Raw genomic sequence first — 57,466 nt, forward strand, 5'->3', positions numbered from 1 at the left:
GTCTCCACCGGCAAAAAAGCCCGCTACGAGCTCTACCCCACCACCTCGGGCCTCGCGTTGGGTAGCAAGCCCAACAACAAAGGCGAGTGGCAACAGGTCAAGGGTGGCTCCATCGACCCGGCGGTGCTGTTTATCGATCGCTGCCTACAGCTGTTGAAACCTGGTGGGCGCCTATTGATCGTGCTCCCCGACGGAATACTCTGTAACTCCGGGGATCGGTATGTACGCGAGTACATTATGGGCAAAAAGGACGAAAAAACCGGCGAATTTGTCGGCGGAAAGGCGATCGTCAAGGCGGTCATTTCGCTGCCTGCGGATACCTTCAAACTTTCCGGCACAGGGGCCAAGACCTCGATCCTCTACCTGCAAAAGCGCCCGGCAAGCGATGCAAATCCGGAGCAGTTTCTACCTGAACCCCAAACTGATGTATTTATGGCGGTAGCCGAAACCCTGGGCTATGTAGTCAAGAACAATGTGGAAGATTACTCAGCGGGCGTACCTAACGATCTGGACAAGATTGTAGGTGCATATAAGCGGGGTGAATGATGTCAGTCGATACGCTCCGAGAAACTTTCCATATTAGCCGTATCTCGGCAGAAGACCTGGAAGATTTCCTTACTGCACAGACCTATCGAGCAGAAATTACAGCGGCTAGAAGCAAGGTAAAATCACTCAATCATGGCAGCTTGCAGTCGGCTTGTGATACGCCGATTAGACAGGGCAAATCACCCAAGTACATTGACGGTGAAGGCTTGGCTTGCATCAAACCCAAGAACACACGTGAGTTAATTGTAGACTTGACTGACTGCGACACAATTGATGCTCAAACAGAGAGCGACATTCGGAGACAGAAACTTGAATATGGCGATGTGGTAATCACACGCTCCGGTTCAGGAACCATTGGGCGTGCTTCCATTTTCACCGGGGATGGTGATTTTTATACCAACGACCACCTCTTCATAGTGAGAGTAAGTGAAGCTGATGGCTTCTATGTTGGCGCATTTCTGAAATGCTATTGGGGAGAGCGGCTGCTGGAGTCAGGAATCTCAGGATCGACAGGTCAGCTCAACTTGTCCAACGAACACATCAAACAGATTACTCTCTACCAGCCCGATCCTTTGGTTCAAAAATACATCGGCAATAAAGTGCGTCAGGCTGAAAAATTAAGGTCGTGGTCAAAACGATCGAGCCATAAGATATTCGACAACTTCTCATTCTTAACAAGCAATCTTCCAAAAAAGCAAAGCGTTTGGCGAGCCTCTTCAACTGTTCTTTCGACGTACAGAATCAACCCGAAACAGTACGATCCTGTCGCTCTTGATATGCTGAGAAGGGCCAAAGAAGGAAGCTGCGATCTTGTACCTTTGGGTGAGTTAATTGGAAGTCGAGGGCTAGCGGGTGGAGCCACTCCGAAGGGCGCCACCTACCTGGAGTCGGGGGTTCTGTTTGCACGAGTGCAGAACGTAAAACCGCTTTGTTTAGATCTCTCTGATGCGGTGTTCGTCGATTCTGAAACTGACTACGAGCTTAGGCGTAGCCGATGCGAGAAAGATGACATAGTTTTTACGATTACAGGTTACCCAGGGACAGCCGCTTTAGTAACTGAGCAAGATCTTCCAGTCAACATCAACCAGCATTCCGTCCGCCTACACATCGAAGAACGCTATCCAGCTGGCTATGTTTGCGCCGCTCTAAATTCTGAGTTTGTTAAAACTCAGGTAGATCGAGCTGCAATAGGAGGTACAAGGGAAGCTCTCGATTACCCGTCTGTGAGGAACCTATGGATTCCACTTTTACCCAAAGATGAGATCGAGCGGATAGATTCTGACGTGCGATCCATCATCGCCGCGAACCAGATTTCCAAAGCACTAATCGCAACTGCAAAATCCTTGGTAGAGTCGTTAGTTGAGGGATCATTGCTCGAGAAGGAAATTATAGAGGCGCAGAAGTCGCTTGAGGCAGACGATGACTCCCTTGATAAGGCGATTCTAGCGCGACTCAATGAGAACGGGGGCTCCCCCCTATTCACTGACCTCGACCAGCTCTACAACCTATTGGCGCTAAGCAAAACAATGGACGAGTAACAAGGAGTGTTGCTATGACGCTGGAACCCCTGATCAAGCCACTGACACAGCTACTGGAAAATGGCTCCTGCCTCACCAGCAATGCTGCGTTGAATCCGATTTTGACCGGGCTAGCGCACCCCTGCGCTAATGGCAATAACTGGGTGATCAGCCAGCGCCTTCTAGCTGAACGCCAGCGGCTTACTAGCGATGAAGAGCTGGTGGCAGCGTTACTGGCTACCGATACTACTCTGCGCGATGCTTGGTGCAATTTGATGACCGCACGCTGCCGGGAAGCCGGAGAGCTGAACGACCCGCATGTGCTGATCCGGCTGGTCAGCCAGCTAGACGGTGCCGCTGCATGGGTATTGGCCTGCCTGACTCAAGACGCCGCACCAAACCTTCAACCCACGGCGTTCGCAGCACTGGAGCGCCAGTTGCTGGGCGCCAGTGCTGAGCAGAACCAGATCACCCCGGCTCTGACGCGAGTGCTGGCCACCGCCAGTCAGTTAGGCCAGTGGCAGCAGCAAGCGCTGCCCGCGATCGACAAGGTAAAGGCGGATGGCGCGCGCCCCGATATCAACTGGTGTGGCGGCCGACTGATCCAACAGCCGGGTCACAAAGCAAGCGAGTTTCAGTATTTACTTAGCGGAGCCGGCGGGGAGGCTCTGCCGACCCAACTTCATCAACTTACTGACAAAGCGCAGAGCCTGGCGGTGATGGATTGGGTGTTGGCAAACCCTTGGGCCTATTTGCTGGCGCTGATCCTCTATGAGCAAAACGTCTGGCAGGTGGAAGCCGCCGGAGGGCTGCTAGTGGAGCTGCCTGCGGGTCAGTCGCCCCAGTCGCCCTCAGAAGTGCAGGTACTGGTAGCCAATAGTGACGGTGATGAACTTCTATGCGGGACTCTGGGCGAATATATTCGCAAAATTCTCAGTAGTCTGAATATGGCGATCTTCCCCGGCGGCATAAGTGATGACCAGCTCAATGCTGGGCTGGGTCGGGTGATTGGTCAACTACTCGGCCTGAAAGTCTGGCGCTATGTCGAGGGTCTCTCCGGTGAACAGGGCTATTACCAGATCCACCCTGATTTTTCAGACGCCTGCTATGGCCGGAAGGGACAGCCCAGCTTTTCTCGCTATGCGCGCCCCCTGCGCCAGGCAATCCGCAGCCAGGCGATACAGTGGCGCAGCGACCGTCGTTCACAGGGGACGACAACATCACAACCACTGAATGCCCGCGTGGCTTGAGCCCGCAGCTGACGATGCCGAAATCGGAGTGAATGAATGATGAACGAAGTCAAAGAGGCCAACATCGCAGCCTATGCGGAAAAGGCACTCAAGGAGCACCGCTGGGCAGCCACTGGTGTATCCGACTACCCGCCGCGCGATCCGCTGGTGGGCCAGAGCACTTTTTTTAACCGCTACCGCACCTTTATCAAAACTGTCGATCACGACGAGGATAACTTCGCCCATGTGTTCGCCGTCGAGGGCGAATGGGGTAAGGGTAAGTCTCGACTGGGCCACGAACTGGTAGCGCAGATCAACGACTGCTCCAAAGGCTGGTATGTACGCGATAAACAGGGCGGCCTGGTGCAGGCCCGGCTGTTTGACGACCAGGTCAAGCGTGATGAATACCTGAGCCTATATATCCGTTACTCTCAGGTCGCATCTGAATACCAGAACTCCGATAACTGGTTCGGCTATGGCCTGTACAAGGCGCTACTGCCGCTGGCAACCAAAGCCTTTGACCATTCCATTCAGAGTGAGATCGCCAAACAATCCCTCAAGCGACTGGAACCGCTTGGCTTCGACCACGAGCAACTGGCCGCCGCCCTGGAGCTGGATAAAGCCCACGGTGACGAGGAACTGTACTACCACGACACTCTGGTGACCAACCTGGTACAGCAAGCCTATGCCTACTTGAGTCAGTTTGGCATCAAGTATGTGCTTGTGGTCCTGGACGAATTGGAAACCGTGGCTGAAGCCGCCACCTTTGGCCTGGAGCGGGATGAAGCCTCACAACTGGATGGCCAGGCGATCCGGCTGATCGGCAAGGCGATTAAGGAAGAAGACCCTCGCCGCAAGCTGCCCTGGTTGCGCTACGTGGCACTCTGTTCACCGCTGCTTGGCCAACAGCTGCGGGAGATTCAGTCCACCGCCCGTCGGTTCGAGCTGGTGGAGCTGGAGCATAATGCTTTCGCCGATGTATCAGACTACGTAACGCAGCTGCGCGACGAGAGCCGGTTGCGCTTCGATTACCCTGCAGGGCTGGTGGAAGCTGCCTACGCCATGAGCGGGGCCAACTTTGGCTGGTTTAACGTCATCATGGCCAATGTCGATACGGTACTGGAAAGCTATCATCAGGCGGGGAAAACCAATCCCGCGGTTGGCGAGCTGTTCGACGCGGTGCTTAGCGCTTCGGGGCGCGTGGCCAAGCACGTGCTGGATGCCAATGTGATCGAGGGGATTCAGACCGCGGATCACGTGCTGCGAACGCTGGCCAGAAACCTGCTGTTTGGTCAGCTACCCCGGTCCCTCAGCGGAGCCGACTCTCGCCTCAACGAGCTATTGCCACTGCGTAACGAATACGACGACAGCATTGTCAGCCTCTACCGCAAGGTCGAGTGGCCGGAGCTGGACTGCCGCCAGGCGTTGGTGGCAGCAAAGTTTCACCGTGACAAGGAGGAATGGTTCTATCCCAGTGTTGAGCAGGGTCTGAACCTCAAGGCGCTGCTACAGAACCTGAAAACTTTTGCGGTGGCTGAATCCGGTCTAGCCGCCGACGGCTTGCTGATCCCCCTGCAACGCAGCGAGTTCAAACAACTGGTGGCTCTGCTCTACAACCACCCGGCAGCCGAATTCGCTGCTGATGCGCTGTGGTCACGCTTCATTGGTGAGGAGCACAAACTGGAGGACGATCAAGGTACGCATATCGGCCCCAGTGTCTCGATGTTGCTCCGCCTCGACTTGCGCTACCGCAGTCAGCAGCACAATTCGATGATTTTTCGCGATCCGGACTTCGCCGCACAGCACGAAAAAGCGATGGAAAGGGCGGGATCTGCCTGGAGCAAGAATCCTCTCGAACGCGCCCAATCCCGTTTGATCGGTCTGTTCCGTCTGCTGGATCGTCAGTGGCAGTACAACGAACCGGCCTACCCCAACAAAGCGAAATTGGCGATCCAAATGGCCCCGCGCAGCGCTGGCCGTGGTAGTGCCGGTGGCCTGCAATTCTGCGATGGACTGAAGCTGCACCCCAAGGGGCAAGCCTGGTTTGCCTGGGTTAACAACAAAGATGAACTCATCAGGCTACATCTGCTTGTCAGCCAGGTTCGCAGCGACGGTGAGGGTCGGATTCCAGTCATGGCCTTTACCGGCTCTGTAGCGGTGAACGACTGGTATGTCAGTCAAGATGATGCGCAGGCCGAGCAGCTCAAAGATGACATTCTGCTCTACCATCTCAACACCAGTGAAGTGGACGTACTGGAGCGCATCGGTCTGCAGCAGAGCTACTGTGGCGGTTTAGTCCTGAAAGAGGAGGTATTTACTACCCGGTTCAAGGCACGGCTGAACAGTATTCGTGATTTTGCCTACCAAAGGATTCACCACTGGCGCTCACGCTTGAACGAGCGCGGGTTGATCGCCTGGCCGCTGCGCCCCACGGCCAAGATCAGCCCTGATGATCGCCAGTTGTTGTTCCGCGCCTGGAAGCTTTTGGCCATTGATCAACCAAAGCTGGGGGGGCTACACGGATTGACACCACAGCACCAACTGGATGCTGAGGAGGTCAGTGGCCTTTTCAATCGCCTGACTCTCAGCAGTAAGGTGACTGCACAAGGCTATGGACGCAACGAACACGCGGGATTGTTCCGAGACCTGGATCAGCCGGCCGATGCACAGGCCCAGGTGCCGCCCTTCCTGGCGGCAATTGCCGATCCGAAGAAGGGTGAGCAATGGACCCTCGACAAGGCCAGACAGCATTGGTACTGGGGTTATCTGTGGGCTGCCAATGGCTTGAGTGAAAAAACCGTCTTTGATGACTGGATGTGGTGCTGCAGCCAGCTACATCTGCTGAAAATCCAAGACGCAACTGTCACCAAACCGCGCTTCATACCAGTCCCAAGATCCGAACTTCAAAATGCTGTTGATGAAGCGAACAACTGGTTGACGGGGGGCACTGAAGAAGCTTATCCAGCGACAGTGAAGCAGTTGGCTACGGTGTATGGCCAGGGTCGTATCGCCGAACTCTTCTCACCCAAGGGAAAATCTCCACAGGGTACTGAAACGACCGAGGCGCTTGATGCCCTGAAACGTGCTGGTGACACCTTCAACGCCCTGAAGCTGCAAGAAGAAACCTTGAGTGACGTGCTGGATGAGCGTGTTGCCGCACTACCTGAGATTCTGAAAAAACGTTCGCAGATTTTGCACGAGTTAGGCAAGGTCTATCCACACCCCTTGCCCCCGGTCACTCTGGATAATACACGCAACATTAACCTCGAGGATCAGCATACATCCCTCTATGTCAGGGTTGAGCGCGCCCGACTGTTTGCCGAACAGGTGCAAAACTGGGCGGGCGCCATTCGCCAGCGGGTCGATTTTCTTCTGGGAGAAATTCACGCGGATCCCCACTCCAAGGCACCGTTTCCACGCCGCCTGTTTACCCTGTCACTTCAGACCATTGCCAACATCCTTAAAGGCGCTTTGGATGGAAGCAGTACCACCGAGACGCAGAAAAAAGAGGCGTCGGGTAGCTCGGATACGCTACTGCATTACCTCCGCAAGTTGAAACTGGACAAGGCATCCGAGCGAATGGAAAGACTGGCTCAAGAGGTGGGGTATGACCTGTACAGCGGGGCGGTCAAGCCACCCGAAGAAATCAACGGCTACATTTTTCAGACATACCGCCAGTTTGTTCAGCAATACCAGAATGCAGTGGAATCGGCCGCCGACATTGATACCCGAATTCGAGTTGCGCTGAATATCCTCGGGACTTCACTACCTCCAGACTACCCCGACCCCGACCACCCTCGCGGCCTATTGAAACTGCAAAACCAACTAGCCTTGGTGCAAGACAGCTTCGATGGGATGGATGAGCAAGTCGATGCACTCCGAGGTCGCTACATCGACCAGACCCATCGCGGCCAGTTTGCGGCCATCAAGGATGCGCCTGACCAGCTATTGAAATCTGTGCAGCAGCAGCTCGGCGTGTTAGGCGGAAAGTTGCGTGGCGATTTTGAAAATGTCATCGCCCGTTATCGCGCCCAGCAGCTCGAAAAAATTAACTCCGGACTGCGCCCTCTCATAAATCCCCTCTTGGTCGCCATGCACGAAGCGAAAATCGAATCGATCACGGAGAGCGATATTCACGGATACGCGCTGCATGATCTGGCGGTAGAACTGGATTTGCGTAACCAACAATGGCAGCAACGTGCTGAAACCCTGCTGCAGGGGACCGGCATCAGCTTTTCACGCTGGTGCGACATTGCACAATCCCTTATCGACAGGAAACAGCCCGCAATCAGTTCGCAAGAGCAGCAGGCACTGGTGGACAAAGGCATTCTTCAGGTACAGATCACCTTCGGAGGCACGATATGAATCTTTACCTGGAGCCAGACCTTGCTACCCAACGCCATGGGCGGTTCTTCATCTCGCAGTTAGATGCTGAACCAACCGATGAATTACCGGCCTGTGGCACCGTACTGATGCACGGGAAGCACTTTCAGGCGTTTAACGCGTCCGACCGAGAAACCTGGTGGCAATGGACTGGTCGGCCCGGCTGTACATTGTTGCTGCTACCTCCCTTTGAACCCGGCGAGCTATTTGATCGACTTGACTGGCAGATCACATTGCGTGATGAAACACCGAGCTCAGATGACGGAATCATCCCCGATACGCTCAGCTCTGAGGTTACTATGAACCTGGCTGGGAGCGATGGCGAATTTGACCGCATGGAGGGGCATCAGTGGACGGACTATTCAGTCAATACCCGCTATATAAAGCAGCATCATGGTACGGGCGTTTTTGCGGCGACCTGTCTTCCGCTGTGGTCGATTTCACTGCTCGACCACGCCGAAGAAACGTTGGTGTGGCTGGAAAAGCTATCGGCGCGCGCAGGTACCACTGCAGAGAGCGATTCTTCGCAGCTTCCAGCGCCTGAACTTGAGTTAGAACCGACCGACTACACCCTGATGGTCTGCATGCAGGCATGGGACATAAACACAGCGACAGATCTCAGCCTTGCCTTGTCAAATAGCGCGGCTTCACTTTTCTCAATACCAGAAGAAGGCGTTCTGGAAGGTATGGCTCGTTTACGCGTATTGGGCTTGATTGATGATGAAGGTCTGACCAATGTAGGCAGAGGTGCCTTAAACAAGTCACCCTACGGGTCGTACGTGGAGCGACTGAAGGAGGTAGCCCCGTTATGAAAGAGAGCAGCCTCGCCCAATCGCTGGCCATCGAGAGCCAGATTCGACTGCCCGGTAGTGCCGGACGCTTACTGAAACAGATTCGTGATATCGAGTCAGTAGCGCCAATCTTTCGAGACGCCGGACTAGTGAAAGCGGTTGAACGGCCGGCCACGATCGACCTGACAGTATCAGGAGTCGCAACTCAGTCCTGCATCAAACCCGCCTTAGGTGGCTTCATCTATGCCTCAGCCGCAGTGCGGACCGATATGTTGATCGATGCCAACCGCATCAGCACCCGCGGCAATGACTCGGTTGCAGAGCTAGACGATATCGATTTTGAGGCTCAACGGAAACGTCTCGATCTAGTCGAAATGCGCCAGGCCTACGCATTGGTCGAGCGGTGTCTGATACATGGTGGGGGTTCACAGCTGATCGTACTGGACACCCCTTTGTTTATTACTCGAGAGATGATCCCGCTTAAACGGAATGTGAAGCACTGGCAAGAGTACGAGCAGACACGCTCCGCCATCGCTTCATTCTGGGAAAACTACCGCGAACAACTGTTCCCGTGGAATCCAGAGGGACCAGTACTGGTCAGTATCCTGTCGCAGCGATTCAGCGCCATCGTCAGTATCGCCCGCCAGGACCTGAAGACTGAAGAAGGACGCAAGCACCTCCTACTCACAGATGGATTCGATCAAACCCAGGCCAACCGGCTCGTTGATCTGGAAGAGCGCTTAAGCGGCGTCGGTGATTTCCGCTTTATCAAAGGAATACTTAGTGCATTCACTCGCACTATGGCATTCCGTATGACGGAGAACCGGGCCCGCTTGGAGCCATCAGAGTCTGCCGACTACGGCGTGGTGGGTTTTCACTTCCGTGGTGGTCGCAGCAGTGAGATCCAGATGGCGCAGATAGCGGGAGAGGAATCAGACTGGAACCGTGAATCGCTCGATGATGTGGCCTGGAAACTAATGGTGCTAGACATGCAGGGGAAACGTAAAAGTACGCCCCTGCCACAGTTACTGGGACAACAACAACTGAAGATGCTCGAGCAATTTGCCGCCTACTACCGCCAGGGGCTTAGCCAGGCGATGAAGGAAAATGAAGTCGAAGAAACCTGGTTATCCGGACTATTTGAGGAAGAACAGTAATGAAGCACAAAGTATTAGGAAAACTCGTCGGAAATACTGGGGATTCGGCTCATTTAACGATGGTGGTAGAAGATTCTTTCTCAGTTCGTCGGGGTGAATTCGTGCGCATCATGCACCGCGAACGCCAGGATGAGCCGCCGGTCGCAGTACTAGGGCGGGTAATGAAAATTCATCGCTCCAACATGCTGTTTAATTCCGGGTTTGGCGATAGTGTGACCGAACTTGAACTACTGCCGGGGGCTAACGTAACCGGGGAGAACCTGTTCGCGAATGTAGAGCTGGTAGGTTATCGCGATCCCGTTTCACGTCAGATAAAAATTCCTCGACGGCCATTGGACCCCGGCGCGAGAGTTGAGACGGTAGACTTCCAGTTCCTGGCAGATTTCTATGAATTCAACGAGCACACCAGCCTTCATCTAGGAAACCTGATCGGCTATGAGCGAGGGGAAAATACAGTACCAGTCTTCCTCGACGTCAACAAGTTGGTGACCGAGCACATGGCAATTTTAGCGATGACAGGCTCGGGTAAGTCCTACACCGTTGGTCGAATCATCGAGCGCCTGGTGGCAATAAACAACGGTACTGTTGTTGTATTTGACCCACACGGCGAGTATGGCCGCGCGATGGCGAAAGGTAAGTTGCAATTCAGCCCCGGCTTGGAAGAAGCTGAAGATGTGCGCGACCAGAAGGTATTGCCGCAGATCAAATCGACGATAGAGCGGCTTCAGGCAGCTGATGCGGGGATTCAGATCTACTCACCGCAGCATGAAGCGTTCAAGCACAAATACGCCAGCAAGAATAAACAGCTTGCATTGCAGTTTGATCGCTTCGAGATGGATGATATTTCTGAAATTTTGCCGGGACTCACAGAGCCGCAGCAGAGAGTTTTGGATGTGGCGATTCGCTACTGGCGTCACAATGACCGCTCTGAGCCACGAGACATAAATCGCCTGCGTTATTTCCTCGGTGATGGTATTGAGGAGATCCGCGAGTGGGATGACCTCTCCGAGGCTGAAGCCAAGGCGTTGAACGGGCGAAGCGCAGCTGTGGCATCCATGAAGCTTAGCCGAATCCTGAATGAGGCCCAGAGCTTCTATTCTGCAACCATGAAAGAGCCGACCGATATCTATCAAATGATCGGCCGCCCGAGCAATCGTAAAGGTCGATTAGTCGTGGTTGATCTTCAGGGCTTGAGTGAAACCGCCAAGCAGGTGGTATGTGGCTTGCTGAGTAGTGAAATTTTACGCGCAGCTTCAAGCAAAACCGACCCTCTGCGCCCCTGTTTCCTGGTCTACGAGGAGGGACATAGTTTTGCACCGGCCGGCGGTAACGCTGTGAGCCATCGTATCATCAAGAAAATCGCCGGTGAGGGGCGCAAATTTGGTGTTGGGTTCGGCATCGTAAGTCAGCGACCTTCGAAGCTCGATGCGGATGTAACCTCCCAGTGCAATACACTAATTACCATGCGCCTTAAGAATCCGGACGACCAACGCTTTATCGCAAAGGCTTCGGACATGGTCAGTAAGGCGGACCTGGATGAGCTACCCAGCCTGTCCACCGGTGAAGCTCTAGTGTGTGGCCGGTCGATTCCCGCGCCTCTGCTGGTCAAAGTAGGCTCGAAAGCGCTAATCCATGGCGGGGAATCGCCCGAAGTGTTGAAGGTCTGGGATAGCTTTCGTGACTAGTATTCGGGACCAGATCCAGTCTACGTTGGATAGCGATTTCATAGCGCACTCCTACCCAGTGCTTTTAAAACAGGGCGTGAAAGATTCCGATGTCTTTATGCATAGCCTGGGATGCAGTATCTGGAACACCTTGGGGCACGAACTGGGGTACATGGCACTGGTGGAAGGGCCGGCCCCTGTTGCCAGTGGCGATAACATCCGATCGGACTCTGTGTGGTTCTATAAAGATACGATCGCGCCGCGCGTGCTGATTGAATTCGAACGTTACGACGGCAGTGACCGTGGAAAATCAAAACTAGTCGAAAAATTGACCAACCTGATGGAGGCTTCGCTGCGCTGGGAGCACAAGCCCGACCTGTTGATATTGTCCGCCTGGAGTTCTGGGCTGGTATCAGCACCGGATTTCTCAGCCTTGGAGGAGCTATATCGACAGGGTGTTTCTAATAGTAAAGGTTTCCGAATACCGACACCCCCAGCTGGTTCGCTTCTACTTCATCGGATGGTTCTGCAACCAGGAACTGATGCTCTTCTGCGGCTCAAACATATGAACTTTCGGTGGTCCTGATGAATATCCCCAGCGCTCACTTTCTACCGGGAACAGGCAAGCAGCTTGGTAACAAGTACGTATTGATCGACTGTCTCGGTGATGGTACTCACGGCTGGGTCTGGCGTTCACAGCGACTTTCCGACAATCAAGTGGTTGCCGTTAAAATCCCCAAGAACATTTCGTCTCCGGATCGTTCACTTGCAGAAGGTAAAGAATTAATTGGAATCAATCCGCATCCCAATGTCATTGAAATTTACGACATGGGTCGTGTGCCTCCAGAGAAAGAGTGGTACGCGATTGAAATGGAGTATTTCCCGAGCGAAAGCCTTGCACAAAAGTTGGAGCGTAGATCTCACCACTTTGGCAACACCTATGACCGGCTGTTTAACATCTATTCCCAGGTTCTGGAAGCGGTGGGATACCTCGCGGGATTGGACGATCCCATCTCTCATGGCGACATCAAGCCGCACAATATCCTCATAGGCCAGGGTGATCACGTGAAGCTGACTGACTTCGGCAGCTCGGCATTGCCGGAGGAGATTTACGTCAGAACGCGAGAAAATGGTGGGACAGTGTTGTATTCCGCCCCGGAATTCTGTGACTGTGTATCAAGACAAGGAAACTTCGAGCAACTTCTGGCTGGCGACATCTATAGTCTCGGGGTGTTGCTGTATCAGCTAACCACAGGACGCTTGCCACACGATACTCAGGCCCAAGTACTGCGCCACAGCACCTTTGCAAAACCACGCGAGATAAATTCCACCATTTGCGCTGCGCTAGAGGATGTAATGCTGCAATGTTTGCAGCGGGAACCATCACGTCGTTTTACATCTATCAACGAACTGAAGGAGGCGTTTAAGCGCGCGGCCACTCTACAGAATCAGCAATCGAATGTCGTTCATCTTGCCAGCGTCTCTGCACCATCACGCGACTGGTCATCTGAAGTCGTCGACTCGCTAGCAAAATCCGAGTACCAGAAAGCTGCTGCACTGGCCAATACGGAATTCCGTCGATCTAAAGACCCCAATGCCCTTTTGCAGGAACTTAATGCCCTGTATCGAGGCGAGCGCTGGTTCGATTTCGAGAAATCTGTTCTAGGACTGGACGGGCAATATCTGAAGATAGAAGGATGCACAGGAGCCCATATCCGCGAACTAGTTGTAAAAGTATTTATGAAACTGAGAAAGCTCGACCAGGCTCAGCAAGTCCTGGAAACCGCCAAGTTGCGAGGTGATTTGTCATTCGAGCTATCAATGTGCGAAGCCTCTATTGATGCGATGCAGGCCAGATACACTCAGGCAAGGAAGAAATTGGAGGCTCTAAATCGTTCAAACCCTCTGAATTTTTCAATTCTGAAACGATTGGTGATGGCCTGCGAACAGGAACGGAATTATGACGATGCGGCAGGATTTCTAAGAGCAGCCCTTAAGGTTTGTCCAGATGATGAGAAATTACTGCAAAAGAGAAAGCAGTACGAAATCTTAGGAAAATGGTGAAATAGCGACTGATAGCTCTGACGATAGGGACTTTTCTATAGCTTTTTCAGACTAAAGAAAAGCGAGACTTGCGCGAATTTTCGTAATCCGATGTGAGCGTTCGACTGGCTATATAGGTCACATATGATAGCGACCAGTAGCGCACCGTAACGCTTGGCGTAGATTCCACATTTCTGTGTAAATTGACGCAAACTAAAGCGACAGATTCGGTGAATACAAATAAAGCACAGGCAAAGACAATAATTAGCTTCTGCATTACAATTCATCGAAGTCGGAGGAGGAATCATGACCTCTACAACCAAGAAGCTCTTTACTCGCCGGATCTTGCCGGCTGCTTTTTCGGTGATAGCCACCGCCGGTCATCTTCTGCGCGATGTACTTGGTTTTTTCGCTGAGAGTGCAGAGACAGCACCAGACAAAACGAATGCTGATACTATTCGCGGAGGCGTCATGAATTACCGCACCGGCAAACTCGACGACGGTACAGACGCCTCTGGCTGGTACGAAAATGACTAACGCTTCTTACCCTTAGTTAGCGCCATTTTCCCGATGCTTCCCCCCTGGTTTCCCGCGTCCTGCGCGGGAGCCTTGATGGGACTAGCTGCAGCGTCAATCGACTGCCCTACTCTCACCCCCACCCACGCCATCATCCCGCTCCATAACAACGGTAATCCCAGATAGAGACTGGTGGTGATCATGTTCAGCAGCATACGCTTGGCGTCGTGTTCGCCGGGATTGGCGAATATCTGCAGGAAGACGTTGACATCTGGGTACATCGACAGAATCAAGTTCTGATCCACCCACATAGCCAGATACCAGAGCACCGTCCAGAATTTGATGGTGAAAATGGCCATCCCAGCGACCACCATCATGGCGATGGAGTAGCGGGACAAGACGACCACCAGTGGCAGCAGTGCATAGATTCCCAGCAACATAATGGCCTGGACCATAGGCAATGACTGCAGCACGGCGGTCATGGTGACGGAAAATAGGGCCGACGCAGTGATCACGCCACCGGCGGCAAGGCCCCCTTTGACCATATTGCCCGCCGTATTGAACAAGCCCGAGCCGGATGTATTGTTGGCAATCAGCTCATTGCTCGACCAGGAAGGCGGTGCGTTGGTAAGCACGGTTTTAGCGACGGCGTCGTTTTGCTGCTCGCCCGCGAGTGTAGGTGCGATGGCGACCACCAATCCGGAGAAGCCTGCGGATGTGGCATCGGCTTCATTGATCAGCTTCTGTCTTAGCCCGATCGCAGCATCGTCCCACCACTGATTGCAGTAGGGTTTGCCCCAAGTCGGCGGCGCCGTCAGATCGTACTCTGTGTCCCTGACTACGTTGTAGGCCCAGCCGGTGATTTGGTTGGCTGGGCGCAAAGTATCGTAATAGCCTGGGGTATCGCGGTAGACGTGGGAGCCCATCCAGTCCGGGTCATCGGGGCCATAGGTGGCGAGGATGCCAGTGATCGCCGGGGTATCCGGCCGCTCCGCCTGGTACTTTGAGCGGGCTGGGATGTAACACTGGCTGAAAAAGTCGCTGACTTCCTGCCGAAGGCGAGGGTCCGCGATGGTGGCCAGGCGGGCTTGCTGCTCGAAGGTGCGCATATCAGCGACCGTTGGCAGACCTTCGATAATCGCGTGATTCAACCCTGAGCTGAGAGCGATCACGCCGTACCACCAGACGGGAACATTGACAGTTGCTGCAGAACCCGTGAATCCGGCCGTGCCATAGGTACTCTGTGGGGACGCTACCGTCGCAGTTGCCGGTGTTGGGTCCAACAAGGTCGGCGGTGGTGAATGGGACAGAGTTGCTGCGTTGAGGGGTGTGAGAGCAGCTGGCTGCCCGGCGAGCACGACCACCAGTAGCGCGATAAACAACTCGATCTCCATGCGTCTTAAAGAGAGGCCACTAGCATGGCCAACTTCGCCGCCCTGTGCTGGTTCGCGCCAGTTATCGATCAGGATCCCGAGGAACGGGAGATAGACGATACCGGTACCGACCAGTACATCCCACAGAATGCCGTAGAAGGCCCAGCCAAAGAGTGAAGTAAAGAGTTCCAGGTAACTGTCGACGCTCATCAGCCGTACGTCTCAGCAATCAGGTCGAGGAACTTCACGACCATCCCCTGCCCTAGCACCAGCTCAAGCAGGATCAGCCAAGTAGCTGCCCGCCATCTCAATTCGGTGAGGTACTCAGCCTGGACGGAACTCAGCTTTCCTGACGCAGATAAGCGCTGGACAACGTAGCTCCAGCTAAACGCAGCCGTGGCGATTACGCCCCAGCGCAGCAGGGTCAACGTCAGCCGCCATGTTGCCATAGTCTGCTCAATCGACTGGATGGACTCGGTTTGCAATCGATGCATCAGTAGATAACCCGCTCCTGCGGTCAGCAGGGCGGCCACGGTGGTGCACAGCAGAAAACCTTTTCTCCTGGGGCGGGTATTACTGCACACGACCGCCTCGCAAGGGGTTGGGGTCGAGTGTCGGCACCTCTGGTACCGTCAGTGAACTCTGCCGTTTCGCAGCCGCTCGCTCGAGCAGCGTGGCAACGGTATCCGAGACCACTTCTCGGCGCACCCGGGTTTCGAACAGCAGGTTTTCAATCTCTTTATCAAGCTCGGCGATGGAGTTGTCGGCATGTTCGCGAGCCACCTCGGTGGCGTAAACTTCCGGTACCTGGCGTCCCGACAACAGCAGACGGCGGGCATATAGAGCTTTCTCGACCGTGCGCGCGGTGCTGATCTCGGAGACCAGACGCCCCATGATCAGGCTCTGCTCGGAGGCCGGCATCTCGCGGATCGCCTCGATCACCTGGCGAGTGATGGCCACACCGGGAGCGGTGATCTGATCGAGATTGACCAGCGTGGGCGGGGTCGCGCCGCTGACCAGGTTCTGGATCTCAGTGGTGACAATGGCCGACTCCTGATAGAGCTTCGGTAGCAGGCCGGTACCGGGAATACTGTCCTTGCGGCAGGTGTCACAGGTAGTGACGATGTTCTCCCCCACCACATCCACCGTCCAATCGCGGGCGTCGGCCGGTGATGCCCAGATTTCCGACAGGCGCGTGGCCGATGCGGCCGGGACCGGACTGGGGTCGGTCACAGCCCGATTCATATTGATGTTGTAACCGGCCTCGACGATATCACCGGTGAACTCCAGCACTGGCTGGCCACTGCCGCCAGCCTGCCCACCGATCCAGGGCACGCCGTTATCGCCATTGGAGGATTCCACCGTGTCTTTGGCGGTGACCGCATCATTGCCGCCAATCCCCATCTGTACCTTCCAGTCGTTCCCTTTGGATACGGTGATCAAATCGGCATAGGGGTTCTTGCCCTGGGCAATCTCGGCCTCCATCTGCTCACAGGACTTGGTGGCCAGCTGCATGGTTTCCTCGGCCTTGATCAGCGCGTTCTGAAAGAGATCGTAAAGACCGGGGTTGGCCCGCTGCAGGATCAGCGCGGGCAAAGCCGCTATGGCACTCGTGGCGGCGGCGGTCATGGCGTTCATCATGTCGTCAACGCCAGCCCCGATATCATTCAGGGTGTTGGTCACTGCGGCCACTGGATCGAACTTGCCGCAGCTATAGCCCAGCCCCAGTTGAGCAGACCCACCCAAGGTGACAGAAACCACTGCTGGATTGGCGGGTACCGAAACCGGTTCCGCACCACCGATTTCGTAGTACCACAAACCATCTTCAGTCGGCGCCTGTGCGGCGCTCGCGCCATGACCTAACATCAGGAGTGACGGGAGCAGAGATATACAAAGCACAGTGCGTTTGGTCATGGTGGATAGATGATCCAGTTGATGTCGTACAGGAAGAACTGACCCTGCCGTTCACAGCACTGGTAAGGCCGCCAAAGGTTCCAGGCATAGTCGCCCTCCTCGTCGACGCGGCCACCGCCCCAACCCGCGGCGCTTGCCAGATCGTTGGTGCCAAATACGCTGCAGCTGGATTCAGCTCGGGGCAGCAGCATCTGCCATTCGCCAGTCTCTGGATCGCCTTCAACCAACGGGCCCGGTGACCAGATTCGCTGGTCCGTGCTGGAGGACGGCGAGATCTGGTGGTAAATGTGCGGTTGGCCACCTCGCGTCACGATATCCCCGGCGCGTTGGGCGTTGATCGCCGCCGCTTTGGGCTCCTCCGCCTGCGTTGTCCATCCCGTTCTCGGGTACACACCTCCCCAGGTCTGGAGCGGCCAGGTGCCAATTTCTCGCAGACCAGGAATCGAGCTGGCGGGATAGAACATCTCCGGGATCTCCATCCGCCAGGAAAGCGCATCCAGACTGGACATGAAATAGGGATAGAAGGAGATGGTTTCGGACTCGCACAGGTAGCCAGTACCCGCGACAATATCTGAGAGCGCGCTCACCGGATGTCCGATGACATCGGTCTCCCGGAAAATCAGATTACGGTGGTCCCTGTTGCCCTGCCCGCCTTCTGTTCGATTCCCGGCGCTCTCTATGGGCACGCCAATCAGGCTGCCAAGAAGTCCCGTGGCGGCCGAATGTTGTGCGGCCCCAAGCACACTGCGGATCTCTGTCCAGGGATTGCCGCCGAGATCGTTGTAGCTGCTCACCACCGCATCCGGCTGGTAATGGCCAACTTTGATCGAGGTCTCGATATTGCATTCATAGAGGGAACAGCGCAGCCAAAAGCACATCCCCACCGGCATCCAGCGCATACAACTCAGTGCTGCACTCGCGGTTTGGGACACGATTTCCGTGGTAGTGATGGATCCGGCATGTCCCATGAGAGAGGCCCACATCAGCAGGATAGGTCCGAAACGGCGGAGACTACGCATCATGGGCAACGCTCCCCGGCCCGCCACTCCTGATACAGCTGGATTGCCGCGACAAGGTCAGTCATGCCGTACACGACAAACTTGCCATCGAAGACAATGGCGGGATAGCGATCAAGGCCATACTGCATCGCCTTGACCAGCCCGGTAGCGGCATTTTCCAGTTCACCACTGAGCCCGACACCCATGCGCTGCAGGTGCCGAAGCGTCATCTGCTTTGCGATTTCGGGATCCGCGGGCAAATCGTTGGAGAGTTCCTGCTGCAGTCGGTCTATACGATCGATCACGTAAACCGACGTAGCGTCAGCGTCGCTCTGAACTGGGTGGAAGGAGTCGATGAAAACCTCGATCGAACCTGGGATCTCGCTCGCCTCAATCGACTGGTAGCACAGCACGACGAAGAAGGTTGAAAGAAGACGGAGGGGCTTTCGAGCATTCACCGGCGGTCACCCAGCCTCAGATACCGTTGACAAGGCATTCATGCTGAGGGATTGTCGGGAGGAGGGAAACGAAGAATTCTGACCGAAGACGTGGGGGTTTCTGCTCCGCCCTACTCCCGCTTGCGCGATTCTTCGATACGTCGGGCGATCTCGTAAACCGCCTCCAGCTCCGTGCAGTTCTTTTCGCGCATAATCGCCGCACGCTCGGCCTTCTCGTGTTTTTCTGTCATGGCCAGCGCCAGAGACAGGGCCGGCGGGACATTGCGGAACAGGGCTTCGACCTTGTCGGCCAACACCACGCCCTCCACATATTTCCCTGGCTCCTTGCGCGCTGAGAGCAGCAGGTTGCGCTGTTCGTCATTCAGATCCTTGAAGCGGGCTATCTGCTCCACCTCTTCTTTCGGGATCACCAGGCAGAGCCACCACTCCATCATATTGAGCATCTTGCGACTGGCGTCCGGGAAGTCTTCCAGATTCTGGGTAGCGATCCAGAACCAGGCACCGAGCTTGCGCCACATCTTGGTAATCTTGACCACGTAGCGCGCCAGCAGGGGGTTGGTGGTGATGATATGGCCTTCATCGGTGACCACCAGCGTGGGGCGATCGTCGTGTTGGTGGCGTTCCACCAGATCATTGATATTGCTCATCATCGACAGGTAGGCGACAGTAAGCTGATCCTCGTAGCCTTCGCGGGCCAGCATGCCCATTTCGAGGATGGTGACATCGGCTTCCGGCCAGGACTGCCCCGGCCGGTTAAAGAAATGCCCCGCCAGCCCCGAGCAAAACAGCGCCATGCCATCACCCATCTCCAGAGCACGGTTGCGCCGGTGTTCAGGGAGTTCACGATTGGCGGCAATGGCCCGGAAGGCATCGACGACATCCTGGGTAATCACCTGCGTTCGACTGGTCTCTTTCACCGTTTTCGCGGCGAGGAATATGGCGTTGCGGATCAATAGCCGGTCTGCTCGGGTCAAGCGGGCATCCTCGCGCTCGTCGCCGCCGGTGATCATGATGCGCGCGGCAATCTCCATTTCACCGAGAATGTCCCGGTTGCCGCCCTCGTCCTCCACATCCTCATCATCCAGTGACGCTTCGATAGCCGTATCGTTGACGTCCAGCGGGTTGAACGACTGGCGCCGCTCCAGCAGGCGCAGCGCATCGGCGAACGGAGGCAGACTGACATCGACGCTGGGATTGAGGGTAATCTGATTGACCGACAGATCGTGGCCGGCAAAGTGCTGCCCCAACAGGGAGAACGAGCCTCCCGCTTCGATAATGAAGATGCGGGGCCGGTGGCGCGCCACCATCTGTTGCAGCAAATACACCAACAGCGCTGACTTCCCCGCCCCGGTCGGCCCGAGAATCAGCATGTGGGCGTTCTTCTTGCGGTCATCCCGATGCAGCGGGTCAAACACCAGCGGCTCGGCCCCGCGGTTATAGAACACCAGGCCCGGATGGCCTGTCCCACGGGAGCGCCCGTAGAACGGTACCAGATTGGCGATATGGCGGGAGAATATCAGGCGCGACCGGCGCCGTGACTTGTCCAGTTCCACGTCAAAGGCCATAGGGAGGTTGCGGATATAGCTGTCCAGTGCGAGCAAATCCGCTTCCTGGGTGATCAGTTGCAGGCCATTGGGCAGCAGTAGCGCGTTGAGTCGATTCAGATTGGCACGCAAGGCCTTGTGATCCTCACCGCGCACATAGAACGCCAGGTTCACGGGGTAGAGTTTGTTGCCCTGCGCCATCTCCCGCTCGACCTGTTCAGCATCTTCCCGCGTGATGGACGCTTCCGCCGAATCCCCCACCGCGGCGCGCTTGATCTGGGCAATGTGGTTACGGGTCGTGTCCTGGGGTTTGATGGTGATGGTCATGGCCATGACCGTATGCTCGGGCAGCCGGTCAAATAACGAGAATACCTGATCCCCGGCCTGGCGCTCGGCGGTGAAATGCCCAATATCCGGTGTGCGCCGAAGGCTTTGCACGGTCACGACGGTATGGGGCATGTTGTCGAACACCCAGCTCGCCGTGCCCTCATCGGAGCGCGGCATCGACAGGGTCAGTTGCTCAGCAAAATCGTACCCGAATGGCAGGTTTTCATCCCCGGGATAGGGTGCAATCTGTAGCAGGCTTTGCGGATCACCCTTGGCCACGCCCGGTCGGGGATTGAACCAGGGCAGTAGCCATTCATAAAAGGCCTGGCCATCGGCCCGCCTGGCCTTGATACCGACCGAGGCCAACGACGCGATCCATTTGATGGCCACATCATTGAGGGCCTCTTCCATTTCCAGTACCGAAGGGGATTTACCGTTGTGTTTGAGACGGCGGTAAAGTACCACACGAATGCGGCGTTGCTGTCCCTGCCAGCGAGAGCCGGTCACGGTGGTGTCCTCAAACAAGCCTCCCGCCCTCGAGATCGCCTGCAGGTGGCGGGCCATCACAGACTGGTAATAGTGCGAATATGCCGATGCGCGAACCGCTGGCGACGGATACTGTTCCATCGATGTATTAAAACGATGCAGCCGAGGCTCATCCTGCACATAAATCTGTAACACCCAGGGCGCTTCATCCCGCTCGGGAATGGATTCGTTGATCGCGACCTGGATCGCATCCCGCAGTTGCAACATAAACCCCGGTGTTCTGGCTTCACAGCCGACCGGGGTTATGTCGAACAGCGCGCCCATACTGATGCCATCCTCCAGCAGGAATGCTTTGCTCTCAGGGATATATTCCATCCAGGGCAACAGATCGGTGAAAGACGGGGGTCGCTCGTACTGCCGTTTGATCGACGCGCTGGTTAATGGCGCACCGTCGCCCTGACTTGTTCTCTTCGCTGGCATCGGGCAATCCTGCCTATTTGTCTGGCTGAGTGGGGTCGGCGGTCAAAGGTGGCGCTGGGGACACCTCACCCGGCACTTCTCCCGGTAATGCGTACTCCACCGTTTCGTAAAATGGAAAGGTGGTGACATACCCCGGTACCGGCGTGCGCTCTCGGCCTGACAGGTGTGGAAAGATGTACATCACCAGCGTGGGATTGGGCAGGCGCGGAAATACGGTGTCGATTTCGTTGGCCGCTTCTCTCACAAAACCGCGGTAGTGCTCGAAACCGGATTGCGGTAATGGCTGGCCACCCATGGCGCGTCGCTGATCGGACTGCTGAACATCGACCATGTGCTGATCGTAGATGGACTTCATGGTCGGGCCGTCCTGTGGCAATACGGTTTCTTTGTTGCTGGCACAGCCGACCGTCAAGCCGCTAATCAAGACCAGAACCAGAGTTGGTCGTCGCTTGTCCGAGGAGAGTCGTTTCATGATGGAGTTTCCTGCCATTGGAATGGAAATCGATGGGCAGTTCATGGTCGACATGGATCGCCAGCTCGACGCCCGCGGGTACGAAGACCGCATCGAAACTTTGCGCCTGGCGCTCCCTCAACCACTTCGCCACTTCGTCGCTGCCCCCGCTGAGGGTTTTGCCGAGGATGTATTGACCTGTCTCACCGGAGACCACGCTGGTGGCATTGCCTGAGTCACTGATCAAGGTGGTGGTTTCGGCCTGCGCGGCGGCCTCGCCGGCGGCTTCAAGCGCCATCACGCCAATGCGTTGGGCCAGGAATGCCGGCGCGTTGGTCTTGCGCTCACCGGTGATACAGGGGATACCTTGCGCATCGGAAATCCATCCCAGTGGTCGATTGCTGCTTCCACTGGAACCACCCAGCTGATTGCCGCCGCTGGATCTATCATCACTGGAAAGGGTTTGAATGGTGCCGTCCTCGAACACGAAGGTCACCGATTCCAAGGTCCCGGTCACACAGGACAGCGTCCAGTCCCCGACGGCGGTGCCGCTCCAGATCATGCCTTCGACACCCGGAATCCGCAGTCCGTTAGCGGCCAGGTTGTCCTTGCCGGTGATCACTTTGAAGGGCATGGGGTCGCGAACCTGCCCCTGAATCGGTACCCGCCCCACCAGGGCGGTCATGCCGGTGGAACCGATCAGGGTTGCGTTCCGTGGCACGGTATAGACCGGCAATGACGGGTTGAGCGCTTCGCCACCTTTGTCCACCAACGACTGCACTGACGGGCTCGCATGATCCAACGCGGTGCGCCCTGTACGGCTGTAGCGGTTGAACAATGATTCCTGGTCATCGTCGGGTGATGATGCAAGCTCCAGGGGGCTGATCCACACCAGCGCTTCCAAATCCGGCGTTGCGGATCTCACGCCATCCAGGCCGAGTCCGACGGGAAGGTCAGTACCTGCAGGGGATGACGGATTGCCCGGCGTACCGTAGCGGTTCGCCAGTGCGTCTACCCTGGCGGTTAATGCGGCGATGGCTGACGTCGAGGCCTGGGGGTCCGTGTCCGCCCGCTTCGAAGCCAGTGATTGCTCCAACCGGGACAGCACATTGTTTTCGATCTGCTTACGGTCTTTGATCAGATCGCGATTTTCCTGTTTCAGCGCGGTGTTATCTCTTCGTAGTGCATTGAGTTCCGACGTCATGGCGCTGACATTGGCTGTTAAGGTCTTGATGGTGTCGGCGGGTGTATCGGCATCCGGTTTGGGCGCCTGCGGTACCGCATCCAACAGTTGCGGCTGTGCCGCATCGGGTGAGCAGGACTTTATGGCCACCATAGCCGTCAGAAGCAGCACCGAGCCGGCGAGAAGGGGTAATAAACGATTACTGGTGACCATCGACATGCTACCTGTCCCTCCTCACCAAAGGGCCACGTCGAAGGGCCGGTCAGAGATCAGATACACGGCCGAGGTATCTGCGTCGCTTCCCGAGGGCAGTAGACGATTATGCTGAAACGTAGCCGCCAACCAGGCACCGCGGAGTTCGCGGGGATCCAGGATGACCGCCTTGGCGGTACGGTTGGTCAGTCTGACCGCGGTGACATACCGCAATCCCGCCTTCCAGGCCGCCACGGGCACCGCTTCAACGCTACCGCCACGATGTAGGTCGACGGGGGCATCCTTGACAGGTATGGCGACCACTCCCAGCGCATTGGGTATGAGTCTTTCCGGTGCATAGAGCTGTTGCGCGGCGAAGCGGGTCAATGCGACGTAACCCCACTGCGTGAATCGGCTGGCGGTGGCGGTGTCAGCAACCACAGCGCCCACCTCCGCTTTACTCGACTCCAACACCACCTGCACTTCAGCGAGTGGCGGTCGTTCATCGACGTTCAACGCTGCCGAAATATCGAGAACAAACAAGGGGCCACCGTTCTCAGAGCGCACCATCACACGGGTCGATTCGAAGGGCTGTCCCGCCAGCAGGTAGAGCGTACCGTTGATGCTCTGGCTGCGCAGGAACGGGGTCAGCGACTGCGGCAGGCCAATACTCACCGAGTCGGGAAAATGGATCAGCCGCTCCTCACCCACGACCAACGGAATAGCGATCGGTGTTTTGCGCCAGAGCACACGCTCAGGGCCAGTCGAGACGATCTCATCGGCATGAGCTGATGTGTCTTGTGTCGCGGCAGCTTGAATAGTGGACAGAGAGAGAACCCAGAATAGAACCAGGACAATCCACTGGCTGGGCGTAGAATAGTGTGAGGCAGCCATCACGAGGGCTCCTTGTTGAGCGCAGCACCGGCTGCGTCTGACTCCGACAGCTCGCCTTTACTGAGGCGACGGGGGCCATCAGCGCCATAACCATCCAGTGCCAGACCCCAGGGATTGGTTTCAGGGTCGATTGCCTGGCGCACCACGCGGATGGGATAGCGAATGCTGGTTTGCTTGACGGTCATGCCTTTCACGGATTCCAACAAATCCAGGTCCAGCCACACCACCCAAACATCGGCTGACAACACATCGACCCGGCGTTCCTCGTAGCCGTGACCGGGTACTTCATGCACGCCCCGCACCCGGAATGCCAACTCACCGCGGCGCGCCTTGAGCTCCATATCGTCTATCAGCTCATTGCGATACCGCGGTGTGAGGTAAGGCGAGATCCGGAAAATCGCGTGGCCATAATCTGTTGCGCCGTTTTCAGACCAGCGATTGAGCTGCTGAAAGATGTAGAACGCGAACGCATAGACATTGGCTGGAGGCACCTCCTCCGCCGCCAGGACTGCTCCAGAGCGCAGATCCGGCGGCACATAGACCCGCAATTGCTTCGGAGCCTGACTCCAGCCAATCCAGAGCGCGAGAATTATCAGCCCCTGCAAACCGATGACGACCCATAGAGAGCGAAGGTGTGCGCGGACGTTATCAATCTCGAGACGATAACGGCGCATGCTGCGTCCTCCCGACGTCCCAAGCGCCCGAACGTAACACCCACGGTGCACGAGAAAGTCCCAGAGCCTGCAGCCGAATACGCAGCCATTGCTGGTAATACCCTTCGGGGCGTCCGCGCTTGATTCGCTGAAACAGCGTCGCAAAAGCAACCACTGTCGCCACCACGCCGACACCGGCAATGCCAAACCCCATAGTGATGGCGCCAAGCAACCAAGCAAGTAACAAACTGAGGGGCAACCACACGGTTATAGCCAGCCCCACAATCGTGCCCAGCTCTGAGGATGAGCAACCTTTGAAAATGGCGGGCTCGGCATTCAGCCGATCCGCCAGAACTTCATGGTCGTTGGACATCGCCTTTCCTCCGCGGCTTTGCGTATAGCGCCTCAAATGACACCGGCCGCTTCAGTAAGTAGGTAGCTGGCAAATATCAGGACAATCGCTCCGACAATGCCGAGCACGCCCACCTCAGCCCATTCCGCCTTACCCTGGCGTGCCTCGTTAAATTTGGCGAAGCCAAGATAGGCGATCCAGAGGAAGCCGAGCACTGCAATGGCCAGCCCCAGTACGAGACCACCGTCTTTGATATAGCCCTGGATCAGGCCAATCCAGTCACCCGCGGCTGGCGCTGTGCTTGGTGCCACCGGCGTCGGCAGTACCGCCCAAAGCGGTGCAGGAAATAGCGCTGTCGCCAGCAATAGAGCCCGGAAGTGCTCGCGCATATGCCTGAATCCGCATTGTGTGTTTGATTTTTCCATAACCAATGTCCTCTCTTGTAACGCTGATGAAAATGGGGATTATCCCCGCATCCCATTGCGGCACGCCGCCCGCCCAAACCGAGTGTTGTCGAGTGACTCACCGCAAATAGAAGCCCAGAACCATCAACACAATGCTTGCCCTCAGCGTGCTCCAGGTGAGATCAAAGACCGTAGCCTGACCTTCGTGCCAGGCTCGAAATGTGCCGATGGAAATCCAAATAACCCAGACAAAAGCCAGTACCAGGACGATCGATGCAATGGCAGTCAACAGTGTCGCTGGCGTAATACCGGACCCAGCTTGGAATGCGGCAACTTGTGCAGCGTTCATGAGCAGGGCCTACCGACGGTAGTCGCCGCGCAGTGGCGGGAACGAGCGTGGCTGTGCTCGAGGTGAGTCGATGTGGGCCTCGATACCTTCCTTGATCTGTTTCAGATCCTGACGCAGCCAGTCATAACGAAAGCGGATACGGGAATCCGGATTGGTATTGGCCTCGGCCTGCTTTATGGCCGCCTCAAGGGCATTCAGATCGTGGATGACCTTTGCGAGGGCATCGCGCTCGGCACCGGTATCCGCCGAAGTGATCACCGGTGCCAATAATCCAATGAGGAAAAAAGAAGGTAGCCAGAGATGGCGTTTCATCGCACTGCTGCTCCCGTGGGTTGATACGGGGCATAGTGCGAGAGTTAACCGAGGTCAGCGATGGAAAATCTATTCCCTGGGTGGAGTCGTTTTTGAATCTGGATTCTCATTGTCTGCTCACTGACCAAAAGCTAACTTTGCGGAACAAGACATAAGGGCCGTTGCCGATTCACTTGGCATATGCACATCATTGGTATCGGTGCTTCTTCTAATGCCGAGATTGCTTGATTGCCAACTGAAGCTCCTCAACTTTATCTGCGAATTCACCTCCTTCCATCGCCGCCAAGCGTGCGGTCACATCACCCCAATCGAGAAACCTGGTAACGGCCTCTTCGGATAGAGGGTAATAGACTTTGTCACTCATCAACCACCCCCTAAGATGGTTCAGGATATCGAGAAAACCCTCGTCTGATTCGCAATATTCTCGAACCCACACCACAGCTTGATCGTCTTCAGTCAGGTTTAGCCAACCATAAAGGTAGGCTGAAATATCCGGTAAATTTGGTATCAGGTCTTGTGTATCTTGCTGGCTGACACGCTCTTTCAAGATCTCGATAGCTTCATCTAGAACTTGATCCGATATTTCCCATTGATCAGGGCTCACGGCTTCGTCTCCGACTCTTCCATGGCGGAAAAGTTGGCTCCTGAAGAACTTTCCAATTAACCAATTGATGGCCGTCCCTTCGCGTGCCATATACCGGACAGTTGCAGCCTGCCTATCGGGATTAAGTTCACGCAACCTTTCAAGGCAACTTTTCGCTACTCTGTTGGCAACTCTGTCAGCGCCAGGCGAAAGATAGAGTGAACGAGGCCCACCATCTTCCTTCATCGCAACATCCATCATTCCAGATAGCGCTTGGACTATCCCGGACAGTTGATCCTCATCTAGACCTGATATGGAGTCATCGTCTAGCCTGTTTAGCACATACTCAAACCAAGTTTTTCCTGAGTTACGACGCTTCATAGCTTCTTCGGCCAAGCGTGTGGTTAATTGTTCAAAGTCACTGCGAGCCAGCTCCATTAGATTATTAAAATCTTCATCCGGCATTACTGTCTTTGGACCAGTAAGAGCAAAGTAAAATCGATAGTGTAATGGACTACCAAGCCGTTTCAGCCCGATTGACTCAGAAACTTCCGACGAATTTATCATGTTAAAAACACGTTTTTCTGGCTCCTCAGCATCGTCTACGCCGGGAATGAAGCGTTGCAAATTAAATATCGAGGCACCTGAACCCACATCACCAGAAGGCAAAAGAATCTTAAGCTCTTTACCCAATTTGGCCTTTTCATCATTTGAAATAACTGCGTCACCGGTCATCAAAACGGAGCGAACTGAGAGGTAAACCTCTAGCCACTTATATAGTTTGTAGTTTGTGATCTTGATTAGATACAGACGACAAAAATCTGGGAAGTACACATCGTCTTTAACCTGCGGAAACACAAAACGAATACTGTTCAAGGAAAGTTTAACTTCACGCGGCGTAGATAACCCCCCGCCTTCCCGGTCGACAGCCGACTTTAAATCGTCGAGTAACGGGCCTTCCAAATCATTACCTATTGCCTCTGCATAGATTGCCTTCGCTTCAGCTAAAAACTGAGTTCGAAGATCGAACGGCTCTGGAAGTGGAAGATTGAAAGTGAGTTGCACGATCTTCTGAAGAAAAAGATCTCCATCTGCAACTTTAAGGCCTGTCGTAAGCGCCTGAGCCAATACTTCTCGGTCATAACACATCAGGTACACAACTTTTGGAAAGTCAGCGACAGAGCGAACCAGTCGAACAACCTCGACTGCTTGGTCGGGCTCGAGGCGGTCAAGATCATCGAGTATGACAACAAAACCAATATCTAATTCTTGGAACTTGTGCGCTAAATCTTGCTTGATTTCAGATGGTGTTGGACCCAAAGGCAGCACTTGATCTGCCGCATTTGCGCCCGCTTCCAACACATCACCAACAATCTGGGCTCCAGGAACAAAGTATCCGGCGACGTTTGCAACCGAAGCGGCCCTGCGGGCCGTTTTTGGACCATAGACACGGAGCAACCGGCCGACATCGACCATCCTTTCTTTCATTGCATTTGCTTGTTCGCCACTAGATGCCGCAATTTCTTCTTCTTTCTTTTTCAATATAGCTGTCATGGGCTCCAGCAAGGATGAGACCAAAGACGAAGTATCACCATTCAGCCATGGCGCAATAGTAATGGTATGAACTCCTGCTTCCTGAGCGACTTCTAATTCGGAACGAAGGAAGTTCAAAAGTGACGTTTTTCCTGAGCCCCACCGCCCCTCGAGCCCAATTACCATACCATCGCCCTTCGATGCCTCCACGATTGATGGCGCGAGTCGTTTGGCTATTCCAGCAAAGCCAAATTGATCCTTTGACTCATCTTCGAGTGCGCGATCTGAATCCAGAACTGTTGTCATCTATTCTCCAATCTGAAATTTCTTGTAACACAAAACTTTTATTCGAGGACTCGCAAAAATCTTGGGAGTGAGATCCTGATGCTCAGGTACAGCGCTTATGTCAGGTTTCTGAGAAATTCTCTACTCCACGCGATTCAGGAAAAATCTTCCACTTGGGGCTGCTTACCGGGCACCTTTACCTATTCCTATCTATCGTGACTCAAGCTTCAAACTTAATCTATGTTTCCGTTGCGTCTCATGACCTCTGAAATTTGAGCAGTTTGGTGGCTATCATTTCCCGCCCCATGAGTTTCATTGTTCTTAGCTCTGAGATCTTCTATACCAAGCACTCCGGTCAAAGTATCTAACGAAGGACCTCGCTGACTGCACGGGAGATTCATCGCCTGCGCCCAGGAGATAGCTGCTTTCTGGCTGCAAAACACCCCTTGAACTTTTGGCATTCCCAATCCGTAGCAATCAACGTGATCCAACAGGATAGGCCAGTCAAAACTGGCGTTGTGGATGACAATGAGCTGCCCCTTCAGATACTCGGCAATCCGTTGCCATTGCGACTCGAAGGGTTCGAATTCGGCGGCCTGTTCGTTGGTAATCCCGTGAATCGACTGCGCTTGAGCCGATATTGGCTTCTGCGGTCGGATTTGAAATTCGACAGATGCTGCAATCTCCCGATGCCTCACGACGGTAATGCCGAGCGTCACAATATCCGGGAGGCCATTTTCGTCCGGGAGTCCGGTGGTTTCCGTGTCGAGGACAATGTAGTCGTCCGGCAGTTGGGTGAAAATCCACAGTAGTTCTTTATACATTTCGATCACCTCCTGCCACCGCCATCGAGGGATTCCACCTGGACGATGGCCCCCTGATCATAGTGGTAGCGCAGATACCGCCAGTGAATCGCATCAGACAATGCTCGAGCGCGCATCACCCCGTAGCACTCCCCTTTCGCTCTCACGCTCTGGTAGTGAATACCGAAACTTCTGGCACCACGTAACGCGTAACCGAGCTGCTGAGCTTCACCGTAATGATCCGGATCATAGATGGTATCGCCGGACAGATGACGTACATCGTGGAGGGTTGTCGGGCCCACATGCGCGCGAATCACGCGCATGTCCTGGGTGGTCTTGTCGATGCGGGACTCCCGCAGGAAGCGCGCCCGATGAAAGGCCGATTCGGCGATGGCCACCGCCTCGTCGGCGGCGCAGTAATAGATACCGAAGTCCCGGTTGAAGCGACCACCTCGCCCATCGACCGGGGGGTGGGTGAAAGCCGCCATGATCCAGGAGGCGCCATCGCCATACACACGATCTTCCGGTGGTACCAGTCGGATATCACCGACTTCATCGCGCAGCCTGGGATTGGTCAGGGACTCGACGGCGTAGAGTACGTCCCAATCCTGGGGATTGGAGACGCGCTCGAACAGGTGAATCTGGGGGTAGCGCGACAGTATGATCCGGTAGGCTGGTCCATTGACCTCACTGCCGGGCAGCGTATCGATATCGATCACCAGCCACCCCGCTGACCATCGAGGAAATCCCGCACTACCGCCAGGTCCACCACCTGGCCGGCCAGCAAGCGGTCCAGCGGCGCTGTGCCGTTGAAGAGCGGATTGTCATTGGACGTGGCCAGCCACTGGTCGGCCAGTGCCGGATCGGGGAACAGGATTTCCAGGGACTTATAGATCCCCAGAATGTAGCTGGCCCGCTCCAGCAGATCCCGCGTCAGCTTGGCCTTTTCCGGCTGGCTCTTCCAGTTGTAGAGGGTCTTTTCGTTGCTGAGCCCCAACAGGGTCATCTGCTGAGCACCGGTCAGGCGCCATTGGCTGAAGATAGTGAAAATCGCCGGCAGCAACGCGCTGGTAACACTGGAACCACGTTGCAGCAGTTGTTCAGCTTGAGCGATCATGCTTACCTCCTTTCAACCTCGTTACCTTACCCGATACTGTACTGTTACAGTATTCAAATACAGGCTAGCAGACTGTATTTTTACAGTCAACTGTATCAGAGGTACTTTTTGAAGGTGCTGGCGGTGATGGTGACCGCGAAGGCAAACGCCAGTGAGAATGGCAGGATGATCCAGGAGGGGTGCAAGCTACAGGGCAAGGCCAGGTACACAACCCAAGCCATGATCATCAGCGGTATGGCGGCTTTCTTGGCGTAGTGGTAGACAAAGGAGCTTTCCCTGCCCCCGCCCCAACGCCGCAGATCCCGCCGCACCAGCCCATCCACCAGCGCCACGACGGTGAACAACCCGAACACCGGCGTCGCCAGCGCCAGGATAGCCAGTCGCACGGCGAAGACCTGCGTGATCTGCATGGCGGCCAGAACGAACTCAGACACCGGTCGGTAGAGGCTGTGCAGCAGCGGCCGCAGACCGATTTCCTCAGCAGCCGGTACCGGCGTGATCCAACGGATCAGATCTACCACCCCCGTCCACTCAAAGGCCACCCGGTAGATCCCCTCCGAGAGCCGACTGGCGAAGGCCATCGGCTCGGCGGTGATCCAACTCTGCTGAAAGTCGGTACCCAGGAACTCTAATTCCGCCACTAGCATCTGACGGCTGTGGCCGAGGCCCTGCCCCTCCCACCAGAACACCATCCCGACCCACTCCACCAGAATGGAGAAGAGCAGGGAGAGAAACAGCCACTTGAGGCACTGGGCAAGCCCCGTCAGCAGCCGGGACAGCGTACCGGGTGCTGCCACCGCTCGCCGGGGATCACGGGGCTCGGCCATGCTCAGGTTTACTCCACGGCGCCTGAAGTAGGGATTGCGGGCTCGGAGACGGCATGCCACCAGCGATCGGTCACGCGGTACCAGTGATCGTTGGTGACATAGCTGCGGCGCATGGCTTGGGCTATTGCCTCAAAGTCACCCGGCATGACCCCATCATCGCGGTCATCCGGCAGCGGAATGCGGATTTTCCAGAGCTGGCCCCCTTCCAGCAGGGCGAACGCCTGCCCCTTGGGAAGCGTAACCATATCGGCAGCGGTCAACATCGGCACCTCGGAGACACTGATCCGGTCCTCGTTACGGGATTTGAAATCGACCCCGGAGCCGGGGTCCGAGGAGTCATCCACGCCGGACACACTCATCAGGCTGAAGACTTCTACCCGCGGCAATTGATCGGTCAACATCGCCGCTGTGTCCAGTTCTTTCACCCGCAGCATCAGCAGGGTATTGAAGTTACCCGCCACCTGTCCGGCTTTCGCCCGATTGCCCAGGCGCGCCTCGACGTCGGACCAGGTCTGGGTGTAGGCCGTCACCTGAAACCCCGCCCCGCCCGCCTTGTTCAACAGCGGCACGAACTCATCGCCAATCAGTTCGTTGAACTCATCGGCGTGCAGGGAAATCGTCGGTGTCGAGGGTCGCCTGGCGGTCGTCGTGGATACCGACCCGCTATCATCGTGCCGGACGGGATCTACACCATGCTTGTAGATCTGGCCAGCCACCGACACCAGGTCCGCAAACATGGAGTTGCCGACGGCGCTGGCCACGGTGGTATCGGTGAGCGCGTCGAGCCCCACATAGACAATGCCTTTGCGGCGCACCACGTCCATCCACTCGAAGATGGGCCGCGAGTCCCGCTCATCCTGATAGTTTGGTGAGATCAGCCCGGCGATGGTCCCGGTGGTCAGCTTTTCCATCAGGGGACCGACCGAACTGACGATCTTGTCGAAATACGTCTTGTCGTATTTGAACGCGGAAATCAGCCCATCCAAGACGGGATCGTAGATGGCCTTCTCCTGCAGCAACCGCATGCAGGCAATCGCTTCCATAGAGCGGCCGCGCAGGGCATTGGGCAGATTGCGCTCCTTGATATCCGCGGCACGCTCTTCTACCAGTGATCCCCAGTCTTCGATGCCGGCAACCTCCGCGCAGTGGCCCGCGTATTCCACAAACAGCGGCTCGATATCGTTAATGTAGCGCCGCACCTGCTGATAATCCGGCCGGCGCTTCAGGGCCACCAGCGCGCGTGCGATGATATTGACGAAACGCCAGGCAAACTCCTTGAAGGCCGCCGAATTCCCCTCATTAGGTAATTGATTGGCAATACGGGTCGCCACTTCGGTGATCCGGGAGAAATTCCCAATGGCGTTGTAACGCGCCGAAAGTTCGGGAAAGCCCAAATGGAACAGGTAAAACTCGTCCAGCCGGCCGGCGCGCTTGGCCTCCGCGTAGATGCGACGCAACAGGTCGGCATCCCCTTTGGGGTCGAAGACGATGACGACGTCGCCTCGGCGGATGTCCTGCGTGATCAGCAGTTCGGCCAGACGGGTTTTGCCCACCCGGGTCGTACCCAACACCAGGGTGTGCCCTACCCGTTCACCGAGGTCCATCCACACAGACTGCTCGTGGGGCTCCACCGCATGCAGGGCGGGCTTGCCGCCAACCGCCGGCAGCGGTGCCAGCGGATTCCAACGGCTGCGACTGCGCAAGGCCCTGGCCAGCAAAGCCAGCCCCGGGATGGATTCCCACGCCACCTCATTTTGGCGTGCCCAGAGATAGAGCCTGCCGGGCTGTACGAAACGCTGCACTTCCGGCTTCAGCGTATCGCGCAGGCGCTGTGTATGCTGCTGGGACCAGCGAAACCCCCGCCCCAGAAACAGCTTGTGACGACTGACCGGTATCTGTTCTGCGCGCAATTGGTACAGTGGTAGACACCGCATGTGGCGCTGATAACGCAGTACGCGCCAGGCCTGCCCCCCACGCAACAATCCGAAAGCGAAGAAGGTTAGCCCGGTGGCTGTGGCAATCCCCGGCGGCATCATCAAGGCGCCAGGCGCCAACCAGGCCAATGTGCCTGCGGCAAACGCCGTGCACGTCGACCACAATTCCACAGGCGGTCGCAGCAGCGCCTCCATGGGGTGCGCGCTCATTGCTGAAGGCCTTCGCGGGTAATCAGGATCGGGTAGCGATCAATCCCCAGCGCTCTCGCCAGATCATCACCGGCACCCAAGGTCATGGGTACGCCCTGTGCTGCCGCTACCGCGCTGCGGACATCCTCGGCCGTGTCGGCCTGCACCAGCATGCCGACAGCGCCCAGAGATTGAAGCGTGTTCCGATGATGCGCCAGCCATCGCAGGGACACCTCATCAGATCCCACCAGAAAAAAAGGGCGGGGATTGCCCTGCGCCAAACGCGCCAGCACCGAGGGCGCTAACTGACGACCCGCGATATCGCCGACCTGAAGTCCGGGCGACTGCACCGGCAGTAGAGTGCTGAGGTCTGCGGGTCCCAATGTGGATGCAGGCGCCAGGTTCTGGTTCTTTGGGCTTGCAGCGTCGGCTGCTGGCGGTTGGTTTGGGAACAGTGGTCTCAACAATGGCGCCAGCGGCCGCGTCTGGCGGCTGTCATAGATCACGGTCAGCTCAGCCAGTACCGTTGGAGCCAGCGTCAGGGACGCGAGTATCCCAAGCACAAGGTGCGGTCGAACCGGTTGCTTACGGGGCGCCATCAACCACCCCTTGCGGTTCATCGGTCAGTCGTAACCAGTGCGCCTGGACCCGCTGGCTGTAGCGCTCTGCGCGATGGGCATTGTTCGGGGCGTGATAACAACCGGCGCTGGGCAGCCAGTGTTCGTGCGCTGCCAGACAATCGCGCAGCAGCGCCGCGGCGACCCGCAGGTTGTGGTAGGGATCCAGCGCGGCCCAGCCCGAGCCCAGGACACTCTGGTGGTAGCGCCAACTGATCTGCATCAGGCCAATATCGACGGACGTCTCTGGACTGGCGAGAGCAGGTTGCAAGGCTTGCGAGGCTGCCTGACGTGTCGGGTAGTAACGTCCCTTGCCGTTGATATTGAGCGTCCAGGGCCAGGGCCTGAACGCGCCACCGCTGAATGCGCTTTGCCCACTCTCCGCCAGGGCCACGGCATACAGCAGCTTCGATGGCACTCCGGCTTCTTGCGCCACCTGCCGATACCCCACCGGCACCGACTGTGACTCGGCAGTCGCCGAACACGCGATCAATCCCAGAACGCAGACTACGGGCGACGGGATGACCAGCATCGCCCCCATCAAAAATGCAGCGCCGGCAAGGGCGCCAACTGCCCTTCCCGACGTACCACCAGTACCGGTAGCTGCTGCCCCTGTTGGCCCGTGTACGCAGTCACTTCGCCCAACGCGCCGGCGTCGATGTTCAGGGTCATTTTTTGCTCACTGACCCAGAGGGGATCGATCTGTTTCGAGGCCGCCCACTTGCGTATGTCATCTTCATCCCCGTCAGCGACATCGACCAGATACACATCGATACCGGCGAACTGCGTGATCTGGCTGACCAGGCGTTCCAGCACCGCATCACAGGTCGGACAGTGGGTATCCGCAAAGAACAGCACCCGATCGTCCGGGCGCCAGGCCCACTTTGCCGGCTCGACCTGATTCACCCTGACAGCAGCGAGGGCGTGAGAATCGATGAGCAAGCCGCCGGCGAACAGGCGCTGTTGGGCGTCGTCGTAAGCCCGCTGGAATGCCAGTATGCGTTCGGCATCATCACGCATCATGACTGCCCATTGCTCGGCGTAGCGCCGCCGCTCATCGTCATTGCGTGCATGAATACCCAGCACTTCGATGGGCGACAGCGTGGCGGGGCTCACGCTGCCCCGTATGCCTTGCATCAGAGACTGGTAGCGTTGCCACTCGGATGCGTCCAGCCCCCAGAGCTCGGCCCGCAAGGTCTTGGAATCGACCCGTTTCGTCGCCGACGTCTCAACGGACTGTTCGATCGATGATTTAAACGCAGCTGGATCGCGGGCTTGGCCCATGACTGGTATGGCGACGCAAAGACTGACTGCCAATGCGGCTCCGAACAGCCTCCGACAACACCTGGCGCAACGGCCGTTAACGATCATTACGGTTGACCTCTTGTTTGACTGTCCCGGAGAGGTCACGTTGGCTAATGCGGGCCCGCGTAGGGTCACACACGGGCACAGCGAAGCCCCTTCCTGGAGCCGGTGCATATTCTGGGGATGGAGGACCGGCTGACTGGGCGGCAATGTCCGCTTGATGCTCAGCGGGTTTGTCCCCGGCCCCCGCCACCAGGGCCGCTACCAGAACAACGGCGAAGATAAAGACGTCCATTACCGCACCTCTCCCATAGCAGCTGAATCAGGTGTTCCCGCACAGCGCTCGAAGGCCAGCAGGCGGTGAACCGGATCCTGAACCAGATGAAACGCGGGACCGACGATCAGCCCGATCACGGTTTGAAGGGGCATGGGTTCGAACCGGCGATGAACAGCCGGCAGCGGCAGCTCGAGCAGGGCCTTCACCTCGTCCGGCATGACAGAGACCGCCGCCAGGCGATACCCGGAATCACGCAACAACCAGTGCAAGGCCTCCCCGACTGTCTGTACGTCGACAGGAATGTCGATTGCGCTGGTCACGGCCAACAGATCCCACTGACCCTCTTTCGGCCCTGCGGCGAGAACGCTGTAGCGGCCAACCTGCGTCAATGCGCCAAGATCCCTCTCGGGCGGCGCTGCGGCCAAGGCCATACCGCTTGCGGCGGTAAGGCTAAAGCAGCGCAGCAGGCTCGGAAGGATGCGCGGTAGGCGTTGGTGTCTGGCGGAGAACATGTGCAGGCCTCGGGTATCATGATGGGCTTCATGATCACCACGCCACTGACGGACGTGAATCGCTTATCCAGGCAATACCTGTTGCGCTTGTTCGATGTGGCGCCTCGAGACCGGTAACTAGCGGCCCAAATACACCGCGCTGATCTGCTCGCGAACGTGGCCCAGCTCGCGACTGATGGTGAGGCGCGCCTGGTAATCCTGTTTACGCTGATCGACGGTTAGCTGGTTTGCTGTCGGTCCTCCCGCCGCCGGACACGTCCACCCGGTCAGGCGCTGGTACCGTGCCTGGGCGTACGCGTGGCGCAGCCCATGAAGCTTGGACAAGCCCGCGTGCGTGGTGTGACGTTCGTAGGTTCGCAGCTGCTGAATGTAGTTTTTTTGTGCTGGAATCAGGGAGCCGCTACCCGCCAATCGGCGTGCGCGCGTCAGTACATCGCGCTGCTCCTGGGTGAGCATGGGTATCACCCGCGCTTTGCCCCCTTTGGTCCAGGAGGCCTTCAAGCGAATATGATCGTCCTGATCCGCATAGGCGGGCACAAACTTGATCGCTTCCTCTCGGCGCAATCCGAACGCCCGCTGTAATTCCAGGCTCATGCGCACATGATCATCCGACACAGCGGACAGCGCCTTGTCATCAACCGCGACTGCCTTCGACGTGTTGCTGACGAATTGTCGATCGGGAATGCCGTAAAAGTCGTTGGACCGCGCGACGACATTGCGCCGATCCACCTTGGCGGCCCACCAGCGCAAGCAGTTCATGCGATTCTTGATGGTACCGGCCGCCATCCCCTCGCTGAGCCAGCGCTTCACCAGAGCATCCACGTGCTTGGGCTTGAGCGAGTGTGTTGTCATACGCCGATAGCCCATCTCCTGCAATTGATTGGCGATCTGGTTGAGCATCCGCGCCCGGTTTGCCTGGGTACTGTAGCTCCCATCCCGGTTGCGCTGACACAGCTGTTTCAATTGGTAGTTCAGGTCTCGCATCGTGTACGTTCCAGTCTGGTAAGTGTTTGTGACCAACCAGTAGGCACGTAGCCTGACCGGGTCCACCGAAGCGGAGGGGCCAAGGGACACTACTCCCGTTCGACCTGATAAGCCTGGTCGCAGGCAACCTGGCGGCTCTTCTGTCGAAGATGGTGCCAGGTGAACCAGTGGCTCGAAGAGCCAGCGTTGATGGTGATTACTTCACCTCCTGTTGAATGTCCGGAACCATCGGTCCGTGGGTTGAATGAAGCCGACTGTGTGACGGCGTATGGAAGGTCGACTGCTTGCCAGCCGGGTTAGACGCAGCGATTGCTGCACTGAAGTGGGGGATAACCCCCAGCGTCGAAAGGACCTTTGAAAAAGGATAAAACTAAAGCTCCTGTTTAAAGCGACGGGCGTTTAGCCCACCTGCGGTGAATTGAATCCGTCGATGCGACGGCGCGTTGAGTGTCGGCTGTTTGCCAGCCGGGATTGCACTGGCGGCTGCCAGCGTAAAGAAAGGAGGAACCTCCTGGTATTGAAGACGAGCTGCAGCGGATGCTGTGCGCCAGTAAAGCTCTGCTGGCGCGACTGCCGTTTGTGCCAGTTTGGATGGCAAGGGCGACCCCCTCATCCACGTTACCGCCGTGGCCGCGTGTGAAGCGATTGGCAACGCTCAGTCGCAGTCTAACCAGACCGAACTCGCCTGGAACGCATCAATTCGGGCGCTATCCGCTGTCGTTTCGGGCTCCGCCGCCCTCGTCACTACCCCGCTTCGCTCAGCAGTGACGAGGGCTTCGTGCGAGTCAATGCCCACGCCAGGTCTACGACCTGTCATGGCCATTGCGCAGCCAGAAATACTCAGGCCGCGGTGACACTGGAACCAGTGTCGAAGCGTCAGTTAGCAGCGGAGTCGTCTTTACGGGGAAAGCGGAATTGCCGGAACGGCGGGCAGGCAGGCAGGTTGGAGGTGCCACTTTATCCCAAGTGGCCAGGGCAAGGAGCCGAATTGCTCGGCGAGATTAATCTTCGTTTGGCAGCATGATCGTCACGACCGGTTCACCCGCATCGCCGGGACCCACCACCAGTTTCAGGCTGACCTCTTCCGCCTCCGTTGAATAGCCGTCTTTCGGTACCCGGTACAACGCGTAGGTCAGCCGATCGCCGGAGTCACTGGTTGCGTTGATCGCGTAGAACGCCATGAACAGCACATCCCACAACCGACCGGACTCGTCCTGGTAGACCTGCAAGCGGTTGTCCCGCTCCGTCCAGGCAACACAATCACACCAGGCAGCGTGACTGACGGCGACCGGCAACACGAATCCAGCCTCGCGCGCTGTCGGTGTGACATCGACCAACAGGCCATCTTCGATGGCCTGCTGACGGCTGTAACTTGCAATGACAGGGCCAAACACATCGTGTAGTGACTCGAACTCTGCATCTTTCATGGGGACTCTCCCTGAATTGTATAAAAAGGTCGGGGAGTACCGCCGCCCCACCGGGACGACTGTGACTCCCCGATGGGTTGAATGAATACCAGCTACAACAGGCCGCGCTCGGCGAACGACAGCGACTCGCCAGCCGTGACGATGAAATGATCCAGCACCCGTATATCCACCAGTGCCAGAGCATCCTTCAGGCGACGAGTAATGGCCTCGTCGGCATGACTGGGTTCAGCAACGCCACTGGGGTGATTGTGAAAAAACATCACCGCAGCGGCATTCAACGCCAGCGCTTGCTGTACCACCACGCGGGGGTACACCGCAGCGCCGTCGATCGTCCCCTGGAACAACTCGGCCGTTTCGATCACTCGATGCCGGTTGTCCAGAAACACACAACCAAAGACTTCGGCTTTCCGGTCCGCCAGCAGCATCCGCAAATAGTCACGGGTACGGCCAGGGGCGGGTAACTCGACGCCGGGTTGGTGCAGGTCCTGGAGTACGGCGAAGGCCAACTCCACGAGGGACTGACGTTCCGGGTCGTTGAGCGAAGCCAGCTTCAGCTTCGCGACACGGTTTTGAGGGTTCGCCTTGGCGGGCGATGATTTCGAAGCCATGACAGGTCTCCTTGAAAGTTGCGGGGAGACCGATCCCGCGAGGAATGGGTTCCTCGCGGGATTGCAAGATTGGCTACATCCGAAGAGGTAGCCAGAAGGTCGATTATCCGGCTGTCTGCTGGGTAGCAGACGGGGCTGTCAGATAGGGATGTCCGTCCACCTTGATCCATTGGAATCGCAGCAGGCGGGACTTCAGTCCAACACCGGTCATACCGGCCCGTTCGCCTTGTTTGAAGGTAAAGGTCTGAGCCTGAAGATCACTGAGATGAAATCCCACCAACACTTTCAGGCCGGCTTCGACCGCAAACGTCAACTGGCGTACCAGATCCTTCGCTTCTTCACCGACCACCACACATTCAAAGTAGGTGTGCTGGACGTTGTCGGCTGAGCCTCGAAGCGCGGCGATAGTGACACTGAGAAAGGGAGACCCGTTCTCCGGTGTCACCTCACGGACGCGATTGAGGTAACCAATACCGTGGATATCAAGATCGAAAAACTTCGGCTTTTCAGCGCTAGCTGTTCTCGTGGTCATAACACATTCTCCTTGAGCATAATGAACTGCCGGGGAATGCGACGCCCTGACGGGCATTGAATCCCGGCAGGGTGAGTAAACGTCGGGAGTGACCCCAACGGTGGATTGACGGCGTAGCCGCGGTATCGATTTCGCAATCCGACGATACCTGGTGTCACTGAGACCGCAGTGACCACGTGTGAAACCTTCAAAACCCGCGCTCCACGTCGTCGCAGACGAATTGCAGGTACTTGAGCATGCCCCTGGCGTTGGCAAAGGCGGCGTGGTCCGCAATGGTCTGGTTCGGAAACCAATTGCCGATATCGGCGGCGAGTGCGGCACTGCCACCACCGACAAACAGCACCTGATCGAGCTCGGCACCCAGCCCGAGTTTACGGCGGGTTTCACCGTACAGAAGCTCGACCAGTTCGCGTTTCGCCGTCGCGACCAAGGTCGAGATATCATGATCCCGACCGTGCAGGCGCAGTTGCTGGCGATCGACCGCCCTGGCAATGCTCTGCTCACCCAGCCCGGTCAGGTCGAATTGCTCCTGCACCAGATCCGCGACGCGGGATTTCAGGTGCAGCATGCCCCGGTTCAGAGAACCGGATGAGCCGTGCACGATGCCCTGGTCCTGCACCACCACGTAATCCGTCGTGCGGCCACCGATATCGACGATCGCAATGGGCGCGCTCAGTCGATCGGCGTCCAGGGTCACCCCGTCCGCCTGCAGGACAATGACATGGTCATACCATGCGGCAAGCGCTTCGGGGATCACCTCATGAAACGCAACGCTGACTTTCAACGTGGGCTTTTGTCGGCTTCGCATGGCCGAGCGCGGGTCGACGGTCAGCTTCAGACTGTCGCGCTTTTGGTCAATCCCGCCCTGGAGCAGCTGTCCGTCATTGCGGTAGTAGGCGCCGACCGGTAAACCAGTGACCAAATGAACCGACCGTCCCGAGAGCCCTGCTTCCTGCAGGGCGTGCTGCACAATCACGCGGTTGAGCGCAGAACCGGGGTACTCGTCAAAGCTGGTTTCCTCACCATCCACCGCGCCAACCGAGTAGATCGCACCGTCAGTCTCGTACTCAAAGATGCGTTGTTCCTGCGCTCGAATCCAGGTCACGCCGGCGGCGCCAATGCGAGCCCTGGACGGCACCGAGAACAGTCGCCCGTCGGCCAGGGCTACCTTGGTATAGGCATAACCATCATCTAACCCCACGGGACACACCGCCATTGGATCCGGCGGCGGTTCTTGTGAAGGTTCTTTCTGTGCCTGGTTGATTTGGCTGTTCTCGCTCACGCTTTTCCTCCTCAGAATCCGCCGGCTACGTCAGGCGCCGATAATGCTTTTCAGGTGTGCAAAGGGTTTGGCAGCGTTGGCGCTGCGGACCATGGTCGGCGCCTCGACAGAACGCCGGTCATCGGGTTCAGCGGGCGTTGCTGTACCACGGTGCTGAGCCTCGCCGCCCGATGGAGGCGTCCGCGCGGATGTCGCTCGATAGGGGTGTTCGAACACACCCTGTGGGCTCGGCACTGCGGCTTGCGACCTGAGTGCCTGACACTCTGCGCTGAATCCGGTCACCAAGAGATTCCTCAACCAGTCTCCCTGTCGCGGCTGCGGCAAGCGCTGCAGGCGATTCAGAATCACCGCCTCCAGGGGGACGCGAGTATCCAGGCAGACGTTCAGGCAGTGTTGTGTGGCTGCGAGCATCCGGCCTAGCCCTCCTTCTCCAGGGCGGTGTCGCCCACGCCATTCACCTTGAAGGTAACCGGCCGCAGACTCGGCAATTGCTCACCACAAAGCACTTCCCGGGGGACCTCGCCCATACAGGCACGCGCCTTCTCGGCCCGGGCCGTCCCCTGCAGCACGTCACGACGACAGACTTCCAGGCTGTGGTAACCCAACGGCAGGGCAAACACCCGCCGCAGCCAGCGGCCACTGCCCCTGACTTGCTCAGCCACATCGCCGGGCAGGGCGATGCCCAGATGCCGGGCTGTCAATAAGCTGCACATCAGGCGGTCATAATCCGCGAGCATTTGCGCCGCCCGAAACGCATAGGGATTGGCAAATTGCAGCGATACCCGGTGGGGACGGCTGGACTGGGCAGCACTGACCTCGAATGCATCGCTGCTGGCCAGCAGCGTCTCGATTTGCGCTTGAAGGCGATGCAGCCGTGACCGGGCATCGGCAATACTCTCTTCGACCTTGATCAACCACCAGTCCGCGAAGGGATCGTCGAGCCTGATCGCCTGCCATAGCACCTTCAGGCGGTCCGCGCACCCGACGAGCCCGATGATCGCGGGCTTTTCATCGCTGCCACGCCGCCCTCGGATGAGACTTTGCGCCTGGTAGGTCTGGACGTTGAGCCAAACCTCGCCCTGCAAAGCGCCTGGGCCCTTGTGATTGGCGTAGTCCAGCGGTTGGGTATCGGCGTGGGCGTCGTCACTGTTCATTGGCACCTGTCCTGTCGAATCCTCGAGATGCAATGAATCCACAGATACCAATTAGCAACCATCGACTATCCCACCGGCTGTCGCGGAGCTTTTGTGCGCTTCGCTGATGCACAGCGGTTCCACTGGAACCACGCATCGCACGCCGCCAGCGGTACTATCCGGTGCCCACGGGGATACGGGTTCGTCAGGTATCGTCGTCGGTGACGAAGGATTGGCGGAGCTTGGCCAGCTGCTCCAGGCCATAGTCTCTGGCGATTTCCCGCTGCCGGGCGCCGATCGCTTCCTGTTCGGGGTTGGGCGCTTGCGGGGGTGGCTGCGCTCGTGATGCCCGCGCTTCGGCCACTTTGATCCCCAGGTTGGGCACAAACTCGCTGCGCTGTACGGCCTTGCACAACGAGTGCAGGAAGCGAAGCTCGTCGTAGACGGGCTTCATGCCCTTTTGTTCAGACTCGAGCCGTCCTTGTAATTCATCCAGTACCTCCTGCCGCTCCTCCGGGGCAATCAGGTGGAGGTAGCGATCTGCCAACAGTTTCTGGTTGTCCGACAGCCTGGCGGGATAGATGAGGGGGGCATCGCCCAGCGATGAGGCCTGATTGGATAACGTGGTCTCATCGCTGTTGGAGTTTGTTGTCGTGGTTTTTGTTGTAGTTTTTTTATAATTACTACTACGACCACTACTGTAGTGCGTAGCTTTCACCGCCTTCGAATTTTGGTTGTGGCGAGAATTCGCTTCAGATCGACCCGCAGCGGGCCGTTTCAAGCGATTTACCGCCTCACCAGTAAAGGCGAAATAGCGACCGGTAGCGCCGGGCGTCTGGCCGGCATTGCGCACGACGCTCGCCGCGCTGATGCGCCGCTCAATGGGCGATTCGGATTCCAGTGGATACTCCTGCGTCCGAATGGACTCATCCAGGCTTGCCAGCACCGACTGAGCAACCGCGCGCACACGACCGTGGTGGTGTCGCTCCGATTGTTGGACAAAGGCCATATAGGCCACGTCGAGATGCAGGGCATCGCGCAGTGGCAGCGGCTCGTCGTGCAGAACGTAGATGTTCCCGGTGAATCGCCCGGATTTTTGCCGCGCCCTGGCGCACAGGGTCAGCCAGCGGGTCAGGCGCAAGATAGCAATGGCGCGGGCGACCGTCGATGTCGAGGCGATGTTGGTTTGGCTGGCGATGGTGTCGTAGTCGGGGAACGCGGTTCGGCTACCGGTCTCTCGAGCGTGGGACATGATGACCATCCACACCACCTTGTCAACCGGCTCGAGAATCGGATCCTGAATGACCAGAGTCGGGATCGACTGGTGCCAGTTCCCCAGAAACAGCATGGCTTCCGGAGGGGCTTGCTCGCCCTCCCCGACCAGACCGGCAACCGTTGCCTTGATCAGTGCGTCGAGAGCAACGGTCTCCGGTCGCAGCAGTGACTCTTCATGCGCCATTCTCGACGACCTGAGTGGCACCGGGATTCACGGGGTCGCCGTACACCTCCCAACGCTGCACCAGCGCCCAAATGGCCCGCAGCCCGATACCGGTCTCCTGGTGGAGCGCGAGATAGTCTGCTGCGGTCAGCGGACTATCCGCTCGCGCTTCTACCCTGTCCTGCCAGGCATGCCACAGGGTATGGGTATCGCTCTCGTCCAGCTCAGCCGGTCTACCGACGGCGGGCTCGAGCGTCAGCAGTCGACGCCAGCGCGTGTATTCCCGGGAACTCATCCCAAACAGCTGCTGCATCATGGTCAAGGGCGCATCGGTGACGAGTAGGCTGCGCTGCAGCTCTTCGGACTCACGCTGATGACGCAGGTGGGTCAACATCGGCCAGAAGACCTCTCTGTTGAGGTCGATCTTGAGGCAATGCACACGCAGAACATCGGCGCGATACAGATCCGCCAGGTTCATCTCCCGTAACGCGTCCAGCTCCTTGGGACCAAAGTTCATGCCACGAAGGGCCTGTTGATCCCCCTCCGCCAGGCAGCGCAATGCGTAGAGCAACACCGCCGTGGTGAGATCCGCTTCCTTGTTGGAGGACATCAGCGCTCCCCTGCTCCCCAAAGATCATGGTTCCGCTCATTGGCCAGCCGCTTCAGTGCGCGATAGGCCTCCATCATCTGCAACAGCAGTTGCCAGTCTTCGGGGTTGAGTTGTTGCCACAGCTGGCAGCCGAGCTGTCCGGGATCCAGGGTCCAGACGCTACTGAACAACAGATCCGCATCATGCGACGCCATCGCCTGGCGCAAAATCGAAGGTTCCTCAAGGAACGCCAGCACGACGTCAGGCGGCGCCGCTGTCACCTCGGCACAGGCGGCCAATTGCCACCACAGTGCCGACACCAGGCCCAACATCTCCTGGTCCAGCGTTTCTGTGAGCTCTGAGGGTGGGACATCCGTTAACAGAAAACCCATGCCGATATCGGCAAGGACCATAATCTGGCCGCCGAGACCGTGGTGCTCCGCCAGGCGTGTTGCTGTTGTAGAGATCCGGCTACGCAATGCCGCGATGTCCATTGCGTCTGGCTTGCTCGGTGTGCGCGAGGATTTACTTAGGCTTAGCGTAGGCGTGGCATTGGATCTTTCATCGTCAACGGCGCCCTGCGCCTTCTGGCCCTGCGTTGCTGTGGGCACAGAGGAGGTGGTGGCAATCGGGGATTCCGCTTCCGCGGCACTGGCGTTGCCTGACGCGCTACGCGGACCCGGCTGCACGCTCTCAGGCTCGTCGACTGGGACAAAGCCGTGCTCAACCGTTCGGCCCGCCAGGCAGGCCTCGATCTCGAGCTGAATGACGTGCTCGCTCTGTTCGGCCGCCACCGCGATCTCATGTTGCAGCGCGGTGTACAACGGCTGCACGTCCCATTCAGCACCGTCATAGCGTCGGCACAGCTCGGCAAAAACCGCGTTGAACTCGCCTTCGTCGCCCAGCTCGCGCTGTATCCAGAGCTGCCGCGCGGCCCGCTCCAGCGACCGGATCTTTTCGATCTGGGGCCGCCCCAGCCCGGCGTTGAGTGCCAGGGGCATAACCGGCCAGAGCGTGTGGACGGCATAACCCATCTTCGAAATGGTGCTGTGGCTGAGGCTGAATCCGCGCTCACGAAACAGCGTTTCCAACTGCCGTTGTGATAATCCGTCAGTGCCCAGTTCCGCTTCCAGGAGCGACTTCGCCTCAAATACCGCGTGGGCCTTGTCGATAAATGGCAATCCGCCTCGGAGCTCATTCTCCCGAAGGTGTGCGAACAGCACTGACGATTCCTGCGACCAGGGTCGAATCACACACTCCACCCAGTAGTAGCGCTCGTTGGCAGTCTCTTCGTACAGCTCTTTCAGGATGCGCAGCCGCGTATTGCCACCGCTATGCAACACGTAGTCGGCCATGCCCGGTTGTTGGGTGAGCACCAGAGGCTGATCCAGCCCGCTGTCGCGGATGGATGCTTTGATGCGGTCGTATTCGGGGTTTTGCTGGCGGCGTGGATTTTTGCCGTAATAATGAATGCGGTCCACTGCCACTCGCGTTACGCCCGGTGCGTCCTCGGTGGAACCCTCCGTCGTGGCCACGGGCTTACGCTGCGCCATCATCTTCGGCCACCGTCAGCGGGCCTTTATCGTCGTCACCAGTGCCTGGGTAGAAGATTTCAGGGTGACGAACCATGGACGCCCGCGGTACCGCCTGGAGTCTTCCGCCGGACGATTTGGCCACCTGCCGGGTCGATTTCTCAATCTGTGTGGCTAACAGCGGACTGGCGTAGCGGTGATTGCCCGCGATCTGATAAAGGTAGGAAACAGAGTTGTTGCAGGCCGTGGCAACTTCTGCTCGCTCCCTCTTCGTTGCCATCTTTAAGAAATACTTTAGCTCCATGCGAATATACATTAGCACCGAGCATATCAACGCTCAACTTTTGATGCTAATTTTTTATTTATCATTATGCTAAATATTGCTAAACTTCCTTACATGACTAGAAAGCACAGCCCCATTCGGCTCAAAAACCTCGAGATCCTCATTCGCGAAGCGGGTTCGGCAGCGCGCCTGGCCCGTGCCGCAGAGACCAATAGCTCCTACCTCAGCCAGGTACGCAATCAACTGCCTACCCAGAAAGGTACCCCACGCAGTATCGGTGATGATCTGGCCGCCAAGTTGGAAGCGGCCATGAAGAAGCCGCCCGGCTGGATGGATGTAGATCACGACACCCAAGCTTACGGCGCCGGTGACGGGCCCAATCTCAATAACCATCACCGCCTGATTACGTGGGATCAGGTGGGGAAAAATCACGGTAAGAACCGGGTCGAAAATGAGTCAGCCCCCTACGTCACCGAGCTTCTGATTTGCCCCGTCAAATGCAGTGAAGAGACCTTTGTGCTGCGAGTGCGTGGCGCCAGCATGGAACCGAAGTTTCGCGAAGGCGAACTGATTTTTGTCGATCCCCTGGCGCCGGTCAGTCACGGCAAATTTGTCGTCGTTCGTCTCGAAGCAAGCGGGGAAGTAACGTTCAAGCAGTGGATCGAAGAGGAAGGGAAACAGTATCTCAAAACACTCAACCCGGATTGGCCTGATCGTATTATCAAGGTGGATAGGAACACCACCGTGTGCGGTGTCATCGTTTTCAAGGGTGAGGCGCTCTAATGCCTTCGCCCCACTCACATAGAGAATGGATTTAATCTAGGGTGTTCGGCGGCGCAATTGTCTAACGTGGCGGTCCCAGTCTGCCTTCAGCTCCACAGCCCCACTCTGATGGATCAAAGCGTTTATCTCCATGCTAAACATTTTCCTCTGCCATTATGATTTGCACGGTGCTAACGTTCTAGCACTTGGCAACCCCAAGACTCTGACACATGCAGTCTGGAGCAAGAGTGAGAAATGGACGATGAACACCCTACGCGGCCCAGAAAAACCTTAATCAACCGAAAAACCTTACTGGGTATGATTCCGCTTTCTGATCGCGCCATCTTCAATATGGAGAAACGCGGTGACTTCCCGCGCAGAATCGTGCTGACGAGCCGCAATGTTGCCTGGGATCTGGCTGAAGTAGAAAAGTGGATCGAATCGCGCAAAGACTCTGAAGAGCAACCTATTCGACCAGGAATTCCCTCTAACGTTTTACGTTAGTCCACTCGTCAATCATATTTGCCCAATCCTGTAGCATCGCCGTCCGCTGTTCCCTGTATTCGGCTTTGTTATAAATTGCCCGCACTCCTCTCTGCTCATGAGCAAGGCACTTTTCAATCCAATCGGTGTTGTAGCCGGCTTCATGCAACAACGTGCTGGCCGTACGACGCAGATCGTGCGGACCAAACTTCCCAAGTTGCTCTCCATCTTTTTGTGCGGCCTGATACGTCAGAGCAAGAACTCGATTTAACGTCGCGGCACTCATAGGCAAGTCCGAATCATACCGAGAGGGAAGCACGAACTCTGAGCCGCCTGCGAATGTCTTGAGTGCAATGAAAATATCCAGCGCCTGACGGGAGAGATACACCATGTGCGGATTCCGCCGTTTCATACGCTCTTTTGGAATCGTCCAAAGCGCTTCGCTGAAATTAATCTCCACCCAGGTAGCGTTAGATAACTCCGACTTTCTCACCATGGTCAGCAGCAGCAACTTGATAGCAGCTCTATACTGCGGTGATGTGCCGACGCGATCCATGTATCGATACATCAAACCAATTTCAGCAGGACTCAATGCTCGATCTCGAGGCTCAAACGTGGCGATACTGCTTGGGCGAACCATCGCAGCGGGATTTTCTGCTTTTTGTCCACGCTCGATCGCCCAGCGATAAACCTGGAATACCACTTCTCGTGCGTGAACAGCGGTTGCTGGCGCTCCTCTCTCGACGATGGCATCGGTCACCGCTCGAAGATCTTCGTGGGTGATCTCAGACAATTTCTGATTACCAAAGCGCTTCTTCAGTTCTCGGTTATAGACTGACTTGCGCATGTCTCGTGTCGAGTCAGCCATCTGATACCCGCGCATCCATTTTTCAGCCCAAGCACCAAAAGTCTCCGCCCCCTTCACACGCGTCTTATCACGCGCCTTTTCTCTTGCTGGAGACTTGCCTGCCGCAATCATTTTTTTGGCTTCGTTAAGACGCTCTCGTGCCTCCGCGAGAGTAATGCCGCCAGCACCGTAGCGACCGATCGTCAACGTCTCCTGACGGCCACTAATGGAGTAGTTGTGCCTGAACGAGATTGTGCCTGCCGGGGTAATTGCTACGTAGAGGCCATCCCGGTCGTTGACTTTGTAGAGCTTGTCCTTGGGTTTCAGATTTCGAAGCTTGGTATCGGTCAGCATGGCTGCCCTCTCTTTTTCGCCCTTGATACCATGAACAAACACGGCATCTTTAAGTCAATTATTTCCTTTAATATCAGATAGTTAACGTTTTTCTATACCATGAATCCCTGAAATTTCATGGTATGGTATTTCGTTGAAGTTGTGGTATGAGCTCGGACGATACCATCAAACATACCATGAAAAAAGTCTGCTTGACGGTGCTAGAGGGTGCCTGGCATTGCCAGGCTTTTTCGAGAAAAACCCATTTTTATCAATGGGTTATAATTGAATTACTGCTTGTTGATACCAGTCAGTGCCAGACGCGGAATCATTCCCACTCAATCGTCGCCGGCGGCTTGGAGCTCACGTCGTAGGTTACGCGGCTCACGCCGGAGATCTCATTGATGATGCGGTTGGAGACTTTCTCCAGCAACTCGTAGGGCAGGTGTGCCCAGCGGGCGGTCATGAAGTCGACGGTTTCCACGGCGCGGATGGCGATGACGTACTCGTAACGCCGGCCGTCCCCCACCACGCCGACGGACTTAACCGGCAGGAACACGGCGAAGGCCTGGCTGGTTTTGTGGTACCAGTCGGCGGCATGGAGTTCTTCGATGAAGATGGCATCGGCGCGGCGCAGCAGATCTGCATATTCTTTTTTCACTTCGCCCAGGATGCGCACGCCAAGCCCCGGCCCCGGGAAGGGGTGGCGGTAAACCATGTCGTAGGGCAGGCCAAGCTCCAGGCCGATCTGGCGCACTTCGTCTTTGAACAGTTCGCGCAGGGGCTCTACCAGTTCCAGCGCCATGTCGTCGGGCAGGCCACCCACGTTGTGGTGTGATTTGATCACGTGGGCCTTGCCGGTTTTGGCGCCGGCGGATTCGATCACGTCGGGGTAGATGGTGCCCTGAGCCAGCCATTTCACATCGGTGATTTTGGCGGCCTCTTCGTCGAACACTTCGATGAAGGTGTTGCCGATGATCTTGCGCTTGGCTTCCGGGTCATTTTCGCCCGCCAGTTTGCCCAAAAAGAGCGCTTCCCTGTCGGCGCGGATGACCTTCACACCCATATTGTCGGCAAACATTTTCATGACCTGGTCACCTTCGTTCAGGCGCAGCAGGCCGTTATCCACGAACACGCAGGTGAGCTGGTCGCCAATTGCCTTGTGCAGCAGGGCCGCCACCACAGAGGAATCGACACCACCAGAGAGGCCGAGCAGTACCTTGTCGGTGCCGACCTGCTCGCGCACGCGCTGCACGGCGTCTTCAACGATATTGGCCGGGGTCCACAGGGCCTCGCAGCCGCACTGCTCCAGCACAAAGTGCTCAAAAATGCGCTTGCCCTGCAGGGTGTGGGTCACTTCGGGATGGAACTGGATACCAAAGAAGGGCTTGCTCTTGTGGGCCATGCCGGCAATGGGACAGGAGTCGGTCTCGGCGATCAGCTCAAAATCCGGCGGCAGCACGGTGACCTTGTCGCCGTGGCTCATCCACACGTCCAGCAGGGCAGTGCCCTGGTCGGTAATGTGGTCGCAGATGTCGTGCAGCAGGCCGCCATTGCCCACCTGGCGAATCTGGGCGTAGCCAAATTCGCTGGTGTCGGAGGGGGTCACCGCGCCGCCGAACTGCTCGGCCATGGTCTGCATGCCATAGCAGATGCCAAGCACCGGGATGTCCAGTTCAAACACCAGTTGCGGGGCCCGCGGCGAAGCATCCGCGGCCACGGATTCGGGGCCACCGGAGAGGATGATGCCGCTGGGCGCGAAGTCGCGAATCTCGTCGTCGCTCATGTCCCAGGCGCGAATTTCGCTGTACACACCCACTTCCCGCACGCGACGGGCGATGAGTTGGGTGTACTGGGAACCGAAATCGAGAATGAGGATTCTGCTGGCGTGAATGTTGGCGGTCATGTTGATCCTGTTCAGTCTGCGGCGCCCCCGCCGCGGTTAAACCAGAGCGGGGCCCGAAGGCCCCGCACCGTGTTCTGTTTAGCGCACCGGGTAGTTCGGCGCTTCCTTGGTGATCGATACGTCGTGCACGTGGCTTTCCGACATGCCGGCGTTGGTCACCCGCACAAATTCCGGTCGGGTGCGCATCTGGTCCATGGTGGTGCTACCGGTGTAACCCATGGCGGAGCGCACGCCCCCCATCAGCTGGTGAATGATGGCAGACACCGGCCCTTTGTAGGGCACGCGGCCTTCGATGCCCTCGGGCACCAGCTTTTCGGCGCCCTTGCTGGCGTCCTGGAAGTAGCGGTCGGAGGAGCCCTGGGTTTTGGACATGGCTCCCAGCGAACCCATGCCGCGGTAGGCCTTGTAGGTACGCCCCTGGTACAGCTCCACCTCGCCGGGGGCCTCTTCGGTGCCGGCGAACATGCTGCCCATCATCACCGCGTGAGCGCCGGCGACGATGGCCTTGGCAATGTCACCGGAGAAGCGAATGCCGCCGTCGGCAATCACCGGGATGTCGTGTTCCTGCAACGCCTCAATCACGTTGGCAATGGCGGTGATCTGCGGCACGCCGGTGCCGGTGACGATGCGGGTGGTGCAGATGGAGCCGGGGCCGATGCCCACCTTCACGCCATCGGCGCCAGCCTCCGCCAGGGCCAGGGCGGCGGCGCCGGTGGCGATATTGCCGCCGATCACCTGGATGGACGGGTATTCCGCCTTGATTTTGCGCACCCGCTCAATCACGTTGCGGGAGTGGCCGTGGGCGGTGTCCACCACCAGCACGTCCACACCCGCACGCACCAGGGCGGCCACGCGGTCGTCGGTGTCGGGGCTGGTGCCGACCGAGGCGCCTACGCGCAGCTGGCCGTAGGAGTCCTTGCAGGCGTGGGGGAAGCTTTCGGCCTTGTCGAAGTCCTTGACGGTGATCATGCCGCACAGGTCAAAGTTGTCGTTCACCACCAGGATTTTTTCGATGCGGTGCTGGTGCAACAGGCGCTGCACTTCCTCGGCGCTGGCGCCCTCCTTCACGGTGACCAGTTTGTCCTTGGGAGTCATGATGCTGGAAACCAGCTTGGTGGGGTCGGACTCAAAGCGCACGTCGCGGCGGGTGACGATGCCCACCAGATCCTCGCCGTTCAGCACCGGCACGCCGGAAAAACCGTGGGCGGTGGTGAGTTCGTGCAGCTCGGCAATGGTGGCGTTCTGCTGAATGGTGATCGGGTCCTTCACCACGCCACTTTCGAACTTCTTCACCCGGCGCACCTGGTCGGCCTGCTCGGCGATGGTCATGCTCTTGTGGATGATGCCGATGCCGCCCTCCTGGGCCATGGCAATGGCAAGGCGAGCCTCGGTGACGGTATCCATGGCGGCAGACACCAGGGGGATGTTAAGCTCGATCTCCCGGGTGAGGCGGGTCTTCAGCGACACATCGGTCGCCACCACCTCGGAGTAGCCCGGAACAAGCAGAACATCATCGAAAGTCAGGGCTTCCTGGGCAATACGCAGCATAGGGTTGCTCTCCGGCTGGCGGGTGAAAGTTAAACGTGCAATTATAAATCCTCCGCCTCCCCCAGGTAAACAAAAGTAAGCGCCTCCCCTTGTGTCCAGTACCCGCTTTCCCCCCCAATTCCCGTCGTCCGGCGCACCCGCCGACACAGCCACCCGGCCCGAACCCGCCACACTCACCGTAACCCAGCTCAACAGCCAGGTGCGGCGCCTGCTGGAGTCGAGCTTTGACTTCGTGTGGGTCGAGGGGGAAATCAGCAACTTTGCCGCTCCCTCCTCCGGACACTGGTACTTCTCGCTGAAGGACAGCGGCGCCCAGGTGCGCTGCGCCATGTTTCGCAACCGCAACCAGCGGGTGCGCCTGCAACCGAAGAACGGCGACCACATTCGCCTGCGCTGCCGGGTATCCCTGTACGAGGGCCGCGGCGAATTCCAGCTGATCGCCGAGTTTATGGAACCCGCCGGGGCCGGCGCCCTGCAGGCGGCCTTTGACCAGCTCAAGGCCAGGCTGCAAGCCGAGGGCCTGTTCGCACCGGAGCGCAAACGCCCCCTGCCCACGCCCATTCACCACCTGGGCATTGTGACCTCCCCCACTGGCGCCGCCATTCACGACATGCTCACCGTGCTGGAGCGGCGCTGGCCGGCCATGCGGATTTACCTGCTGCCGGTTGCTGTGCAGGGGGTGGCCGCGGCGGGGGAGATTGCCGCCGCCATCAAGCGCGCCAACCAGCTGGCCGCCAGCGGTGAGGTGCCGCTGGATGCCATTATCGTCGGCCGTGGCGGCGGCTCCCTGGAGGACCTGTGGGCCTTCAACGAGGAAGCGGTGGCCAGGGCCATTGTCGCCAGCGCCCTGCCGGTAGTCAGCGCCGTGGGCCACGAGGTGGATTTCACCATTGCCGACATGGCCGCCGACGTGCGCGCCGCAACGCCTTCGGCGGCGGCGGAGCTGGTCAGCCCCGATCGCGAGGAGTGGCTGGCCCGCCTGCAGCAACTGGAAGGCCGCCTGCAGCGCGCCATGGCCCACAGGCTGGCCGAGGCCCAGGGCCAGCTGGTGCAAATGCGCAAGCGCCTGCGCCACCCCGGCCAGCAATTGCGGGAGCAGGCCCAGCGGCTGGACGATCTGGAACAGCGCCTGGTGCGCGCCCAGCGCCACCAGTTGCAGCGCCGCCGCGCCGAGCTGGCCCTGCTGGAGAGCCGCCTGCAGGCCCGCTCTCCCCTGGCCCGCCTGCGGCAGCTGCAGCAGCAACTGGCTTTGCTGGAACAGCGCCTGCAGGGCGCCATTCAGCGCCAGCTGGGGCGGGCCCGCGACCGCCTGGGCCAGCTGGGTCAGCTGCTGGATTCGGTGAGCCCCCTGGCCACCCTGGGCCGGGGTTACAGTGTGCTGAGCAGCGAGACGGGCGGGGTGATCCGCAATGCCGATGAGGTGGCGATTGGCCAGCGCCTGAACGCCCGGCTGGCCCGGGGCCGGCTGGCGCTCAGGGTGGAGAGCAAAAGCCTTGAGGAGACGGCGGCGCCATCAGATGCCGATGACGGCCACCAGGATCAGCACCGCCGTGAGTGAGGCGGTGCCCAGCAGAACGGTTTCTGCCACGTCGTATTTTTGCGCCATGGTGCGCCCTCCCGCCGCCTGATACAGACAAGCCTAGCAAGGCGCGGCAATGCTGCCGGGATCTTTGGGTGAAGAATTGCCGCCGGTGCCGCCTTGACAGCGGCGCCCGCGGAGACGGTCAGTACTTCGCCGGTAAGCGAGTATTAATTATGATGTGGCGTCCCTCGAAGCGGATGTACTCGCCGATGGTGAGATCCTTGAGGATGCGCGCCACCATCTCGCGGGAGGCGCCAACGCGATCGGCGATATCCTGCTGGGTGAGCTTCTCGGGAATGTAAAGGGTGCCATCGCCGCGCTCTTCCGACAGGTCCATGAGCACATTGGCCACCCGGCCGTACACATCCTGCAGGGCCAGGCTTTTCACATCCGCAGTGAGCTTGCGCACACGCTGGGCCAGGTTGCGAATCAACTGTCGGGAGATGTTCGGGTACTGGTCCAGCACCCGGTTGAAGTCTTCCTTGTAGATGATGCAGAAGCTGGACTTCTCCACCGTGCGCACGGAGGCGGAACGCACCGAGTCATCAAGCAGGGCCAGCTCGCCGAAGTAATCGCCGGCGCCCTGGGTGTTCATGATGAACTCCTTGCCGTTCTTGTCGCTGCAGTACACCTTGACCTTGCCGCTCTCGATAATGAACAGCGAGTCTGCCGGATCGTTCTCGTGGATCACCACGGTATTTTTGGGGAACGATCGGCTGGTACTGCTGGATGACAGTGCATCCAGTTCTTCCCGAGACAACCCCTGGAAGATTTCTACTTGTTGCAACATGCGTTCTGTACCTGCCCCGTGATTAGCCTTGTCCCTTAAGCTACGCCGCCAATAGTAACCCAAACTTTGCGGGATGCGCACCCGTAGGGTCCAAAACGCGGCACAGTTGTTGCCGCATTGTTACTGTAACGAATGAATTGGCCGTTTCCACACTCCCCTGGCCCTCGTTATACTCGCCCCACACCCCCAAGCAGACCCGAACCCCCTGTGACCAGCACTTTGCAACAGGCCGCCATACTCTGGAGCGATGCCCTCCTGCGTACGTTGATAGAGCTGCGCGCCCTGTATGAGCGCGACGGCCCGACCCTCAACGACATGGCGCAGGAGGACTTCGGCAAGCTGTTTATTGCCGGCGAGCGCCTGGAGCGTTGCCTGGGCGCCGGGCAGGACAGGGAGGCGCGCCACGAGCTTATGAACGTGCTGGCCGCCATCCGCGGCTACGCCGAAATGCTGCAGGAGGACCTCGCAGCCAGCCACGGCGAACTGTCCGACTCCCTCAGCCGGCTGCTGAAGGCGGTGCAGACCGCCGACGCCGGGGGCGAAACCTCCTCCCGTGGCCGCAGCGCCAGCGTCACTTCCGAGCCGGGCTTTATCCTGGCCGTGGACGACCGCCAGGAAAACCGCGAGCTGGTGGCCCGCTACCTGTCACGCTCCGGCCACCTGGTGGTGACCGCCGCCAGCGGCGAGGAAGCCCTGCGCACCCTGGAGCAGGCCGACGTGGACGTGGTGCTGCTGGATCTGGTGATGCCGGGCATGGACGGGCGCGAAGTGCTGCGACGCATCAAGGAGCACGAAGACTGGCGCGCCACGCCGGTCATTGTTATCTCCGGCCACCAGGACATGGAGGACATCATCGAATGCATTGAAGCGGGCGCCGACGACTACCTGTTCAAGCCCTTCAACCCGGTGTTGCTGCAGGCCCGCATCAAGGCGGGCATCGAGCGCAAGCGCTGGCACGACCGCGAGGAACTCTACCGCCAGCAACTGGAGCGCAACGAGAAGTTCATCCGCGCCACTTTCGGCCGCTACCTGTCGGACGAGATCGTCACCGACATCCTGGAGCGCCCCGAAGGCCTGGAACTGGGGGGCGATTTGCGGGAGGTGACCATCATGATGTCCGACATCCGCGGCTTCACCACCCTCAGCGAGCGGCTGCCCCCCGATGCGGTGGTGAAAATGCTCAACCGCTACCTGGGCACCATGACCGACATCATCATGGCCCACCAGGGCACCATCGATGAATTCCTGGGCGATGCCATTCTGGCCGTGTTCGGCGCGCCACTGGCACGGGAGGACGACGCCGACCGCGCCGTGCGCTGCGCCCTGGCCATGCAGGCGGCCATGGCGGACATCAACGCCCAGAACCGGGCCGAGGGGCTGCCCGAGGTGGAAACCGGCATCGCCCTCAATACCGGCGTGGTCATTGCCGGCAATATCGGCTCCGAGCGGCGCAGCAAATACGGCTTTGTGGGCCACCCGATGAACGTCACCTCGCGCATCGAGGACCACTGCGCCGGCGGCGAAACCCTGATCTCCCGCAGCACCCTGGACAAACTCGACGGCCACTACCGGGTGGCCGAGCCCCTCACCCTGAAAGTGAAAGGCATCGACCAGGAAGTGGAAGTCTATCGCCTGCAGGGGGATGCGCCATGAGCGCCGCGCGCCCCGTCCTGCTGGTGGAGGACAACGAACTCAACCGCGACATGCTGGTGCGCCGCCTGAAGCGCGCAGGCATCGCGGTGATCAGCGCCGGCGACGGGGCCGAAGCCCTGCGGCTGATGGCCGAGGAGCAGCCGGCGGTGGTGCTGATGGACATGAACCTGCCGGTGATGGACGGCTGGACCGCGGTGCGCACCGCCCGCGCCGATGCGAGCCTGTGTGATATCCCCATCATCGCCCTCACCGCCCACGCCATGGACGCCGACCGCCAGAGCGCCATCGACGCCGGCTGCGACGACTACGCCACCAAGCCCATCGACTTCCCCGGCCTGCTGGCCAAAATCGAGAAACTGGCCAGCGCATGAGTCTTCGCCGCCGACTGACCCTGTCGCTGTTTGCCATCCTTATCCTGTTTGCGGCCAACGTGGGCACCCACTTCTGGGGCAGCTACGCGCGAAACGAGAGCATGATCGCCTACCGCAACTCGGTGAATGCGGCGCGCCTGTCCACCGACCTGGAACAGCAGCTGGACAACCAGCGCCAGCAGATTCTGGTGCTGGCCACCCTGCGTGAAACCACCGGGGAGCCATTGGAGGCCCAGGAGCTGGCCCGGGCCGAGACCGACATTGCCGACATTCGCGGCAAGGTCAGCCAGCTGGGGGAACTCAGCCACGAAGTCACCCAGCTGCATTTCCAGAAGCTCAAGGACAGCAGCGACGACCTGCTGGATAGCTGGCTGGCCTACTACCGCAACTACAACGACGCCAATTACCAGGCGGACATGGACGACCCCATCCCCTACCTGGAGGCGGTGCAGCGCCTGAAGGAGCTGGAACAGCGCCAGGCCTTTATCTCGGTGCAGCGGGCCAACGTGATCGACCGCACCATCGCCCTCACCGACCGCATTACCGTCATTGGCTTTCTCGGCTCCATCCTGCTCACCGCCATCCTTGGTTTTTTCCTGGTGCGCTACACCAACCGCTCCCTCAAGCGGCTGAAAACCGGCACCCAGCGCATTGGCAGCGGCGAGCTGAACTACCGCATCAACAATATCGATGACAGCGGCGAGCTAGGCGACCTGGCCCAGGCCTTTAACGACATGGCCGACAAGTTGCGCAAGGCAATCTACGAGGTGCGCCAGGCCAAGGAGGATGCCGACGAGGCCAACGCCGCCAAGAGCATCTTCCTGGCCAATGTCAGCCACGAGTTGCGCACCCCGCTGAACGCCATCATCGGCTACAGCGAAATGCTGCACGACGAACTGGACGACGACACCGAGGTGGACCGGGCGCAGTTCCAACGCGACCTGGACAAGATCGTCCTGTCCGGCCGGCAGCTGCTGTCGCTGATCAACGACATTCTCGATTTGTCCAAGATCGAAACCGGCAAGATGGACCTGCACAGCGAGCAGTTCAGCCCGGCGGAGGTGCTGCAGCAGGTCTGCGACTCCATCCAGCCCCTGCTGAAAGAGCGCAACAACACCCTCAGCCTCACCGGCCTTGGCAAGTTGCCGCTGCTGCACAACGACGCCACAAAATTCCGGCAGATAT

General features: G+C 58.0%; 54 protein-coding genes (2 of these 54 cut by a window edge). 16 read left to right on the forward strand and 38 right to left on the reverse strand.

Annotated features, from left to right (window positions below; genetic code table 11):
* The 10 genes from DDZ17_RS08015 to DDZ17_RS08060 form a co-directional block, all read left to right on the forward strand.
* On the forward strand, positions 1-546 hold the end of the coding sequence (locus tag DDZ17_RS08015; protein WP_116365602.1) for an HsdM family class I SAM-dependent methyltransferase. It extends 1,602 nt beyond the left edge of the window; 546 of the gene's 2,148 nt are visible here — the last part of the coding sequence; its start codon lies beyond the left edge, outside the window; it ends in the stop codon at positions 544-546.
* A complete protein-coding gene (locus DDZ17_RS22370) occupies positions 543-2,084 on the forward strand; it encodes a restriction endonuclease subunit S (protein WP_157976542.1) in 1,542 nt (513 codons plus the stop codon). Before DDZ17_RS08015 ends, DDZ17_RS22370 begins: the two co-directional genes overlap by 4 nt.
* A 14-nt stretch (positions 2,085-2,098) precedes the next feature.
* The gene (locus DDZ17_RS08025) at positions 2,099-3,313 is read left to right on the forward strand and encodes a hypothetical protein (RefSeq protein WP_116365606.1); all 1,215 of its coding nucleotides are present in this window, start codon (positions 2,099-2,101) and stop codon (positions 3,311-3,313) included.
* A 36-nt stretch (positions 3,314-3,349) separates the two neighbouring features.
* Positions 3,350-7,657: a hypothetical protein gene (locus DDZ17_RS08030; protein ID WP_170150182.1), complete on the forward strand. Its 4,308-nt coding sequence runs from the start codon at positions 3,350-3,352 to the stop codon at positions 7,655-7,657.
* Positions 7,654-8,487 carry a hypothetical protein gene (locus DDZ17_RS08035; protein ID WP_116365609.1) on the forward strand — a complete coding sequence of 278 codons (834 nt, stop codon included), beginning with the start codon at positions 7,654-7,656 and terminating at the stop codon, positions 8,485-8,487. Before DDZ17_RS08030 ends, DDZ17_RS08035 begins: the two co-directional genes overlap by 4 nt.
* Positions 8,484-9,623 carry a hypothetical protein gene (locus DDZ17_RS08040; RefSeq protein WP_116365611.1) on the forward strand — a complete coding sequence of 380 codons (1,140 nt, stop codon included), beginning with the start codon at positions 8,484-8,486 and terminating at the stop codon, positions 9,621-9,623. The genes DDZ17_RS08035 and DDZ17_RS08040 overlap by 4 nt, the downstream gene beginning before the upstream one ends.
* Complete coding sequence (locus DDZ17_RS08045) at positions 9,623-11,308, forward strand: ATP-binding protein (protein ID WP_116365613.1); 1,686 nt, start codon at positions 9,623-9,625, stop codon at positions 11,306-11,308. Before DDZ17_RS08040 ends, DDZ17_RS08045 begins: the two co-directional genes overlap by 1 nt.
* Positions 11,301-11,873 carry a hypothetical protein gene (locus tag DDZ17_RS08050; protein ID WP_116365615.1) on the forward strand — a complete coding sequence of 191 codons (573 nt, stop codon included), beginning with the start codon at positions 11,301-11,303 and terminating at the stop codon, positions 11,871-11,873. Before DDZ17_RS08045 ends, DDZ17_RS08050 begins: the two co-directional genes overlap by 8 nt.
* Complete coding sequence (locus DDZ17_RS08055; RefSeq protein ID WP_116366181.1) at positions 11,873-13,351, forward strand: protein kinase domain-containing protein; 1,479 nt, start codon at positions 11,873-11,875, stop codon at positions 13,349-13,351. The genes DDZ17_RS08050 and DDZ17_RS08055 overlap by 1 nt, the downstream gene beginning before the upstream one ends.
* A 285-nt stretch (positions 13,352-13,636) precedes the next feature.
* Positions 13,637-13,867, forward strand: coding sequence for a hypothetical protein (locus DDZ17_RS08060; RefSeq protein ID WP_116365617.1), 231 nt, complete (start codon positions 13,637-13,639; stop codon positions 13,865-13,867).
* Here the strand turns inward: DDZ17_RS08060 and DDZ17_RS08065 are convergent.
* From DDZ17_RS08065 to DDZ17_RS08230, 34 genes are all read right to left on the reverse strand, one after another.
* Entirely contained in the window at positions 13,864-15,429 is a 1,566-nt protein-coding gene (locus tag DDZ17_RS08065; RefSeq protein WP_116365619.1) for a conjugal transfer protein TraG N-terminal domain-containing protein, read from the reverse strand. The two genes, DDZ17_RS08060 and DDZ17_RS08065, sit on opposite strands and share 4 nt — an antisense overlap.
* Positions 15,429-15,752, reverse strand: coding sequence for a hypothetical protein (locus DDZ17_RS08070; RefSeq protein ID WP_116365621.1), 324 nt, complete (start codon positions 15,750-15,752; stop codon positions 15,429-15,431). Before DDZ17_RS08070 ends, DDZ17_RS08065 begins: the two co-directional genes overlap by 1 nt.
* A gap of 40 nt (positions 15,753-15,792) precedes the next feature.
* Positions 15,793-17,133 (reverse strand): integrating conjugative element protein, encoded by a 1,341-nt coding sequence (locus DDZ17_RS08075; protein WP_241505821.1) that lies wholly within the window; start codon positions 17,131-17,133, stop codon positions 15,793-15,795.
* The gene (locus DDZ17_RS08080) at positions 17,130-18,155 is read right to left on the reverse strand and encodes a TIGR03756 family integrating conjugative element protein (protein WP_116365623.1); all 1,026 of its coding nucleotides are present in this window, start codon (positions 18,153-18,155) and stop codon (positions 17,130-17,132) included. Before DDZ17_RS08080 ends, DDZ17_RS08075 begins: the two co-directional genes overlap by 4 nt.
* Positions 18,152-18,589: a TIGR03757 family integrating conjugative element protein gene (locus DDZ17_RS08085; protein WP_241505822.1), complete on the reverse strand. Its 438-nt coding sequence runs from the start codon at positions 18,587-18,589 to the stop codon at positions 18,152-18,154. Before DDZ17_RS08085 ends, DDZ17_RS08080 begins: the two co-directional genes overlap by 4 nt.
* A gap of 110 nt (positions 18,590-18,699) precedes the next feature.
* Positions 18,700-21,426, reverse strand: a complete 2,727-nt coding sequence (locus DDZ17_RS08090; protein ID WP_116365625.1) for a conjugative transfer ATPase — start codon at positions 21,424-21,426, stop codon at positions 18,700-18,702.
* A gap of 13 nt (positions 21,427-21,439) precedes the next feature.
* Positions 21,440-21,898 carry a TIGR03751 family conjugal transfer lipoprotein gene (locus DDZ17_RS08095; protein ID WP_116365627.1) on the reverse strand — a complete coding sequence of 153 codons (459 nt, stop codon included), beginning with the start codon at positions 21,896-21,898 and terminating at the stop codon, positions 21,440-21,442.
* Positions 21,843-23,279 carry a TIGR03752 family integrating conjugative element protein gene (locus tag DDZ17_RS08100; RefSeq protein WP_116365629.1) on the reverse strand — a complete coding sequence of 479 codons (1,437 nt, stop codon included), beginning with the start codon at positions 23,277-23,279 and terminating at the stop codon, positions 21,843-21,845. The genes DDZ17_RS08095 and DDZ17_RS08100 overlap by 56 nt, the downstream gene beginning before the upstream one ends.
* A 15-nt stretch (positions 23,280-23,294) precedes the next feature.
* A complete protein-coding gene (locus DDZ17_RS08105; protein WP_116365631.1) occupies positions 23,295-24,146 on the reverse strand; it encodes a TIGR03749 family integrating conjugative element protein in 852 nt (283 codons plus the stop codon).
* On the reverse strand, positions 24,146-24,820 hold the full coding sequence (locus DDZ17_RS08110; RefSeq protein ID WP_116365633.1) for a PFL_4703 family integrating conjugative element protein: 675 nt from the start codon (positions 24,818-24,820) through the stop codon (positions 24,146-24,148). The genes DDZ17_RS08105 and DDZ17_RS08110 overlap by 1 nt, the downstream gene beginning before the upstream one ends.
* Positions 24,795-25,172: a TIGR03750 family conjugal transfer protein gene (locus tag DDZ17_RS08115; protein ID WP_116365635.1), complete on the reverse strand. Its 378-nt coding sequence runs from the start codon at positions 25,170-25,172 to the stop codon at positions 24,795-24,797. The genes DDZ17_RS08110 and DDZ17_RS08115 overlap by 26 nt, the downstream gene beginning before the upstream one ends.
* Positions 25,173-25,204: 32 nt before the next feature.
* Positions 25,205-25,576 carry a TIGR03745 family integrating conjugative element membrane protein gene (locus tag DDZ17_RS08120; RefSeq protein WP_116365637.1) on the reverse strand — a complete coding sequence of 124 codons (372 nt, stop codon included), beginning with the start codon at positions 25,574-25,576 and terminating at the stop codon, positions 25,205-25,207.
* Positions 25,577-25,673: 97 nt separating this feature from the next.
* Positions 25,674-25,904 (reverse strand): TIGR03758 family integrating conjugative element protein, encoded by a 231-nt coding sequence (locus DDZ17_RS08125; RefSeq protein ID WP_116365639.1) that lies wholly within the window; start codon positions 25,902-25,904, stop codon positions 25,674-25,676.
* Between the two features lie 9 nt (positions 25,905-25,913).
* Positions 25,914-26,216, reverse strand: a complete 303-nt coding sequence (locus DDZ17_RS08130; RefSeq protein WP_116365641.1) for an integrative conjugative element protein, RAQPRD family — start codon at positions 26,214-26,216, stop codon at positions 25,914-25,916.
* Between the two features lie 208 nt (positions 26,217-26,424).
* Positions 26,425-28,638, reverse strand: a complete 2,214-nt coding sequence (locus DDZ17_RS08135; protein ID WP_116365643.1) for a KAP family P-loop NTPase fold protein — start codon at positions 28,636-28,638, stop codon at positions 26,425-26,427.
* Positions 28,639-28,850: 212 nt separating this feature from the next.
* The gene (locus tag DDZ17_RS08140; protein ID WP_116365645.1) at positions 28,851-29,441 is read right to left on the reverse strand and encodes a 3'-5' exonuclease; all 591 of its coding nucleotides are present in this window, start codon (positions 29,439-29,441) and stop codon (positions 28,851-28,853) included.
* A gap of 5 nt (positions 29,442-29,446) precedes the next feature.
* Positions 29,447-30,139: an RES family NAD+ phosphorylase gene (locus DDZ17_RS08145; protein ID WP_116365647.1), complete on the reverse strand. Its 693-nt coding sequence runs from the start codon at positions 30,137-30,139 to the stop codon at positions 29,447-29,449.
* Positions 30,136-30,537, reverse strand: a complete 402-nt coding sequence (locus DDZ17_RS08150) for an MbcA/ParS/Xre antitoxin family protein (protein WP_116365649.1) — start codon at positions 30,535-30,537, stop codon at positions 30,136-30,138. Before DDZ17_RS08150 ends, DDZ17_RS08145 begins: the two co-directional genes overlap by 4 nt.
* Before the next feature lie 95 nt (positions 30,538-30,632).
* Positions 30,633-31,364 carry a TIGR03747 family integrating conjugative element membrane protein gene (locus DDZ17_RS08155; protein ID WP_116365651.1) on the reverse strand — a complete coding sequence of 244 codons (732 nt, stop codon included), beginning with the start codon at positions 31,362-31,364 and terminating at the stop codon, positions 30,633-30,635.
* An 8-nt stretch (positions 31,365-31,372) separates the two neighbouring features.
* A complete protein-coding gene (gene traD / locus DDZ17_RS08160; RefSeq protein WP_116365653.1) occupies positions 31,373-33,493 on the reverse strand; it encodes a type IV conjugative transfer system coupling protein TraD in 2,121 nt (706 codons plus the stop codon).
* An 11-nt stretch (positions 33,494-33,504) separates the two neighbouring features.
* Positions 33,505-33,993 (reverse strand): PFL_4695 family integrating conjugative element protein, encoded by a 489-nt coding sequence (locus DDZ17_RS08165; RefSeq protein ID WP_241505823.1) that lies wholly within the window; start codon positions 33,991-33,993, stop codon positions 33,505-33,507.
* 79 nt (positions 33,994-34,072) lie between these two features.
* The gene (locus tag DDZ17_RS08170; RefSeq protein ID WP_241505824.1) at positions 34,073-34,645 is read right to left on the reverse strand and encodes a transglycosylase SLT domain-containing protein; all 573 of its coding nucleotides are present in this window, start codon (positions 34,643-34,645) and stop codon (positions 34,073-34,075) included.
* A complete protein-coding gene (locus DDZ17_RS08175) occupies positions 34,645-35,388 on the reverse strand; it encodes a TIGR03759 family integrating conjugative element protein (RefSeq protein ID WP_116366187.1) in 744 nt (247 codons plus the stop codon). Before DDZ17_RS08175 ends, DDZ17_RS08170 begins: the two co-directional genes overlap by 1 nt.
* 315 nt (positions 35,389-35,703) lie before the next feature.
* Positions 35,704-36,198, reverse strand: coding sequence for a PFGI-1 class ICE element type IV pilus protein PilL2 (gene pilL2, locus DDZ17_RS08180; protein ID WP_116365657.1), 495 nt, complete (start codon positions 36,196-36,198; stop codon positions 35,704-35,706).
* Positions 36,199-36,315: 117 nt separating this feature from the next.
* Entirely contained in the window at positions 36,316-37,182 is an 867-nt protein-coding gene (locus DDZ17_RS08185) for a phage integrase N-terminal domain-containing protein (RefSeq protein WP_116365659.1), read from the reverse strand.
* A gap of 1,001 nt (positions 37,183-38,183) precedes the next feature.
* Positions 38,184-38,609, reverse strand: coding sequence for a DUF6573 family protein (locus DDZ17_RS08190; RefSeq protein WP_116365661.1), 426 nt, complete (start codon positions 38,607-38,609; stop codon positions 38,184-38,186).
* Between the two features lie 92 nt (positions 38,610-38,701).
* The gene (locus DDZ17_RS08195; RefSeq protein WP_116365663.1) at positions 38,702-39,217 is read right to left on the reverse strand and encodes a JAB domain-containing protein; all 516 of its coding nucleotides are present in this window, start codon (positions 39,215-39,217) and stop codon (positions 38,702-38,704) included.
* A 103-nt stretch (positions 39,218-39,320) separates the two neighbouring features.
* Complete coding sequence (locus DDZ17_RS08200; protein WP_116365665.1) at positions 39,321-39,749, reverse strand: DUF3577 domain-containing protein; 429 nt, start codon at positions 39,747-39,749, stop codon at positions 39,321-39,323.
* A 187-nt stretch (positions 39,750-39,936) separates the two neighbouring features.
* Positions 39,937-41,031, reverse strand: a complete 1,095-nt coding sequence (gene parM, locus DDZ17_RS08205; protein ID WP_241505825.1) for a ParM/StbA family protein — start codon at positions 41,029-41,031, stop codon at positions 39,937-39,939.
* Between the two features lie 416 nt (positions 41,032-41,447).
* Positions 41,448-42,185 (reverse strand): PFL_4669 family integrating conjugative element protein, encoded by a 738-nt coding sequence (locus tag DDZ17_RS08210; RefSeq protein ID WP_116365667.1) that lies wholly within the window; start codon positions 42,183-42,185, stop codon positions 41,448-41,450.
* A gap of 184 nt (positions 42,186-42,369) precedes the next feature.
* Positions 42,370-43,623 carry an STY4528 family pathogenicity island replication protein gene (locus DDZ17_RS08215; RefSeq protein WP_116365669.1) on the reverse strand — a complete coding sequence of 418 codons (1,254 nt, stop codon included), beginning with the start codon at positions 43,621-43,623 and terminating at the stop codon, positions 42,370-42,372.
* Positions 43,613-44,212, reverse strand: coding sequence for a DUF2857 domain-containing protein (locus DDZ17_RS08220; protein WP_116365671.1), 600 nt, complete (start codon positions 44,210-44,212; stop codon positions 43,613-43,615). Before DDZ17_RS08220 ends, DDZ17_RS08215 begins: the two co-directional genes overlap by 11 nt.
* Positions 44,212-45,747, reverse strand: coding sequence for a ParB family protein (locus tag DDZ17_RS08225; RefSeq protein ID WP_206613482.1), 1,536 nt, complete (start codon positions 45,745-45,747; stop codon positions 44,212-44,214). Before DDZ17_RS08225 ends, DDZ17_RS08220 begins: the two co-directional genes overlap by 1 nt.
* Positions 45,731-46,027: a hypothetical protein gene (locus tag DDZ17_RS08230; protein WP_206613483.1), complete on the reverse strand. Its 297-nt coding sequence runs from the start codon at positions 46,025-46,027 to the stop codon at positions 45,731-45,733. Before DDZ17_RS08230 ends, DDZ17_RS08225 begins: the two co-directional genes overlap by 17 nt.
* A 93-nt stretch (positions 46,028-46,120) precedes the next feature.
* Here DDZ17_RS08230 and DDZ17_RS08235 point away from each other — a divergent pair, with 93 nt between their 5' ends.
* Together DDZ17_RS08235 and DDZ17_RS08240 are read left to right on the forward strand one after the other, a co-directional pair.
* Entirely contained in the window at positions 46,121-46,789 is a 669-nt protein-coding gene (locus DDZ17_RS08235; RefSeq protein WP_116365673.1) for a S24 family peptidase, read from the forward strand.
* 234 nt (positions 46,790-47,023) lie between these two features.
* A complete protein-coding gene (locus tag DDZ17_RS08240; protein ID WP_116365675.1) occupies positions 47,024-47,272 on the forward strand; it encodes a helix-turn-helix transcriptional regulator in 249 nt (82 codons plus the stop codon).
* On the opposite strand, the gene DDZ17_RS08245 is transcribed toward DDZ17_RS08240, so the two are convergent.
* The 3 genes from DDZ17_RS08245 to guaB form a co-directional block, all read right to left on the reverse strand.
* Positions 47,256-48,452, reverse strand: coding sequence for a tyrosine-type recombinase/integrase (locus DDZ17_RS08245; protein ID WP_116366193.1), 1,197 nt, complete (start codon positions 48,450-48,452; stop codon positions 47,256-47,258). The two genes, DDZ17_RS08240 and DDZ17_RS08245, sit on opposite strands and share 17 nt — an antisense overlap.
* Before the next feature lie 307 nt (positions 48,453-48,759).
* Positions 48,760-50,337, reverse strand: coding sequence for a glutamine-hydrolyzing GMP synthase (guaA, locus tag DDZ17_RS08250; protein WP_116365676.1), 1,578 nt, complete (start codon positions 50,335-50,337; stop codon positions 48,760-48,762).
* A gap of 78 nt (positions 50,338-50,415) precedes the next feature.
* Entirely contained in the window at positions 50,416-51,885 is a 1,470-nt protein-coding gene (gene guaB / locus DDZ17_RS08255) for an IMP dehydrogenase (protein ID WP_116365678.1), read from the reverse strand.
* Positions 51,886-51,976: 91 nt separating this feature from the next.
* Between guaB and xseA the strand changes: the two genes are divergently transcribed.
* Positions 51,977-53,443 carry an exodeoxyribonuclease VII large subunit gene (gene xseA / locus DDZ17_RS08260; protein ID WP_116365680.1) on the forward strand — a complete coding sequence of 489 codons (1,467 nt, stop codon included), beginning with the start codon at positions 51,977-51,979 and terminating at the stop codon, positions 53,441-53,443.
* Positions 53,444-53,609: 166 nt separating this feature from the next.
* On the opposite strand, the gene DDZ17_RS08265 is transcribed toward xseA, so the two are convergent.
* Complete coding sequence (locus tag DDZ17_RS08265; protein WP_116365682.1) at positions 53,610-54,257, reverse strand: Crp/Fnr family transcriptional regulator; 648 nt, start codon at positions 54,255-54,257, stop codon at positions 53,610-53,612.
* A gap of 207 nt (positions 54,258-54,464) precedes the next feature.
* Between DDZ17_RS08265 and DDZ17_RS08270 the strand changes: the two genes are divergently transcribed.
* The 3 genes in view from DDZ17_RS08270 to DDZ17_RS08280 are tightly spaced (each overlapping or abutting the next) and all read left to right on the forward strand, a layout consistent with a single transcriptional unit that may run on beyond the window.
* Positions 54,465-55,910, forward strand: a complete 1,446-nt coding sequence (locus tag DDZ17_RS08270) for an adenylate/guanylate cyclase domain-containing protein (RefSeq protein ID WP_241505826.1) — start codon at positions 54,465-54,467, stop codon at positions 55,908-55,910.
* Positions 55,907-56,281, forward strand: a complete 375-nt coding sequence (locus DDZ17_RS08275; protein WP_116365686.1) for a response regulator — start codon at positions 55,907-55,909, stop codon at positions 56,279-56,281. Before DDZ17_RS08270 ends, DDZ17_RS08275 begins: the two co-directional genes overlap by 4 nt.
* On the forward strand, positions 56,278-57,466 hold the 5' portion of the coding sequence (locus tag DDZ17_RS08280; RefSeq protein WP_116365687.1) for a sensor histidine kinase. The gene runs 341 nt beyond the window's last position; only the first 1,189 of its 1,530 coding nucleotides appear in the window; it begins with the start codon at positions 56,278-56,280; its stop codon lies beyond the right edge, outside the window. Before DDZ17_RS08275 ends, DDZ17_RS08280 begins: the two co-directional genes overlap by 4 nt.

The sequence above is a fragment of the Parahaliea mediterranea genome (assembly GCF_003402235.1).
Taxonomy (GTDB): domain Bacteria; phylum Pseudomonadota; class Gammaproteobacteria; order Pseudomonadales; family Halieaceae; genus Parahaliea; species Parahaliea mediterranea.

What these genes read in the sequence shown, in the direction of transcription:
- DDZ17_RS22370 (WP_157976542.1), top strand. Translation starts at nt 543, where the DNA reads ATGATGTCAGTCGATACGCTCCGAGAAACTTTCCATATTAGCCGTATC.
- DDZ17_RS08025 (WP_116365606.1), top strand. Translation starts at nt 2,099, where the DNA reads ATGACGCTGGAACCCCTGATCAAGCCACTGACACAGCTACTGGAAAAT.
- DDZ17_RS08030 (WP_170150182.1), top strand. Translation starts at nt 3,350, where the DNA reads ATGATGAACGAAGTCAAAGAGGCCAACATCGCAGCCTATGCGGAAAAG.
- DDZ17_RS08035 (WP_116365609.1), top strand. Translation starts at nt 7,654, where the DNA reads ATGAATCTTTACCTGGAGCCAGACCTTGCTACCCAACGCCATGGGCGG.
- DDZ17_RS08040 (WP_116365611.1), top strand. Translation starts at nt 8,484, where the DNA reads ATGAAAGAGAGCAGCCTCGCCCAATCGCTGGCCATCGAGAGCCAGATT.
- DDZ17_RS08045 (WP_116365613.1), top strand. Translation starts at nt 9,623, where the DNA reads ATGAAGCACAAAGTATTAGGAAAACTCGTCGGAAATACTGGGGATTCG.
- DDZ17_RS08055 (WP_116366181.1), top strand. Translation starts at nt 11,873, where the DNA reads ATGAATATCCCCAGCGCTCACTTTCTACCGGGAACAGGCAAGCAGCTT.
- DDZ17_RS08060 (WP_116365617.1), top strand. Translation starts at nt 13,637, where the DNA reads ATGACCTCTACAACCAAGAAGCTCTTTACTCGCCGGATCTTGCCGGCT.
- DDZ17_RS08065 (WP_116365619.1), bottom strand. Translation starts at nt 15,429, where the DNA reads ATGAGCGTCGACAGTTACCTGGAACTCTTTACTTCACTCTTTGGCTGG.
- DDZ17_RS08075 (WP_241505821.1), bottom strand. Translation starts at nt 17,133, where the DNA reads ATGACCAAACGCACTGTGCTTTGTATATCTCTGCTCCCGTCACTCCTG.
- DDZ17_RS08080 (WP_116365623.1), bottom strand. Translation starts at nt 18,155, where the DNA reads ATGATGCGTAGTCTCCGCCGTTTCGGACCTATCCTGCTGATGTGGGCC.
- DDZ17_RS08090 (WP_116365625.1), bottom strand. Translation starts at nt 21,426, where the DNA reads ATGCCAGCGAAGAGAACAAGTCAGGGCGACGGTGCGCCATTAACCAGC.
- DDZ17_RS08095 (WP_116365627.1), bottom strand. Translation starts at nt 21,898, where the DNA reads ATGAAACGACTCTCCTCGGACAAGCGACGACCAACTCTGGTTCTGGTC.
- DDZ17_RS08100 (WP_116365629.1), bottom strand. Translation starts at nt 23,279, where the DNA reads ATGTCGATGGTCACCAGTAATCGTTTATTACCCCTTCTCGCCGGCTCG.
- DDZ17_RS08105 (WP_116365631.1), bottom strand. Translation starts at nt 24,146, where the DNA reads ATGGCTGCCTCACACTATTCTACGCCCAGCCAGTGGATTGTCCTGGTT.
- DDZ17_RS08110 (WP_116365633.1), bottom strand. Translation starts at nt 24,820, where the DNA reads ATGCGCCGTTATCGTCTCGAGATTGATAACGTCCGCGCACACCTTCGC.
- DDZ17_RS08115 (WP_116365635.1), bottom strand. Translation starts at nt 25,172, where the DNA reads ATGTCCAACGACCATGAAGTTCTGGCGGATCGGCTGAATGCCGAGCCC.
- DDZ17_RS08120 (WP_116365637.1), bottom strand. Translation starts at nt 25,576, where the DNA reads ATGGAAAAATCAAACACACAATGCGGATTCAGGCATATGCGCGAGCAC.
- DDZ17_RS08125 (WP_116365639.1), bottom strand. Translation starts at nt 25,904, where the DNA reads ATGAACGCTGCACAAGTTGCCGCATTCCAAGCTGGGTCCGGTATTACG.
- DDZ17_RS08130 (WP_116365641.1), bottom strand. Translation starts at nt 26,216, where the DNA reads ATGAAACGCCATCTCTGGCTACCTTCTTTTTTCCTCATTGGATTATTG.
- DDZ17_RS08135 (WP_116365643.1), bottom strand. Translation starts at nt 28,638, where the DNA reads ATGACAACAGTTCTGGATTCAGATCGCGCACTCGAAGATGAGTCAAAG.
- DDZ17_RS08140 (WP_116365645.1), bottom strand. Translation starts at nt 29,441, where the DNA reads ATGTATAAAGAACTACTGTGGATTTTCACCCAACTGCCGGACGACTAC.
- DDZ17_RS08150 (WP_116365649.1), bottom strand. Translation starts at nt 30,537, where the DNA reads ATGATCGCTCAAGCTGAACAACTGCTGCAACGTGGTTCCAGTGTTACC.
- DDZ17_RS08155 (WP_116365651.1), bottom strand. Translation starts at nt 31,364, where the DNA reads ATGGCCGAGCCCCGTGATCCCCGGCGAGCGGTGGCAGCACCCGGTACG.
- traD (WP_116365653.1), bottom strand. Translation starts at nt 33,493, where the DNA reads ATGGAGGCGCTGCTGCGACCGCCTGTGGAATTGTGGTCGACGTGCACG.
- DDZ17_RS08170 (WP_241505824.1), bottom strand. Translation starts at nt 34,645, where the DNA reads ATGGGGGCGATGCTGGTCATCCCGTCGCCCGTAGTCTGCGTTCTGGGA.
- DDZ17_RS08175 (WP_116366187.1), bottom strand. Translation starts at nt 35,388, where the DNA reads ATGGGCCAAGCCCGCGATCCAGCTGCGTTTAAATCATCGATCGAACAG.
- pilL2 (WP_116365657.1), bottom strand. Translation starts at nt 36,198, where the DNA reads ATGTTCTCCGCCAGACACCAACGCCTACCGCGCATCCTTCCGAGCCTG.
- DDZ17_RS08185 (WP_116365659.1), bottom strand. Translation starts at nt 37,182, where the DNA reads ATGCGAGACCTGAACTACCAATTGAAACAGCTGTGTCAGCGCAACCGG.
- DDZ17_RS08190 (WP_116365661.1), bottom strand. Translation starts at nt 38,609, where the DNA reads ATGAAAGATGCAGAGTTCGAGTCACTACACGATGTGTTTGGCCCTGTC.
- DDZ17_RS08195 (WP_116365663.1), bottom strand. Translation starts at nt 39,217, where the DNA reads ATGGCTTCGAAATCATCGCCCGCCAAGGCGAACCCTCAAAACCGTGTC.
- DDZ17_RS08200 (WP_116365665.1), bottom strand. Translation starts at nt 39,749, where the DNA reads ATGACCACGAGAACAGCTAGCGCTGAAAAGCCGAAGTTTTTCGATCTT.
- DDZ17_RS08210 (WP_116365667.1), bottom strand. Translation starts at nt 42,185, where the DNA reads ATGAACAGTGACGACGCCCACGCCGATACCCAACCGCTGGACTACGCC.
- DDZ17_RS08215 (WP_116365669.1), bottom strand. Translation starts at nt 43,623, where the DNA reads ATGGCGCATGAAGAGTCACTGCTGCGACCGGAGACCGTTGCTCTCGAC.
- DDZ17_RS08220 (WP_116365671.1), bottom strand. Translation starts at nt 44,212, where the DNA reads ATGTCCTCCAACAAGGAAGCGGATCTCACCACGGCGGTGTTGCTCTAC.
- DDZ17_RS08225 (WP_206613482.1), bottom strand. Translation starts at nt 45,747, where the DNA reads ATGATGGCGCAGCGTAAGCCCGTGGCCACGACGGAGGGTTCCACCGAG.
- DDZ17_RS08230 (WP_206613483.1), bottom strand. Translation starts at nt 46,027, where the DNA reads ATGGAGCTAAAGTATTTCTTAAAGATGGCAACGAAGAGGGAGCGAGCA.
- DDZ17_RS08235 (WP_116365673.1), top strand. Translation starts at nt 46,121, where the DNA reads ATGACTAGAAAGCACAGCCCCATTCGGCTCAAAAACCTCGAGATCCTC.
- DDZ17_RS08240 (WP_116365675.1), top strand. Translation starts at nt 47,024, where the DNA reads ATGGACGATGAACACCCTACGCGGCCCAGAAAAACCTTAATCAACCGA.
- DDZ17_RS08245 (WP_116366193.1), bottom strand. Translation starts at nt 48,452, where the DNA reads ATGCTGACCGATACCAAGCTTCGAAATCTGAAACCCAAGGACAAGCTC.
- guaA (WP_116365676.1), bottom strand. Translation starts at nt 50,337, where the DNA reads ATGACCGCCAACATTCACGCCAGCAGAATCCTCATTCTCGATTTCGGT.
- guaB (WP_116365678.1), bottom strand. Translation starts at nt 51,885, where the DNA reads ATGCTGCGTATTGCCCAGGAAGCCCTGACTTTCGATGATGTTCTGCTT.
- DDZ17_RS08265 (WP_116365682.1), bottom strand. Translation starts at nt 54,257, where the DNA reads ATGTTGCAACAAGTAGAAATCTTCCAGGGGTTGTCTCGGGAAGAACTG.
- DDZ17_RS08275 (WP_116365686.1), top strand. Translation starts at nt 55,907, where the DNA reads ATGAGCGCCGCGCGCCCCGTCCTGCTGGTGGAGGACAACGAACTCAAC.